Raw genomic sequence first — 54382 nt, forward strand, 5'->3', positions numbered from 1 at the left:
CCATCGATGTCGCCTATCGCTTCTTTGCGACCGACAAGCGCAAGTTCATCGTTGCCGATACCCCCGGCCACGAGGAATATACCCGCAACATGGCAACCGGCGCCTCGACCGCCGATCTCGCCATCGTACTGGTCGACAGCCGGCAGGGCATTCTCACCCAGACACGCCGCCACAGCTTCATCGCCTCGCTGCTCGGCATCCGCCACATCGTGGTCGCGATCAACAAGATCGACCTGATGGACTATTCCGAAGCGGTCTATGACCGCATCGTTGCCGACTATATGGCGTTTGCGAAGGATCTCGGCTTCGAAACCATCGTGCCGATCCCGATTTCGGCGCGCTACGGCGACAATGTCACCGCGCCTTCTGCCAACATGCCCTGGTACAAGGGTCCCCATCTGCTCGAACATCTGGAAACGGTTCCGGTCGAGACCGATCTCGCCGAAAAGCCTTTCCGCATGCCGGTGCAGCTGGTCACGCGCCCCAATCTCGATTTCCGCGGCTTTGCCGGCGAGATCGCATCCGGCCGGATTGCCGTGGGCGACCGGGTGACGGTGGCAAAGTCCGGCCAGACGTCCGCCATCCGCCAGATTGCGACGATGGATGGCGATCTTGAACGCGCCGAGGCCGGACAGGCCGTGACGCTGGTGCTTGAAGATGAGATCGAGGTCTCGCGCGGCAATATCCTGGTGGCGCCCGATGCAAGGCCCGATGTCGCCGACCAGTTTCAGGCAAAGGTCATCTGGTTCGATGCTGACCCGATGCTGCCCGGCCGCTCCTATATCCTGCGCACCGAGGCAGACCAGGCGCCCGCCACCATCACCGCGCTCAAATATCAGGTCGACGTCAACAGCTTCGCCCATGAGGCCGCCAAGTCGCTGGACATGAACGCCGTCGGGGTCTGCAATCTGTCGACCCAGCAGCCGATCGTCTTCGACGCCTATACTGCCAACCGGACCACCGGCAATTTCGTGATCATCGACCGGATCTCGAACCGGACGGTCGGCGCCGGCATGATCGATTTCGCGCTCAGACGGGCGCAGAATGTCCACTGGCAGGCCATCGACATCAACAGGCAGGCCCGCGCGGATCTGAAGGCGCAAAAGCCTGCCGTGCTCTGGTTCACCGGCCTTTCAGGTTCCGGAAAATCGACGGTGGCGAATGCGCTCGAAAAGATGCTGCACGCCAGGGGCAAGCACACCTACATGCTCGACGGCGACAACATTCGCCACGGCCTCAACCGCGACCTCGGCTTTACCGCCGAGGACCGCGTGGAAAACATCCGCCGGGTGGCCGAAGTGGCGCGGCTGATGGCCGATGCCGGGCTGATCGTGCTGGTCTCGTTCATATCGCCGTTCCGCTCCGAGCGCCGGCTTGCCCGCGAGATGATGGAGGACGGCGAATTCATCGAAGTCTTCGTCGATACGCCGATCGAGATCTGCGCCGAACGCGACCCGAAGGGGCTCTACAAGAAGGCGATGGCCGGCGAGATCGCGAATTTCACCGGCATCTCATCACCGTATGAGCGCCCCGAAGATCCCGAAATCCACCTCCAAACCGTCGGCCAGGAGCCGTTCGAGCTGGCAGGCCGGATCGAGGAATTTCTCAGTAGACGCGAGACGGACGAGTGAGCGCCATGGCGGATATGCAGCAGGTTTTCCTCGATGCGGCGCTGGAAGCGGGCAGCCTTGTCATGTCGTTTTACGAAAACGACATAGACGTGACCCACAAGGACGACCAGTCGCCCGTAACTGCGGCCGATGAGAAGGCAGAGGCGATCATTTTCGCCCACCTCGCCCGCGCGTTTCCGGACATTCCGGTGATCGGCGAGGAGAGCGTTGCCGCCGGCGTGGTTCCGGATATCACCGCCAGAGCCTTCTTCCTCGTCGACCCGCTCGACGGGACGAAGGAATTCATCAACAGGCGCGAAGACTTCACGGTCAACATCGCACTTGTAGAAAACGGCGCCCCGGTTGCGGGCATCGTCTACGCTCCGGCCAAAGGCGTGGCCTACCGCACCATCGCCGGCGGCGCGGAGAAGCTGATCGTGACTGATGGCGTCGTAGCGCGAGCTGAAGCGATCAGATGCCGGCCCCGGGGCGAGATACTGACTGCGGTGGCCAGCCGATCGCACAATAGTCCGGAGACCGAAGATTTCATGCGGAAAATCGGAGTGACCGATTTTACCTCGGTAGGTTCATCGCTGAAATTCTGCCTTGTCGCGGAAGGTGTTGCCGATGTCTATCCTCGCTTCGGACGCACCATGGAATGGGATACCGCCGCCGGCGACGCGGTATTGCGCGCAGCCGGGGGGACGACCGCGTGTACCGACAACACCGCCTTATCTTATGGCAAGACCAAACAGGATAGCGACAGCGATTTTGCCAATCCGCCGTTTATAGGATGGGCACATCGGCTCCCTCGCCCGTAAACCAACACGGATTCGCACGGTCGGACCCAGGCAATCCCAGACCAGCGCAAGAGGAGTTCAAATCTACACTTTCGTCGCACAAATCACTGAAAATATTCGATGTCGAGTTCCGTTTTCGAACATAGATCGATGCTGAAGAATGCCTGGTTGCTCAGGAGAACCGCTGTGCAGAGAGAGATGTGGCTGCCCTGAAATCTATATCCGGTTTAAATGCGGTGCTTCAGATGAATCCTTTGGATAAGCCATAGTGGGCTGTGAGGCCTGGCTTCACAGGCAATTCGATACTCAAGCGCAAGCTTGGGTTCGGTACAATATGCTAATAAGGGCAGCGCAAGGCTAGTCGCCTTTCAACCGCCCGTGCAATTTCAATTCTTGCGTCGTTCCAGCTCACTATCTGCGCAACCCCCCATCCCGTTCTGCGCAAGGAAACCCTCAGAACCTGTATCCGAAGCGGAGCGAGCCTGTGTGAGAGCGATAGTCGTCGGCGAATGAACCGTCATATTGGAGCTTCAGCTCCATGCCCTGCCGCTTGGCAAGGTCGAGGCCGAGGGTAACATGTCCGACCGTGTCTGCGATCGGCGTAAAGGTCGAGAAGCTCTCCATCGATGACAGACCGGCAAAGCGCGACGTCGTTTCCCATTCGTCCGCCGAGATGAACGACACGCCGAGATCGCCGTAAAGCCGGGCCGGCCAGTCTTCGAGGAACGGTATGCGGGCGCCGAACTCGATCCCCGGCGTTATGCCGAAAGCCGTGTCGGAATTGCCGTCGACCATGAGATTGAGCGCGCCTGCGCCCGTTTCCGTATAGCCATACTGATGCATGTTGATGACATCGAGATCGACCCGGGGGCGCATGTAGTAGGCATCGCCAAGCGCAATCTCGTAGGACGCCCGGAAGCGGCCGAAGAACATTGCCGAATCCGGATTGCCGGTTGCCGTCGCCGAAAGCGTGTCGAGGTTGATATAGCGCCTGGAATCGCCCCAGTTGTAGCCGCCGCCGCCGACAAGGCCGAACAGCCACGGACCGATCTCCTTCTTCAACGCGACGGCGCCGACGAAGGAATCCTGGCTGAGCTTCTGCGCGCCATTGTCATTGCGGAACCAGCTGCTCTCATAGGTCAGGCCGGAACCCAGGAACCAGCCGTCGCTGAGCTCCGCCTGACCGCCGATCTGCAGACCGCCGGTTGACTGGGTGTAGCCGCTGGCATCGCCCTGGCTATCCTGCGTCGCGCCACTGCCCAGAGCACGGCTCCAGACACAGGTGCCTTCATCCATCATCACGCCCGATGTCTCGAAGGCGGGGCATGACAGCACGCTGTTGGCGGCGCTGATCGCCGCTGAAGGCGACGACGCAAGCGGAGCGGCGGCCGTTTGCGACACCGTTTCCAGGAGCATGTCGGAGAAGTTTTCCGGCGTGGACTGGTGGAAGGCGCCGAACACCTGACCGAGCGAGATCTCGTCATCGCCGAACTTCACCTCCGTTGCCGCGCCGTCCTCAACCCTGTCCCAGGCCTGCTGCATGGCCGAAGAGGCCTCGCTTCCATTGCGGCCGAGCGAAACGCCATTATCCGCGAAATGGGCGCTTGCGACCGAGAACCCGGCCCAGCCGGACGACGAGGTTGTCACATCGGTAAAGTCGAAGACCAGCGACGGCAGGATCGAAAGCTGCGAGCCGTCCTGACCCGCAACCTTGAGAAACTCCGTTCTTGTGTCGGGAAGCAATGCATTGGCATTGACATCGACGCCCCAGCGTCCCGCAAAGTCGCCTCTGACCAAAAGCGCATCAGCGGTTGATTTCTCCATATCGACATCGAGGCCGGAAATCAGGCCGCCCTTGCTGGCGCTTGCAGTTCGCCAGTCCAGCTTTTCGCTGCGGCGATAATAGCTGAAGGGTGAGAACTCCGTCGAAAGGCCAAGGTCTGCCGCATCATAAGGGCTACCCGCATTTGCCGTGCCGACACCGACGAGATCCCCGGTGACCGTAGTCTCCATCGTGTTCCACTCGCCGCCGATATCCATCGTCCCGGCGTTGACGATCCCGTCGACATCGGCGATCGCGCCGGTGACGAAGGTGCCGGTGCCCTGGTTCAGGAAAAGACTGAGGCCGGGCGCGGCGCCGAGGGCAACCGTTCCGTCCGCCGGGTTTGGCGCGGTGACGTTGCCGCCGCGCGACGAGAGGACATTGCCCGACACTGTGCCCGCGTTGTCGAGCACGGTGTTGCCGCTGGCCGTGACGACGCCGTAAACCGCACCTGCGGAAACGCCGGAAGCGCCAGTGCCGGTGATCGAACCGCCGGAGCCGACGGTGACATTGATGGTCCCGTCCTGGGTCTGCGCAAACACGCCCCAGCCCTGGGCCGACGACACGCTGCCATCCACTGTGACCGTGACGTGGCCGCTATTAGACGTGCCGCCATTCAGTCCACGCGAGCCGGCATAGAGGCTGCCATTGTTCATGAAGAGGCCGCCGCTGCCGGCGAGCGACTGGGCGAGGATGCCATGGGCATTCGCACCGGTTGTCTTGATGGAGGATGCGGCATCCAGCGACACCGACACATATCCGGAGCTTTGGGCGGAGCCGCCACCGTAACTGCTGGAAGAATTGCCAGAGGTAAGCAGCAGCGGGGCGGTAAAGTCGCCCACGCCGCCGCCGCCGCCACTGATAGACTGGGCGAGAATACCGACCGCGCCGTCACCGGAGGTGACGATGGTTCCGCCGGTCAATGTCGCCGATACATTATTGCCCGGGGCGGGCGTTTGGCCTTCCACCCAGTTCACCGAAGCGATGTTTTGAGCAGAAGCCGACAGGAATCCGCCGCTGCCGCCGATCGACTGTGCAACGATGCCCAATGCGCGCGTCCCGGCCGTCGTGATTGTGCCGTTATGGTCAATCGTCACGCTATTGCCGAATTGCGTCGTTGCAGAGTTGCCCGTACTGGTATTCGTCCCGAGGGTAAGGGAAATCACGCCCGACACTGTGTCGTCATTGGCGGTTGTTGCGGTTCCGAGCGCGGTAATGCCGAGCCCCCCGCCGCCGCCGATAGACTGGGCGATGACGCCGTGCGCACTGTCGCCGGCCGTCTTCAGGGTTGCGCCGTCCAGAACATGGACGTTGACCTCTGCCCCCGTTCCACCGCCGCTATTTTGATTTGGGTTCGAGCCCAGCCGCAGGTCGATGCTGGAAACAGCAAAGCCAGAGGACGTCCCGACACCGCCGCCGCCGCCAAGCGACTGCGCCACGACAGCGCTGGAGGCGAAGCCCGAGGTCAAGATGTCGCTCGCGTAGACAAGCACATCCTCGGCGCTGCCGCCATTGCCGCCGGCCATGCCGAGGGACATTTTCACATCCGGCTTGGAGGATGAAGATGCGTTGGAGGTCGCGCCCGCGCCGCCGCCGCCGCCGATCGACTGGGCGAGAATGCCGTGGGAGATGTCACCGGTGGTAACAATCCTGCCCGATTTGACGGCGCCGCCCTTCGAGGCAACGCCGACGGACACGAAGCCGGCGGTGCCCCCGCCGCCGCCCGCGCCGGTTCCCACGCTCAGATAATTGGTCGTCGTGGTCTTGCTGCTGGAAGAGTCACTCGTGTCGTCGCTCGCATCGGAACTGTCGCTGTTTGCATCCTGCTTGGCTTTGGTATGGGTGAGCGAGGAGGTGCCGAGGCCGGCCGTTCCGCCGCCGCCGGCGATGGACTGGGCCACAATCCCGGTCGCATCGTCGCCGGCGGTCGTGATGGTGCCGGCATTCCACGCATAGACATTACCGCCATTGCCGCCGCTGCCGCCCGTGCTGCCAAGCCCAATCGTCAGCGCCCAGGACGCACTGTCATCGCCGGTGCCCCCGCCGCCAGAGCCGCCGCCACCACCGATCGACTGGGCGACGACACCGCGTGAGCCGAGCCCGGTCGTTGCGACCGATGCGCCGTCGGCGAGCCCTGCCTGCACCAGACCGCCATAGCCGCCGCTGCCGTTTGAGCCGCCGACGGCGATGGTGAGCGCGCCCGAGACCGAATTCTTCACCGCCGTCGCAGTGCCCTTGCCGGCACCCGCAGCGCCACCGCCGCCGCCGATCGACTGAACCAGCATGCCATCGGCGAGCGCGCCAGCGGTTGCGACTTTGCCGCTGATATGACCGTAGGCCTGCCCGCCATGGCCGCCGGAACCGCCTGCGCCGCCGAGGGCGAAATCAATGTCGACATTGAAGGCCTTGCCGGCAGCGTCCTCATCGTTCTTGTCCTCGCTGAAGATCTTGGGCAGCGCCTTGCTGACGGCGGTTGCGGTGGAATCGCCGCCACTGCCGCCGCCGCCGCCAATCGACTGCACAAGCAGACCCGCCGCTCCATCACCGGAAGTCGATATGGCCGAGCCATCATGGACGTTCGCGCTGGCCTGGCCGCCATTGCCGCCTTTGCCGCCTGATCCGCCATGGGCGACGGAGATGCTGAGGGACACGGTATTGCCGACCTCATCAAACGGAACGCCCTCTGTCAGCGCCTTGGCGCTCGCCACGCCGCCATTGCCGCCGCCGCCGCCGATCGACTGCACCACCAGCGCTGCCGCATCGGTTCCGGTCGTCACCACCTTGCCGTTGGTATAGGCGAGCGCGCTGCCACCGCTTCCGCCGAGGCCGCCGCTGCCGCCATGGGCAATGGAAATGCCGAGACCAGCGCTGGCGCTGGTGGATTTGGCATTGCCGCCAACGCCGCCGCCGCCGCCGATCGACTGCACGAGCAGCGCCGTGCCGTGATAGCCAGCCGTCGCGATGGTCCCTCCGTTGCCGAACTGGACGACCTTTGCCGTTCCGCCATCGCCGCCGCCGCCTGCGGCCCCACCCGTTGCGCTGCTGATCCCGATGCCCCAGGCGGTCGCCTGGCCGCCCACGCCGCCACCGCCGCCAACCGATTGCACGATGATGCCGGAGGCATAGTCGCCGCTGACGGTGATGTTGCGGCTATCCTCGTGGTTTACGAGCGCTTCTCCGCCATCGCCGCCAGGACCGCCCGTGCCGCCAACGGCGCCGAAAAGTCCCTTCTTGTTGCGGCCATGCCCGCCGCCGCCGCCGATCGACTGGGCAACAATGCCATGCGCTTCGGAGCCAGAAGTCGTGAGGTCGGCGGAATTTGTGACTGTAACGGCTCCGCCCTGGCTGGCTGATCCGCTCGAGTCATAAGTGGCGCCGCCCACTCCACCGGTTGTCTGCGCCGCGTTGCCCTGCGAAGGCGGCGTGATCCAGCTCACGATCCCCGGCCCGTCACTGCTTCCGCCGCCGCCGCCGACCGACTGTGCAAGAATTGCTATTCCGCCGCCAAGCGCCGGCGTGTCCGATGCGCCTTGGGAATATCCGCCATAGGTCGTGATCGTGCCGGAATTGTTGATCGTGACGGCGGCTCCATGCGACTGGCTAGCGGCGCCGCCGACAGATTGCCAACCCTGCGGAGAAACAGCGCTGCCGTAATCATAGCTTTTTTCAGTCAGTTCTTGCGTCGCATGCAACACGCCGCCGCCGCCGCCGATCGACTGCGCCAGGATGCCGTGCGAATCCACGCCGTGAACCACGATGCTGGCACTATTTGTAACATTGACAGTATTGCCGTATTCTTGGTTGGTCGCCAGGCTACCCCAAACAAAGGGTTGCTCTCCGGAAAGAGCATAGTCGCCGTTGGTAGCCGACGCCGAAACGGACTGGGCAAGAATACCGCTCGAACGATCGCCGTTGGTTACAATCGAAAAAGAGTTGTAGACAGTAATGGAGCCAGTCGCGCCGCCCTGCGATATGTCGGTTTTGTTGTTCGAGCCGCCCCCGCCGAGCGACTGGGCGACAAGGCCGCTCGAGTATGCGCCTGAGGTGGTGAGCCTGCCCGCTCCGGCGAGGCTAACCGACACATAGTCGGCATTACCGCCGGTTACACTCAAGTCCTTGAAGCCGCTTGAATTGCCGCCCTGGCTAATGGCAATGACGGCGGGTGATTGAACGCCATATGTGCTGATGACAGCGTTTCCGGTGCCCGAAACCGAAATGCTGACAGGCGCACTGGGCGCGCCCGCGAAGGTTGTGGTGTAATCGTAAATCCCTTCCTCCCGATGACGGCCGAGCCCATCGCCGCCGCGTGAGATCGCCATGATCCCGGCGCCGCTATTGCGGGCGAACTGGAAATTATTGTAGCGCGTCGACCAGCCCGGCTGGCCGGCGCCCTTCGAGACGATCTGTCCGCTGAAAGGATTACCGCTGGTGCCGACAGTGACCTTAACGCCGCCGCCAACGCCGCCGCCGGCACCATAGGCTCTGGTATATCTCTCGTCGTTGCTCATGCCGTCGTCGATGCTATATTTAACGACGAACTGGTTCTTGTTGAATGGTGTGTTTCCACCATAGGAGGCGGCAAGAATCGCTGGTCCAGCGCCAGCGCTCACGGAGTCATAGGCCTTCACCGTTACCTGGCCAGACGTCCCGCCTGCAGTGTAATCCTTGTGCGATGTATACGTACCCGGGCCTGCCACGCTGAGCGCAGCAATTCCAAATGCATCACCCGAGACGCTTGCGTGAGACGAGACCGTGACCGGGCCCGAATAGCGGTAGTCACTGTCATTCTTGCCATCGGCGTAGCGCGATGTACCTGCCTTGGCGAGTGCAAGTATTCCGCCGCCAACCGTGCTCGACACCGCGCCGTAGTTCGTGACGGTGACCTTCCCGGCATTGCCGCCGCCAGTCTGCTGATTTTCGTCGCGAGGGCTCCAGTTCAAAGCTCCGAGCGATACAACGCTCAGCCCGTTGGACTGGTTCGTTGAGGCCCGCAACGTTCCAGTGGCCTGAGAGCTTCTGCCCCCCATAATCTGGATGTTACTGCCCGGCGCGCTGACATTGATGTCAGCATAGTTGGTGACGACCACACTCGGCGAGCCCCACCCCCACTGCGATTGCGTGTTCACATAGTGCTGGTCGCCATAAAACGATACAGGATTGCCTCCCCCCACCCCGAACAGAGCCAGATACGCCCCGGAATAGGCGTATTGCGGCGTCGTGGTGTCAGCCCCCGACGGGATGGTACAAGTAAGCACCTCGCCCATGATGTCCTGATTTCTGGTGGCGAAGTACCCCGCTTCTGAGAAGCCTGAGGCTGTCTCCCACTGCAGCTCAGCCGGAGAGCACGATGCGGACTGGGCATAGGCGCGCGAATAGGTGCGGCCCGCATAAAACGGCATCGGCACGCCAACCAGCGTGCCAGCAAGCGCCGTCGACTGAAAAAGCAAAGACGAAGCGATCCATTTTGCGCGCTTCCGCTTCAGTGTCCGTATCTGGTGAATATCGCCGGAAGTCGACCCGATGTCGTTACTGCCCGCCTTGTTTGCCACGGCTCATCCCCTCTCTGGCCTGCCAGCATGTCTGCCCGATATCGCTTCATCTCCTTTAGCGATGTCGGAAGTAAAGCCAGAAATCCAGCTTCCAGGCGTCGATCCGGCGGACTTTTTTTGAACTTTTGTCAAATATATCCGCAACCCGATCGCATTTCGGCAACCAAAAGCTCAAAGCATGTGGTTCTTGTTTGGTCTGCACTTCTGGTGTCTGAAGACATGCAGCCGCACGAACCATCGAAACAGATCGGGCTTCATTCGAAGACTCTGCCGCAGAAATGCCATATTTTGCATTGCACCCATTGACCACGCGGTCGAGAATTTCCAAAAATCTGCATTATGACCGCGTCTCGAACAGCAATCCGACGGCAGATCGCAAAGCTGGCCGAAATCCCCAGGCTTCTGAAACCTTCCGTGCTGCCGGCGCGGTGGGACGGGGATGCGCCGGAAATCCGTGACGCCCGCCGGCAGATCGCGATCCAGGATTTCTTTTACAAGACCCTGCCCCCGTTCGATCTGCCGGTCTGCCTGCTTAATTGCGACGGCACGGTTGTCCTGAGCGACGGAGAAACCGACGCGTTGCCGAAGCGTTTCGACTTGCCGCCGCGCGACGAACAGGGCTTCGCCTTCAGAGAACATGAGGGTGTGCTGCAGGTCGTGCTTGCGGTCAGGCATTACTGGCCGCAAGCGCCGGACGGAGCCGAGTGGCTGGCGATTGCAGCCGACCGCGCGTTTTTCGAAAGGCAGGCGCCGCTCGATGTCGCGCGGTTGACGGCGAGCGAATACCAGTTGATCGCACAGCTTCTGGCCGGCTACGAACTGAAAGAAGCCGCTGAAAGGCTGGGCGCTTCCTACGATACCAAACGCAAGCAATTGCAGGTCGTCTTCCAGAAGTTTGACGTCACCAACCAGGCAGCGCTGGCCCGCTCGATCTCGGCAAGTCTGATGAGTTATCTCATCGCCACCTTTTCCGGCGCGCGCGATCACAGCCCGGAGCGCAAGCTTCTGTTCCGCCATTTCGCAGGCAAGGTGACGATGCATTCCGTCACGCTTCAAAACGGCGCCGAACTGCCCATCTGGGAGTTCGGCGACCGACGCGGCAAGCCCTGTCTGTTTTTCCACGGGCTGTTGTCGCCGACGCTCTACTGCGATGACAAGGTCGATATTCTGCGGCGCCATGGCCTGCGCTTTCTGGTGGCGCCCCGGTTTTTCATCGAGGGGTTCGACCATTCGGATCCGTTGCGTTTTCTGGAGACCTATACCGAGGCACTTGCCGAAATGGTGCGCCACCTTATCGGCGGGCCGGTGACCTGCGTCGCGGTTAATTCCGGGGTCTCCTGGGCCACGCATTTCGCAACCCGCCACCCCGACCTTGTCAAGAGCCTGGTGATCGCCGGAGCGCCGTTCCCGCCATCGATAGCCGCACCGGCATCGGAACGCAGCATGCAGGCAGCCCTTGCGAGCGCCGTCCGCCAGCGACCGATTGTGATCGGCGCCATCGTCAAGGCCTATGCTGCGCTGGCGCGCTCCCCGGCCCTTGCCGCGCGCGCTTACCGTCACGCGTATCGCGAAAGCCCTGCCGATCTGGCAGTGATCGACCAATCAATTAAGGCCGGCTGGGCACTGTCGTGGCTGCGGTTGATCGGCGAACGGTCATCGGCAAGCGTGGTCGCCGATCTCGCCGTCAATCAACGCGGCTGGGATCAGGATATCGGCGCGCTGCTGATGCCGATCCTGTTCCTTCAGGGCGCCGACGACAAGATGTCGCCACCCGCGCCGATTGCGGCTTTGGCCGAAACCAATCCGAATGCAGATTGCAGGATCATTCCCGAGGTCGGCCATCACCTCGCCGCCAGCCGTTTCGAATTGTTGGCCGGCACGCTGGCAGAAGACGCTGATATCGAGGAGAGCTCGCCTTAGGCCGACACGGAAGCGCTCGCCGCCGCGCCGCCGGCGCACTGATACTCAGGCCGGGTCCTGAGCGTCCGGCAGGGGCGCGCACATCAGCTTTTGCCGGGCACGCGCCATCTCCATCGCGAACAATGCCTCGGCACGCTGCAACCGCGCCTTCGCAAGCGCCGTCTCGGCCGCGCATCGCTCGGCATCGGGCCTTGCGGAAAGGGATGTCCGCGCCGTCGCTATGGCGGCGTCGGCCGAGGCGAGCGCGCGACGGGCACCCGCCGTGTTCAGCACGGTCTCATTGTAGCGGTTCAGCAATTCACGATGGTTTTCGCGTGCCGCCAGGATTGTCTCAAGCAAGCGGATGCGCGCGCGGTCGGTCAGTCGCAGGCTGTCGCCCTGATCGATCAGCGGCAGCACATAGCCTACCAGGAACTGAAGGCTGAGACCGCCATCCTCGCTCATGAAGGTCGGAAGCGCAGCCGTCAGCTTGGTGAAGCGTGATTTTCTGGCGAGATCGAGCTGGGCGCCGGCAGCCTCGACAAGCAGATTTTCCAGCGCCTGGCTTCCGGAAGCCGAAAAACAAGCTTCGCCATTTTCGGCATCGGTTTTGGGCAGGCCCGCCAGCGCCGGCAGCACGGATCGCGTTGCCGCGACCGGCTCACCGTCTGGCTTCAGGCCGGAAAGCGCCAACACCTTGCTCTCCTCCGCCTCCATGGCCATGGCAATGGCATCCGCCTCGCTCAAGACTGCGGCAATCCGCGCGTTCATCGCATCGACCTCCGCCACCGAGACCGTGCCGAGTTGCTGTTCAGCGCGCATCGATTTCGCCTGGCAGGAAAGCGCATCCGCCTCCAGCAGCGTGTGTCGGCGCTTGAAATCCATCTCGCTCAGCGAAGCGTAGGCGGCAAGCAAGGCCCCCAGAGCATTGCGGTAGGCGAGCTGATACTGGACCGGAATAAGCTCTTCTGCGATTGCGATATTGCGGCTGTCGAGCCCGAGCAGCGCATAGGCAATATCCCAATTGACGCCGAGCACGACATTCGTGTTGTCCGTAACCCCGTCGCGCCGGTCATAGCTGATGAAGTCGCGCGCTTCCACCGAGATGCGCGGAAACCGGCGCGAGCGGGTTTCGTCTAGCGCAAGTTCCGCTTCGGCGCGCTTCAGCCGCGCCTTCATCACATCGTGCCCGCGCCGGTCGGCGGAAGCAACGAGCTCGACCGGGCCAAGGGGACCTTCGAACGCAGACAGAGGCGGCGGGGCATCAATCTGGCGCTGGAGCGCATCGATGTCGGCGCTCGTCTGCTTCAGCGCGGGCGAGGCGCAGGCGGCGAGAACGAGCGGGATCGCCAGAGCCGCCAGCCCGCGCAGCTGTGGAAGCCAGCTATTCGACAACGATATCTCCGCTTTTCAATCCGGAAAGGATGCGGACATAACCATCCGCCACCTCGCCGAGTTCAAGTTCGACAAGGCCGGTCTTGCCGTCTTCAAGCTTCATTGCGTACACGCGGCCCGACTGAAACCGGAGCGCGCTTGCCGGTATCGACGGCGACGGGGCCCCGATCGACCGGCTGAAGCTGCAAAGCGCCTGGCTGTTCAACATCGCCTCATCGCCCGGGAAAACGATGGCGATGTCATAGGCATAGCGACCGCGCTTCTGTTCGATGGGGTCATCGACCAGCCGTTTCGAAACGATCTCGGCTGCGACGGGGCCGCGCGCACCTTCAAAGCTGACGGTCACCGACGCTCCCTCGACAACGCGCATGTCGCTGTCACCGAACCGGACGACCGCGCCGTAGCGTCCGGGCGTGACCAGGGAGGCGATCGGCGTGCCGCGGCGCAATTCGCCGCCGCCGGCTTCGACAAGCTGAGGATCGCGCCAGATCACCGTGCCGTTTTCGGGCGCCGCCAGAGCGCTTCGGTCCTTCTCGCGCCCGATATCGGCAAGCCGTGCCTCCGCGACGGACAGATCATGCTCCAACTGGTCGATATCGAGCTGGATCTGTGCGCGATCGAGGGTGCGCTGGTGGGAAAGCCGGGCATGCTCGGCCTCCGCATCCTCCAGCCGCAGCCGGGTTTCTTCCAGCCGCTGCGGCGCAATCTGTCCGCTCGCTTCCAGCCGCTCCATCTCCTGAAGTTTTGCACGAAGCCTGGCAAGGCCGCTCTCCCGCGTGGCGTGCTCGATTTGCCAGATCGCCCCCGTTTCGCTGCGATAAGGACCCGATTTGAAGGCGATCCGCGAGCGCAGGCTTTCAACGTCAGCCGCCAGGCTCCGCTCTTCGCTTTCGAGCTTGCCGACCGCGTAACGGGCTATGATGTCGCCCCTCTTCACCTGGCTGCCGTCTGCCACAAGCAGTTCGAGCAAACCATCGGCCGGGGCCGACAACGCGCGCGGCGCGCCGTATTCAACATGGCATTGTCGCACGACGCGCTCTGTGAAGGCGTGGTCAGCTATGCGCAATTCCGCCCGGTTCGGCGCCTGATCGGCTGCCTTTTCCCGCGGCCAGACGCCGCCCTGCACCGCCCATGCGGCAGCGCAGACGCCCATCACCACGCCGAAAGCTGCAAGGGACGTTCTAACCCTCACCATGAGGCCGCCTTTCCATGCAGAGCTCCATCACCATCAGCTCTCCCTCAGCACGGTTGCCGGATCGGTGCGCGCGGCGTTGAGCGCCGGCACGATGCCGGCGAGAAGCGTGACCACGAAAAAACCGGCAAGAGCGCGGGCAATCGGCCCAATGGCGACACCTGAACCGGTGAGACTGCCCGCCACGAAATAGCGGCCGAGCGGCTGCTGCAAGACCTCGGCGAGAACCATACCGCCCACGATACCGACGATCAGCGCAAGCGTGGCGATCAGGGCTGTTTCTTCAAAGATTTCAACAATGATCCTGCCCCGCGTCGCGCCCAGCGTGCGACGGATGGCGATCTCGCGGCGGCGCTCCGTCACCGAAAACGACATCAGCGCCGCAATCGACACGCCACCGATCATCAGGATGATCGCGCTCAGCCCCACCGATATGGCAAGCGCGATGAATTTCAGTTCCCGCGCCTGTTCGATGATCGGCGCGCTTGACCATAAGGTCAGCCGCGACACATCGAACGTGAGCGACAACAGCCCTTTCAGGCGCGGCTCCGGAAGGCTTCCCGCAGGGCCGGTCACGAGAAAGTTGAAATTGCCGGCATCGACGCCTTCAAAGGAATCTTCCATTTGAGGGATCAGCAGCGATCGCGACAGTTCGGCAAAAGGGGGACGTACCGGCGCATCGAAGATGCCGGCCACCTGGCAGGCCTTGCCCTCCAACCAAACGATCGAGGCGCCGTCGAGATTTTCGGCCAGCGCACGCCCCACCAGACAGCTGTCCTGCATCAAATCGCCGATTTCCATGCCGGGCGGCAGATCCGTGGTCAACCCGGCCTGCCGGGCGAAACCATCACCGACGGCATAGGCCTTGGCGAGTTGCGCCGTGCCACCGCTTTCCAAAGTCACCGGAAAGGTCCGAAAGGATGTCACGGAAAATCCGCCGGGCAACAGTGCGGCGATCATATCCGGACCGAGCAGAGCGAGCGCATCGGGATCGAAGAAGCCGCCGGTCAACATGCCGGCCTCGTAACTGGCGCCGCTGATCACGAAGGTTTCCGCCGTGCCAAGTTCCAGCAACGTATCGAAATGGCGCAGCGCATTGCCCGAAAGCGCGTAATTGGCAATGGTGCCCGCAAGCGTCATCGACAACGTGACCACGGCGAAGAACAGACGCGCGAGGCCAAAGGCCCTGAGCCGGGAGAGGATCGGTTCAAACGGCAACAGCATGGCACCGCCCGCCCGAGAGTTTCAGCACCCGCTCAAACCTTCGGGCATGATCGAGATTGTGGGTGACCATCACCAGCCCGCACCCCTCGCTGCAGTTCTGAAGAAGGAGGTCGAGGACGTTCCGGCCGGTCTCCTCGTCGAGATTGCCCGTCGGCTCGTCGGAGAGAACGAGCGCCGGCCGGGTCACCAGCGCCCTTGCCAGCGCCACCCGCTGTTTCTCGCCGCCCGAAAGGCTGCTTGCGCGCGAGCGGGCGCGGCGAGAAAGGCCAACCCTTTCAAGCTCCTCCTCGGCGCGCATGAGCGCCGCCCCCCTGGAAACGCCCTGGTACCGGAGCGGCATCGCCACGTTTTCTGCTGCGCTGATATGATCGATCAGGTTGAAGCCCTGAAACACGAAGCCGATTTGATGTCGCCGGAACCGGGTCTTGCGGGCGTCCGAAATCGCCGCGACATCGACACCGGAGATGGCCACGCTGCCCTCGTCCGGCGTCGACAGCGTGCCGAGAATTTCGAGGAGTGATGATTTGCCCGAACCCGACGCACCGATGATGCAGAGCCGTTCGCCAGCGTCGAGCGTCAGGTCGATCTTCTTCAGTATCTCGATGCGCTCGCCAGCGGAAACAACGGACTTGCTGACCGCGCGGACATCAAGCAGACGTTCTGCCATGGCCTTAACCGCCCGGAAGCGACCCGGATCAGTGGACCTAGTAATCCGCCTTGCAGCTGAAGGTGGAATACATTTCATTCGCCAGGTCCGCCGTCTGCTCATAGGCATTCCAATAGGGCTCTGCGCCGGCCGTGCCGTACTGCTGCACTGCGAGCTTGTATTCGCTGTAATAGCTGCGCGCGGCGTCGCAGTGGGTAGCCACCTGAATGTTGACGGGGGCGCCGCTGGTCGTGGTGCACGAGCTCGGGCACTGCAGGATCGACGATTTCGGCGTGCCGCCTCCGGAGGAGGAACCGCCGGTGTCGTAATCGGAATCCGAAAGAGAATCGAAGGACGAGTCGGTACAGGCCGCCAGAAAAAGGATCGGGACCAGGCAAAGTGCTGTCTTGAAGTTCGGCATCTGAAAATTCTTCCCTCATGATCGCGAAGCCTGCCGCTTCGCAAATGACATAGGCATCGCCCCTCGCGATGCTGGAGGAAGATCTACAGACGGCCCAGAACCCGAGCGCCCCCCATTTGGGGGGTGCGAGCAAGAAATAACCGAGTTTGGTGATGTTTCGGCAGCGCCGGAAGCACGACTTCGCCGCTCGCGTTCCCTCAGCTGGATGAGAAAAAGCCGCGCTTGACAGCGCTTCTAAGTTGTGAAAACTTGTCTGCGCAAACGATAAACCATGCCTGAGCAAACGATTGCTCAAACAGAATTGTGCGTTTGCGCGGGAGGAGCAAATTGGCGGACAGGGTTTCCACTCTGCAATCGGCGGGCGTCTATCAGCGCAGCACGATCCGCGATGTCGCGGCGAAGGCGGATGTCAGCGTCACAACGGCCTCACGGGCCCTGAACGGCACGGGGCGCATGTCCGACGAGACGCGAGAGCGTGTGCGGGCTGCCGCTTCCGCGCTCGACTACCGGCCGAATTCGATTGCCCGCGGGCTTGTGCAGCAGCGATCCTTCACGCTTGGTCTTCTGACCAACGACACCTATGGCCGCTTTACGCTGCCTGTCGCCGCCGGGCTCTCCGCCGCCATGGCCGATCGCGGCGTCTCGGTTTTCCTGAGCGCCGGTGAGTACGAGCCGGAAAGCCTGAAGCTCAATCTCGGCGCCATGGAGGAAAAGCGGGTCGATGGGCTTGTCATCACCGGCAAGCGTATCGATCGCGGTCTTCCGATCGAACTGCCGCCGCTCGGCATGCCGGTGGTTTACGTCTACGCGTCCGCGCCCGAGGGGGCGGTGAGTTTCGTGCCGGACGACGTCAATGCGGCGAAGAATGCCGTCGACCACCTGATCGGGCTCGGGCGGCGGAAGATCGCTCATATCACCGGACCGAAAGCTTTCAAGGCGGCCAATCTGCGGGCGGCCGGCTGGCACTCGGCCGTTGAGGGCGCGGGACTCGAGCCCTTTGGCGATGCGATTTTCTCGGCCTGGACGGAGGCCCATGGCTACGACATGGCGCATGCGCTGATCGAGGCCGGAGAGCGGCCGGATGCGATCTTCTGCGGCAATGACCAGATCGCCCGCGGCGTCATCGACGCCTTCGCGCTGATGGGGATCCGGGTGCCGGACGATATCGCCATCGTCGGCTTCGATAACTGGGAGGTCTTTGCCAAGGCCACGCGTCCGCCGTTGACATCGGTCGATATGGGTCTTCCAGACCTCGGGAGAAGTGCGGGGCTTGCGCTTTTGGACATGATCGACGGCAAACCGGTTGAGCCGGGCATCCGTCAGATGCCCTGCACCCTCGTCGTCAGGCAATCTTGCGGCGTCAAGTCCGACTGAGGCTTGCGCCGGGAAACCGCCCCGAAAGTATGCGTTATGGGTTTGATGGGGAGGAAGTCGCGCATTTTGCGCAAACGTTAGCTCAGCTCCATTCGGGCAGCTGGCGTGGGACCAAATGGGAGGTAATTGAAATGGGACTGCAGGCTTTACTCAGCGGCGCCGCGATCGCCGCCATCGCTTTGCCGGGCCTTGCCCAGGCAGAAACATTCTCGCTCTGGACGCGCGCCGACAGCTCGGTGTTCATGCCGAAGCTCGTCGAGGCGTTCAATGCCAAGGGCGGCGATCAGGCCGAACTCCAGATCGTGCCGACGGGCGAACTGGTGCAGAAATACGCCGTCGCCTCGGCCGGCGGCTCGCAGCCCGACGCGCTGTCGCTCGACCTGATCTACACCCCCGCCTTCGCCGAGGCGGGGCAGCTCAAGGACATGACCGAATTCGCCAAGTCCCTGCCGTTCTACGACAGCCTGTCCAAGGCCCACCTGAGCGTCGGCACCTATGACGACAGGATCTATGGCCTGCCGTTCTCGGCCGACGCCTCGGTGCTGATCTGGAACAAGAACCTGTTCAAGGAAGCCGGCCTCGACCCTGAAAAGGGACCGGAAAACTGGGCCGACGTCCTCGCCGACGCCAAGGCGGTCGGCGCGCTCGGCGATGACACCTATGGCTATTACTTCTCCGGCAATTGCGGCGGATGCAACATCTTCACCTTCACCCCGCTGATCTGGGCGTCGGGCGGCGAAATCCTGCAGGATGACGGCACCAAGGCGACGCTCGATACGCCTGAGGTAAAGGAGGCGATCGACTTCTATCGCGGCATGGTGATGGACGGCCTGGTGCCGGCAGGGTCGCAGACGGATGGCGGCGCGAACTTCTTCGCGGCGTTCGCCGGCGACAATATCGGCATCACGCCCTCGGGATCGTTCGCGATCGGCGCGCTCAACAGCCAGTATCCCGATGTCGACTACGGCGTGACCTATCTGCCGGGCAAGGACGGGGGCTGGTCGTCCTTCGCGGGTGGCGACAATTTCGTGGTCTCGGCCAAGACCAGCGACGCCAAGCTTGCCGCCGTCGAATCCTTCCTCGAATTCGCCTATTCGCTCGAAGGACAGAAGATCCTCGCCCAGAACGGTTCGCTGCCTGTGCGTGACGATATCGCCGAACAGGCGCTCGAGGGTCTCGATGCGCGCTACCTGACGGCGGCAAAGGCAATGGCCAAGGGCAAGACGCCGTATACGCCGGTGTTCAACGACATCATCAACGCGACCCAGAGCCCCTGGACCGCGATGCTCAACAAGGCATTCTTCGCCAAGAGCGAGGATGATGTGCAGGCCGCGATCGACGAAGGCCAGGACGAGATGCAGTCGATCATCGACGCATCGCGCTGATACCCGCCCTTGCGGGAGGGTCTCCGCCGCAAGCGGCGGAGACCGCCAGATCTTTCGCTCTGAAAGGATTTCCCATGTCTGACATCGGATTGGAGGAGGCCGTCACGCCGCCACCCAGGAAGCGACGGCGGCGCAGCCGGCAATGGACCGGGCTTCTCTACGTGCTTCCGGCACTGGCCCTGGTCGCCATGTTCTTCATCGTGCCGCTCTGCATGACAGTGTGGATGTCGCTGCACAAATGGCCGCTGATGGGCATTCCCCGCTTCATCGGCCTTGGCAATTACGAGCGGCTGCTGTCCGACAGGAACTTCTGGTCCTCGATGTGGTTTACCGCCGAATATACCGTTGTGGTGACCGTGGCCCTGCTCGGCATCGCCCTTGGCCTCGCCTTCATCGTGCAAGGACAGGGGCGGGCGATCTCGGCCTATCGCACCATCTACTTCCTGCCGGTGGTCACCGGCTTCGCCTCGGCGGCGCTGCTCTGGTCCTGGCTCTCCAATGTCGACACCGGCCTGTTTTCACCGCTGCTCGAAGAGCTGGGCCTGACGGCTGGACGCATCAACATCCTCGCCGAATTCACACCTGCCTTCTGGTCCGTGATCGTCATGGTGGTCTGGAAGATGTCCGGCTTCTTCATGGTCATCCTGATGAGCGGGCTGCAGTCGATCCCGAGCGATTACCAGGAGGCCGCGCGGATCGACGGCGCGAAATGGTTCCAGCGGTTCCGCTACATCACCATGCCGCTGATCCGCAAACCCTTCGCGCTGGCGCTGATCCTCTGCGTCTCCGGTTCGATGCTGGCCTTCGACCAGTTCTACATCATCCTGAACGGCGGGCCGCACGGGCAGACGGTGACGGCCGTCTACGAGATCTTCAACGAGAGCTTCGTGTCCTTCCACCTCGGCTACGGGGCGGCGCTCTCCGTGGTGCTTCTGGCGGTGCTGCTGGTGCTGAGCGTGTTACAGCTCGTGCTCCTGAGTGACAGGGGAGAAAAGCGATGAACGCAGCCACGCTCGCTCCCACCATGGCCGCGGAACCGACCCGCCGGGGCCGGTTCCGGTTTCACCGCCTGATCTTCCATGTGACGGCCGTGCTCGTGGCCGCGCTGTTTCTGGCGCCGCTCGTCTGGTGCATCCTCGCAAGCTTCCGCTCGCCAGCCGAATCCGGCAAGCCGCCCCTGCCGCCCTGGCCGACCGAGGGTTTCAGCCTGTCGAGCTATGCCCGGCTCGAGGGGTATGGCCAGACGGTGCTGCACTATATCGGCAATTCGCTGTTCGTCGCGCTCGGAACCGCAAGCCTGACCATCCTGGTCGCGATCCTTGCGGGATACGGGTTTTCCCGCTTCCGCTTTCCGCTGCGCGGCGTGGCCTTCATCCTGATCCTGTCGACGATGATGGTCCCGTTCCAGTCGATCCTGACGCCGCTGTTCCTGCTTCTGGCCAAGCTCGGCCTGCAGAACAAGCTCGTCGGCCTGGTGCTGATCTACACCACGCTCCAGCTTCCGTTCTCGGTGTTCATGATGCGCAACGCATTCGATGCCGTGCCGAAGGAAATCGAGGAGGCCGGACGCATGGACGGCGTCAAGGGCGTGCGGATGCTGGTCCAGGTCATGGGCCCGCTGGTTCTGCCCGGCGTCGTCACCGTCGGCCTGTTTGCCTTTCTCAACGCCTGGAACGAATTCCTCGCGGCGCTGGTGCTTCTGACCGATCAGTCGAAGTTTACGCTGCCGGTGCTGATGACGTCGGTGCGCAGCGGTCGCTTTGGCTCGATCGACTGGGGCACGGTCCAGGCCGGCGTCACGGTGATGATGATCCCCTGCATGATCCTGTTTCTCATTCTTCAACGCTCTTACATCCGCGGCCTGACAGCCGGCGCGGTTAAGTAATTTGATCGCTCCAGGAAAGGAATTACCCATGAGCAACAATGCTCCACGCCAGACGATGGACGCTCTGGCCCCGAAGTCCAAGTTTCGCCCGCTGGCAGTCAACCAGGTCGATGTCGGAGGCTTCTTCGGCCCGCAGATCGACATGATCGCCACGAAGACGGCGAGGCTCCTGTTCGACCGCTGCATCGAGGCGGGCATGCTCGACCAGGTCGATCCCGACCGGCCCAATCCCGGTCTCAGGATCCCGTATCAGCACGGAAACACGGTCACGACCCAGATGTTCTGGGATTCCGATTTCGGCAAGAGCATCGAGACGGCGGCCTATGCGCTCAACCGGACACGTGACGCGGAACTCGAAGCCAGGATCGACGAGGTTGTCGATGCCTACGGGCGCCTGCAGGCCGAAGACGGCTATCTCAATTCGTTCTTCCTGCGTATCGAGCCCGGCACGCGCTGGGCAAATCTGCGCGATCAGCACGAACTTTACAATGCGGGTCACCTGATCGAAGGTGCCGTCGCCTATTACCAGGCGACGGGAAAGCGGAAGCTCCTCGACATCATGTGCCGTTACGCAGACCTGATCGACCGGACCTTCGGTCCGAAGGCCGACCAGAAACATGGCTATCCCGGTCACCCGGAACTGGAGCTGGCGCTTGTCAGACTTGGCCGCGCCACGGGCGAGCAGCGTTACCTCGATCTTGCCAAGTACTTCGTCGACCAGCGCGGTCAGCAGCCGCATTATTATGATGCGGAGGCTGTCGCCCGCGGCGGGTCGCCAGACGATTTCCACTTCGGGAATTACGAATATTGCCAGGCGCACAAGCCGGTGCGCGAACAGCGCGAGGTCGTTGGCCATGCGGTCCGGGCGGCCTATCTTTATGCCGGAATGGCCGATGTCGCCACCGAGTTTTCCGATGACAGCCTCGACCCCGCGCTTGAGGCGCTGTGGTCGCACCTGACCGACCGCAACCTCTATGTCACCGGCGGCTTTGGCCCTTCCAAGGAGAATGAGGGGCTGACCTTCGACTATGACCTGCCGAATGCCACGGCCTATGCTGAGACCTGCGCCGCCGTTGCGCTGGTGTTCTGGGCAAGCCGCATGCTGGGCCGCGCGCCCGATGCCCGGTTTACCGATGTGATGGAGCGGGCGCTATACAACGGCGCACTGGCGGGCCTCTCGGCCGACGGCACGCAATTCTTCTACGACAATCCGCTGGAAAGCTATGGCGCTCACCACCGCTGGCGCTGGCACCGCTGCCCCTGCTGCCCGCCCAACATCTCCCGCCTGGTCGCCTCGATCGGCACCTATTTCTATGGCGTGGCCGAGGATGAACTGGCGCTGCATCTTTATTGCGAAAACGCCGCCGAGATCGAAGTGGCCGGCGTCAGGACCCGCGTCGAGCAGAAAACGGCCTATCCGAAGGATGGCCGGATCACCGTGACGCTGACACCGGAAACCCCCGTTGAGTTTACCCTGTCGCTGCGTGTGCCGGGATGGGCCAAGGGTTTTTCGCTTGCCGTCAACGGTGAAGCCTCGGATGCAACGCCGGAAAAGGGCTATCTGCGTCTTCAGCGTCGCTGGCAGGCGGGCGACAGGGTTGAATTGAACCTGCAGATGGAGCCGGAAATGCTCTACGCCCATCACGCTGTCGCCACCGATCAGGGCCGGGTCGCCCTTCTGCGTGGCCCTCTGGTATATTGCGTGGAGGAAACCGACAACAAGGCTCCGCTCAACGCCTATGTGGTGAAGGACGGCGCCCGCATGCGCCTCGATCAGGCAGAAGGCCTTGGCGATGCCGTGTCGCTTGCAATCGAGGCGATTGTCGAGAACCAGCCGACCGATGCGCTTTACGCAACGACGCCGCCGGAGCGAGGAGCCGCAAGTCTGAAGGCCGTACCCTATTATCTCTGGGACAATCGTGCGCCGGGCGCAATGCTGGTCTGGCTGCGCAGGGAGGCATGACCATGCGCCAGATAGAAAGGCTGACCCCGGCGCGCAACCCGTCAGGGCTGGTGCTTCGTCGGGTTTCCAAGTCCTTCGGAGCCGTGCAGGTCATCCACGATGTCGACCTGCAGATCGAAGGCGGCGAGTTCGTCGTCTTCGTCGGTCCTTCGGGCTGCGGAAAGTCGACCTTGCTGCGGCTGATCGCCGGCCTTGAGGACGTCACGAGCGGGGATGTGCTGATCGCAGGCACGGACGTGACCGATGAAGACCCATCGGACCGCGGCATCGCGATGGTGTTCCAGACCTATGCGCTCTATCCGCACATGAGCGTGGAGCAGAATATGGGCTTCGGCCTGAAGGTTGCGGGCCGGCCGAAGGCGGAGGTCGAGGCCAAGGTGCGTCAGGCAGCCGACATTCTGAAGCTCACGGACTATCTCGACCGGCGGCCCGGCCAGCTTTCCGGCGGACAGCGCCAGCGCGTCGCCATCGGTCGGGCGATCGTGCGGGACCCGGAAATCTTCCTGTTTGACGAACCGCTCTCCAATCTCGATGCGGAACTGAGGGTCGGCATGCGCATCGAAATCGCCCGGCTGCACCGCGAGCTCGGCAATACCATGATCTATGTGACCCACGACCAGACCGAGGCGATGACGCTTGCCGACAAGATCGTGGTGCTGCGCGGCGGGCATATCGAGCAGGTGGGCTCGCCGGCGAGGCTTTATGACGACCCCGACAACATGTTTGTCGGCGGTTTCATCGGCTCGCCGAAAATGAACTTTCTCACCGGCGTCATTCAGGGCGACCACATTGAAATCGCCGGCGCGACGCTGCCCTGTCCGAAGCTCGAAGCAAGGCCTGGTGACGGAACCCGGGTGTCCGTCGGCATCCGGCCGGAGCACTGGCGACCGGCGCGGCAGGGCGAAACCGGACTGCCGTTCACGGTCGACTTCGCGGAATTTCTCGGCGGATCAAGCTATCTCTACGGCACGATCGGCGGCACGGCCTGCACGGTGGAGGTCGAACGAACCGAAATCGCCAAAGCCGGATCCACCCTGACGCTGAACGTCGAAGCCGAAAACGTCTATGTATTCGGTGATGACGAGGCCCGGATCCGATAGATGACGTGATGCGCGAACTTTCTGAACCAGCCTTGGTTTGCTGAATGCGGTTTCAGGTGGGGTTATGCGACCAACTCCGGGGCGTCGCGCATGCGATCATGTCGCTCCAAGGCGTCAAGATTAAGCTACCAAAATAGCTTAAAAAAAGGGGCAGAAGCGGAGGACAGGGCTTTAAACGATCGTGTCCCAGGTCGTGGTGTAGATGCGTATCGGCGGTCGCCAGCGTCATTCGTCGCGGACTCAGGACCATAAAAATTCCAATATATCAAAGACTTATCGCTCCGCATCGGCGCTGGACCCGGATGCCGGTTTACAACAACGCTGATAGCGCTGCCTGATCGTACCCGTCGCAAGGCAGAACAAAGTGTTTGCAATGGAAATGGCTCTGGAGAAATATTGCTGCTTGAGGCAAGTTTAAAATCCAAGACGGTTCCGAGAATCAAAGGATCTTCTGTTTCGGGTCAAAGGGAATCGAAATGCTGGATGCATTGGCAGAGCAGACTGCGAAAATTGCTTTCGCGACTGACGCTCTGGAATTGAAGAGTGCATTTACCGAGAGCTTAAACAGCCTCGGCTTTGTAAGTTATAACTTTAGCACTCATCGCGCTTCTCTTGATGAGCTTATGTCAAGACCAACAATTTCCACCTGGACCACAAGCCAGCTGGATACCTACGTCAACGATCGCTGGGTCGGCAGAGATCCTTTGATGAAACACATCAAGGGCAACACCACGCCTCTTCTCTGGCGACAGGAGCATTTTAACAGGCCGGGCAGCGAAGACTACTACGACTATGTCCGCTTTCAGGGGATCAAAGGCGGTCTCACACTGCCGCTTCCGGCAAACAGCGGAAAGTTCAGCGCGATCACCCTTCTGTCCATTGAAGACACGCCCCCGCCGCAGGCGGTTATTCCAGCGGTCACGATACTGGCGAGCGTCGCGGCGGCGCGCCTGGCTGCCTTCAGGGAAGGCGAATTCTGCGAATATGATATCCGTCGTTTCGACAGGCTGTCCGGCGCACAGGTCGAGGTTCTGCATTGGATCGCCAAGGGCAAGACCAATGGCGAAATTGCGAAAATCATCGGCCGCACCGAAAGGGCGATCGCCTACCATGTGAGCGAAATTCTGGGCAAGATCAACGTCGCCTCCCGCACCCAGGCCGCCGCCTTCTATGCGGCTCTGGGCTTGGGTGGCTGAATTCTGCCGGACCTTCGTTTCCAGGCAGAGTTTCATCCTTGCGGTTATAACCCGCCATCAATGATGGAAGCCGGATGCCTCATCCTCGGTCAACGGGTTTACCACCGGGTGCGCCTTGAAATAGTCGACGGCCGCCTGCATATCGCTGATCAGCAGCGAGCAGAGATCGATGCTCACACCGTTTCTGACCAGAATGCGCTGGATGGCCTGGTCCTCGCAATTGGCAGGAAGCGTGTAGGCGGGCACCTGCCAGCCGCGCGCGCGCAGCCGGTCTGCGAGATCGAACAGCGTGTAACCGGTCTTGATCCCGTCCTTCAGTTTCCATGATACCGCCGGAATGCCGCGTTCGGCCGCGCCGTCGAAGACGATGTCGACGAGACCGGTTTTTTCCAGTTCCTCCGCGAGATAGGCCGCGGAGCGATAGCAGGCATCATGCACCTTGCGGTAGCCGTCGCGGCCAAGGCGCAGGAAATTGTAGTACTGGCAGACCACCTGCCCGCCCGGGCGCGAGAAGTTGAGCGCGATGTCGCGCATGTTGCCGCCGAGGTAATTGACCCAGAAGATCATCTCCTCCGGCAGGTCTTTCTCTTCGCGCCAGACCACCCAGCCCACACCGAGCGGCGCCAGGCCGAACTTGTGGCCCGAGGTGTTGATCGACTTGACCCGTGGCAGGCGGAAATCCCATTCGAGCTCCGGCGCGCAGAATGGCGCCAGAAAACCGCCGCTCGCGCCGTCGACATGGATCGGGATATCGAGCCCGGTGCGCGCCTGAAGATCGTCCAGCGCGTCGGAGACCGCCTTCACCGGCTCGTATTCGCCGGTAAACGTCACGCCGAGCGTCGGCACCACGCCGATCGTGTTTTCATCGCAGAGCTTCAGCACCTCTTCCGGCGTCATCAGCAGGCGGCCGTTTTCCATCGGGATTTCGCGGTGTTCGATATCCCAGTAGCGGGTGAACTTGTGCCAGCAGATCTGCACCGGACCGGTGATCAGGTTCGGCTTGTCGGTGGGTTTTCCCGCCGCCTTGCGCTTGGCCTCCCAGCGCCGTTTCATCGCCAGCCCGCCAAGCATGGCAGCTTCCGACGAACCTACGGTGGACGTGCCCGTGGCATTGCCTTCCGGAGCGTTCCAGAGATCCGCGATCATCCGCACGCAGCGCGCTTCGATCTCGGCCGTCTGAGGATATTCGTCCTTGTCGACCATGTTCTTGTCGATACAGTCATCCATCAGCCGATGGACTTCCGGCTCTTCCCAGGTCTGGCAGAAGGTCGCGAGATTCTGACGCGCATTGCCGTCGAGCATCAGCTCGTCCTTGATCGCGGCATAGGCAAGGCGCGGCGCGCGTTCCCTTGCCGGAAACTCGGACTTCGGCAGGATGGCCGACAGATCCGCCGCGCCATAGGTTTCGTCGTTCGGGTCGAACAGGCTTTCCGCCACGCGCTTCTCGCTCAATGGTCTTCCTCCGTTTCGGCTTACACAGACAAATTTGCTACCGGTCTGCTGATCTTAAATCAATGAACGCGGCAGGCTACCGCTTTCTCGAAAGGACAGAAACTGTCCGACATGACAGTTGCGCCAGATGGCAGCCGCGTCTCTGATCCACCAGAACCAGGCGCTTGAATTGCAATCAACGCGCATTTTCGATGGCGACTGTCAGACCTGACAGTCGATTTCGCGCAGACCTTTCTTGCAAACTGGCGCCCGTTCGCGAACACTTGCGACAGCATACCTAAAAACCGCAGGAATGACACATGCGCGCCGGAATGAAATACCAGGATCTTGTCCAGCAGGCCGGCTGCCCCTGTCATACCCCTCAATTCGCGCGGCTGAACGATCGCCTGACGCGCGGCTTCGATCGGCGCTCCGTTCTCAAGACGATCGCAGGCGCTTTTGCTGCAGGCGCGCTGTCATCGCTTCCGGCACGCGCCGCAGGTGGCGATCGCGACAAACTCTTTGCGAATGTCCGCATTTTCGACGGGCTGTCGAATGCGCTGATTGAAGGCCGCAACGTGCTGGTGAGCGGCAACAGGATCAAGGCGCTGGTGCCGGTTGCGGAGGACATTGCCGACGTCGAGATATTCGATTGCGGCAATCGTGTCCTGATGCCGGGGCTGATCGATTCGCACTGGCATTCCCTGCTCTGCGCCATCCCGATGCAGACGGCGATGTCGGCGCAGATCCCCTATGTCCACCTGGTCGCCGCGAACGAGTCCCAGAAGACGCTGATGCGCGGCTTCACCACCGTGCGGGATGTCGGCGGCCCCTCCTTCGCATTAAAACGCGCAATCGATGGCGGCCTTGCGATCGGCCCGCGCATCTACCCCTCCGGAGCGATGATATCGCAGACCTCGGGCCATGGCGACTTCCGTATGGAATGGGAAATTCCCGAGTCCGATCAGAGCAATCTCAGCCATGCCGAGAACGCCGGCATTTCATCGATCGCCAATGGCGTGCCGCAGGTGCTGAACCGCGTGCGCGAACAGTTGCTGCTGGGCGCAAGCCAGATCAAGATCATGACCGGCGGCGGCGTTTCCTCCCTCTATGATCCGGTTCCGAGCTTGCAGTTCACACCGGAGGAAATCCGCGCGGCGGTGCAGGCGTCAAACGACTGGGGCACCTATGTCTGCACCCATGTCTACACCGCCAAGGGGATCCGCCGCTCGATCGAAAACGGTGTGCAATGCATCGAACACGGGCAACTCGCAGATGAGGACAGCGTGAAAATGATGTTGGACCAAGGCATCTGGTGGAGCATCCAGCCCTTCCTTGGCGGAGAATTCGCCAATCCGATGAGCACGGAAAAGCAGCGCGGCGAGCAGCAATTGATCGCCGAAGGGACGATCCGCTGCTTCGAATGGGCCCGGAAATACAATTTCGAGCGCATGGTCTGGGGCACCGACATCCTGTTCAATCCGGCAAAGACGAAAACACAAGGGGCCCAGCTTGCGAGACTTGCGGAGTGGTTTTCGCCGGCCGAGCTCCTCAAACTTGCGACCAGCCGCAGCGGCGAACTCCTGGCGCTTTCGGGAGAACGAAATCCCTATTCCGGCCGGCTCGGCGTCATCGAACAGGGTGCGCTTGCCGATATGCTGCTGGTCGACGGCGACCCGCTCGCGGATATCGCGATCATTGCCGATCCGGAAAATTTCGCGATGATCATGAAAGATGGGCGCCTGTTCAAGAACAGGCTGGATGGAGCGATACAGTGAAACGTTACTCGAAAGGGCTGGCGCTCGTTTTCCTCATGGCGATCGTCTCTGCGACCACGGCACGATCCGCGGATATCGCCGCACCTCCGGCAGCGGCCCAGCCGCTGTCGAACCAGGTCGCGGATGGCTGGCAGTTCGAGCTGACGCCCTATGTATGGATCACCGGCATGACAGGAACGGTGTCGCCCTTTCGCCGTGCGCCGGAGGTTCACGTCGACAGCAGTTTTTCCGACATCCTGAAAGATCTCAATGTTGCGGGTTTCGCGAATGCGTGGGGCACGAACGGCAAGTTCGGCTTCTACGCCGACCTGATGTATGTCGACACGACGGAGGAGCATTCCGGCGGCCCCGTCACCATCCCCGTCTACGGCGTGACGGTTCCGGCAATCAACGTCGACGTCGACAGCAAGCTTTTCATGGGGGCCATTTTCGGAGCCGTTCGTGTTGTCGAGGATGATGGTTTCAACCTCGATGCCCTCGCCGGCATTCGACTGGCGCATCTCGATAACGCGGTGAATGCGGCCATCCCCGCTGCCGGGCTGAACTACAGCGCCGCAAGCGACTTCGGCTGGGTCGAGCCGGCGATCGGCTTTCGTGCCGGCTATGATTTCGGGAACCGGTTCCGCATCGTTGGAGAAGCCGACATCAGCGGCTTTTCCGTGGGCTCGGATCTTACATGGCAGGCAATGGGAACCGTGAACTATGCGATTACAAGGTCAGCCGCGCTGGCGTTCGGATACCGATATCTGTCGATTGATTACGACGATGATGGACATGTTTTCGATACCGTTTTGCAGGGCCCCACGATCGGCATGACATTCTCTTTCTGATGGGCGGATATCAGGCGAGGCAGTTGACTCGACCTGTCCGTGCACGAATATTGGCATTTCCGCCAAGGCTGCAAGCAGCGGCATGGCGACAAGATAGCGAACCGGGTGTGTTTGTGCGTGAAATCGGAGCCATCTTCCTTTTTGTGACGGGGTTGTTGCTGCCGTCGTGCTCGTCTGCGGGCAACGGGCCGGTCATCCCCTTCTTCGGCGCGTATTTTCCATCATGGATTGCCTGCGCGCTGATTGGGATTGTCGCCACAGTCATTCTCAGACTGGTCTTCATCAAGGTCGGATTGGACGACGTGATGCCGCTGCGCGTTGTCGTCTACCTTTTCCTTGCGATCGCCATCGGTTTTGCGTCCTCCCTCCTCCTGTTTGCGCGGTAATGCCATGCTGAGCCCGAAAGCCGCAGCCCTTGCCCTTATTCCAGTCGTCGTCATCGGCGCGGCGGCTTATCTGGGCTGGAAGCACATGGTGCGGATGGATACCGACATCCTGTCGCAGGACGCCACCTTGACCGCGCCCGTCACGCAGATTTCGTCAACCGTTCCGGGCCGGATTTCATCGATCCGCGTCGCCGAAAACGGCAAGGTCGAAAAGGGTCAGCTGCTGTTCGAGATCGATGACGAAACCTACCGCCTGCTGGTGGTGCAGGCTGAAGGCGATCTGAAGGCCGCCCAGGCGCTCTACGATACCCAGGAGCGCAATATCGAGGCCGAGGCAGCCAATGCCGAGATCGCCGTCCAGCAGATCGAGCGTGCGCGGGTCAACCTCGAACTCGCGGACGAAACGCTTTCGCGCCTGCTGCCGCTGCAGCCGAAGGGGTATGTCACCGATCAGGAAGTACAGGATGCGCGCACCGCCAAGCGCGATGCCGAGGTCTCTCTCGAACAGGCCCTGCAGCAGAGCAAGGCCGCTGCCGCTCTGGTTTCATCGCCGGCGGAGACCGAGGCCCTGATCCAGAGCCGTCAGGCGGCGCTCGATCTTGCACGCTACAATCTCGCAAACACGAAAATCTATGCGCCGCATGACGGAAGGGTGGTGGGGCTCACCACCTCCTCCGGCCAGTTCGCGGTTCCCGGAGAACCGGTGTTCACCCTGATCAACACAGACGAATGGTATGCCGACGCGCTCTACCGGGAAGCCGAACTGAAGAAGCTTCCGACGGGCAGCTGCGCGACCGTTTATGTCATGGCCGACCGTTCCGTCGAAATCCGGGGCGTCGTCGAAGGCATCGGCTGGGGTGTGGCCACGGAAAGCGAGCTCAAGCTTCCAAGCGCGCTCCCCTATGTGCCGAAAGAGCTGGACTGGGTCCGCATCGCCCAGCGTTTCCCTGTTCGCATCCAGCTTATCGACCCACCCGAAAACCTGATGCGTATGGGCGCATCCGCCTCGACAGTGATCCGCCATGGCGACCCATGCTGAGACCGACTTCAGGCGGCGTTCGCACCGCCTGATCGAGGACCTTGCGCCCTATCCGGGCAGGCTCAGGCTGTCGCTGTCGATCGGCGCCATCTGCGCGATCTCCTGCGTCATCTCGATGATGTATCACTTCCCGGAAGCGGCGATCGGCTGCTATCTGGTGATCTTCCTGATGCGCGCCAATGCTGCCGAGAACGTGGTGACCGGGATCGGCCTCATCATCGCCGTCAGCTTCGTGGTTTTCCTGCTGATCGGCATCATCAACCTCACCATCGATCATCCGCCGGCGCAGATCGCGGCGATCGTCATCGCCTCTTTCATCTTCCTCTATCTCGATTCCGCGACCAAGGCGGGCGAGCAGGCGGGGATCATCGCGCTTGTGATTTCCTTTGTGCTGACGCTGCTCGGCAATATTCCGCTCGGCGAGATCGCGACGCGCGCCGTGCTCTATGCCTGGGCCATGGTGTTCGTCCCGATGGCTGTGATGGCGGTCTACAACCTGCTCTTCGGCATCCCACCGCAAAAGCTTCTGCGCCAGACCATTGCCGAACGGCTTGAGCGCGCGGCAGGCTGTCTTGAAGGCAAAGAGCGTTCGCGCGAAGCGCTGGCGGAGCTTCTTGGCGAAGGCACGGCTGAACAGGACAAGCAGCTTCAGCTGATCAAGCTGCTCTCGATCCTGCGCGGCGATGCCTACAGCTTCCTTGAACGGAGCCAGTCTCACAGTTACCGCCTGATACTTGCCGTTTCCGCGCTTCCCGAAACCGGAGACAGAGAAGCGGGGCGGCACCTGGCAGAGCATTGCCGGGCGCTCGCAGACGCCGTGCTTGCGAAAAGGCCCCTGCCCGCCATGCAAGAGCTGCCGGTAGCCTGCCCGGAACTTGAGACCGTCAGCGCCGCCCTTGAGGATCTCGGCCGGGTGACTCCGCTCGCAAACGGCGCACCCGTGAAGGATCCGCCTGTTGCGCCCGACATCTTCACCAATCCCAGACATCTGCATTTCGCGCTGAAGACCACGCTCGCCGCCGTTACATGCTACTTCATCTACACCGCGATCGACTGGCAGGGCATCCATACTGCGATGATCACCTGCTATGTCGCTGCTCTGGGCACCACCGGCGACACCGTGCACAAGCTGGTCCTGCGCATCACAGGTTGTCTGATCGGCGCATTTCTGGGGCTGATGACGATCCTGTTCGTCATTCCGCAACTGGATTCGGTCGGCGGCCTTGCCTTTTTGATCTTCGGCGTCATCTCGGCCGCCGCCTGGGTCTCGACCGGCAATGAGCGCATTTCCTATGGCGGCGTCCAGATCGGGCTCGCCTTCCTGCTCACGGTCGTGCAGGGCTTCGGTCCCGCGACCAGCCTCAGCGCCGCGGGCGACCGCATCATCGGCATCCTGCTCGGCAACGCGGTCGTCTATCTGATCTTCACCCATATCTGGCCGGTCAGCGTTCGCGATGAAGTGAAGCTGCGCACGCGCGCCGCGGTCGAGAAGCTGAAATCGCTTGCCGGCGAGACCCAGCCTGTTCGAAACGCGTCCACCGCGCTGCTTGCCTCGGTGCAGACAGATCTCGGCATCATCCGCTCTGCGGTTGACATGGCATCCTATGAGCCGCGACATATGCGTCCGGGGAAAGCGGAGCGGAACGCATTCAGCCGCGATGCCGCCGCGTTGAGGGATTTGTCGCTGGCGCTCTATTTCAAGCCTGAGGTCGACGGCGAAGTCAGGTCTTTGCTGACCGAGGCAGAGCTCAGGCTGGGCCCGGAGGCGGCGACACAAACGGGGGAGACCGCGATGGCGGAGAGAGAGCTCTGATGAAGGGGAATTTGCTATCGGCCTTCGGCTGCAGCCTCTTGATGCTGACCTTTGCGGCGCTTGCCGGGTGTGTGTCCGATTCTCTTGAACTGGCACCCTCTTCCGCGGACACGCCATGGCAACCCGGCGCAAGCGACAGTGCGATGCGGGCTGCGGCCCAGGCGAGCGGCGCGCTCACCCTTGCCGACCCGGTGGTGGATGAAAGTCAGGTCTACAGCCTGCCGAAACTCATAGACCTTGCCCAACGTACCAATCCCGATACGCGGGTTGCGTGGGAACAGGCCCGGCAGGCAGCGCTCGCCGTCGGCATGGCCGAAGCCACATACCTTCCCGTCATTACCGCCAATGTCATCGGCGGCAGCAATTCCAACAGCGCTGCCCTGCCGATCCCGATCGGCAGCAATGCCTATTTCAACTCCAATATCGAAGGCGTGGTGCCGTTCATGGCGCTGCAATGGCTCGCTTTCGACTTCGGAGGACGCAGCGCGGTGGTGGAAGGCGCCAAGCAGCTTTCCCTTGCCTCGAACTACCAGTTCAACGCCGTGCACCAGAAACTGATCTTCGAAGTGACCGGCGCCTATCACGATTACAATGCGGCGCGCGCTCACAATCGCGCGGCAAGCCAGGCGCTTGCCAACAGCCGCACCGTCCGTCAGGCGATTTCGGCACGCCGCGAACGTGGGCTCGCAACCTCCGTCGATGTTGCCCAGGCCGAGCAGATCGTCGCGCAGTCGGAACTCAGGGCCGTTCAGGCGCGCGGCGCGGAACAAGATGCCTATCAGACCCTGCTGGGCGCGGTCGGCATATCGCCGATGTCGAAGCTCAGGATCGAGGATACCAATACGCGCAGCATTCCGAGCGCCTCCACCGCCTCCATCCAGACGATGATCGAAATCGCGCTCGCCAACCGTCCCGACATCTTCGCCGGTTATGCAGCGCTCGAGGCCAGCAGGCAGGGCGTGAAGAAGGCGAAATCCGACTTCATGCCGAAGATCGGCGTGTTCGGCACGGTGTCAAGCTACGATCTCGGCGTCGATGCCGCCGGACTGCCAACGGTGGAGAACAACGGCTTCAACGGCAATATCATGGTCGGCGCCACCATCCCGCTCTATGACGCCGGCATGCGGGAGGCAAATCTGAAACAGGCCCAGAGCCGGGTGGACGCCGCCGAGCGCAGCTTCAACCAGCTGAAGGATGCGGCTGCCCGCGAAATCGTGATGGCTTCGAACGCGCTGACAACCGCGATCCAGGCCAACAATTCCGCCGTCAAGCTGCGGCAGGCCGCATACAAGACCTATGATTCCGCGCTCGATTCCTACAAGAACGGCGTCGGCACGGTTTCCGCTCTGGCAACCGCGCAAAACGGCCTCCTCGATGCGCAGCTCGCGGAGGGCGATGCCCGTGAGGCCGCCTTTACGGCCGCTGCCAACCTCGCCTTCGTCCTCGGCACCTCGACGAAGGCCCTGCCGGCGGCGCTGACGCCAAGATAGAAGACAGGCTGCGACGGGCTTCGGCGCCGAGGCCCGCCGACACCATTCGACGATCAGGAGACACAAGAAGCATGCATGCCCGCCAATCCATCCCCTCCTGGAGCCTGTGGCTGCCTGTTATCGCGCTGGTGGTGGCAGGCCTTGAAGTTGGCGGCATTATCCACGCCACCTCCCTTGTCTTTATCGTCCCCGCCGTGCTGCTGCTCGGCGGCTCGGTGTTTGCCTCCGTGCTTCATGCGGAAGTTCTGGGCGCCAAGGTCGGCGAGCCGCTCGGATCGATCATTCTGGCAGGCTGCGTGACGCTGATCGAAGTTGCGCTGATTATCTCGGTCATGCTCACTGGGCTCGAAAGCGCGGAAGAGGTCGCGCGCGATACCGTCTTCGCCGCCGTGATGATCGTCCTCAACGGCATTATCGGCCTTTGTCTCGTGCGCGGCGGCCGGATCTATCACGAACAGAGTTTCAAGCTGGATGCCGCCTCTGCGGCGCTTGCCGTTCTCGGCACGCTCTCGACCCTTGCCTTCGTGCTTCCCAATTTCGCCGTCTCGGGCCCGGCCGCGCAGTATACCAGCGGGCAGCTTCTGGTCGTCAGTCTCTGCTGCCTTGTGCTCTACGGCGTTTTCCTGTTCGTGCAGACCGTGCGGCATCGCAACTACTTCATCGATGAACCGATCCCTGTGGCCAAACCTGCGGTCGAACCCGTTGAAGCAGGCGAAGATGGCGGCGACGCCTTTTTCCCGACCGCACAGCACAAGCCATCGAAACGGATGACCGCGACGAGCGCCCTGATGCTCCCCCTGTCCCTGCTGGTCGTCATCCTGCTTGCGGAAGCGCTGTCGCATCCGCTCGATATCGCCATCAACGCCGCCGGCCTTCCCCACACGCTGGTCGGTATCGTGATCGCAGCGCTGGTGCTTTTGCCGGAGGGAATTTCCTCGGTCCAGGCTGCAGGCAAGAACAGGATCCAGCAGAGCATCAACCTCGTTCTCGGCTCGGCGCTCGCCAGCATCGGCATGTCGATCCCGATCGTGGCGCTGTTCTCGATCTTCATCGGCGAACCGCTGACGCTCGGCCTCAACGCGGAGCAGACCGTGCTTCTGCTGCTCACCCTGTTCGTCAGCACGCTGACGCTTGGAACCGGGCGGACCACCGTGCTGCAGGGCGCGGTGCATCTCGTGATTTTCGCGGTCTTCGTCCTGCTGACCGTGGTGCCATAGTATTTGGAGGCGGCGCCTGCCTGGCGAGACTGCAAACGATCAACGGAGTTCAATCGATAATGCTTGACTGGCTCGTTACCACCCTGCGAGAAAATGTCGAAATACCGCTCTTTCTGGCGCTGTTCCTCGGCTACACGCTGGGGCGGGTCGAGATCGCCCGGATTTCGCTCGGCGACGTCACGGCGACGCTCCTCGCCGCACTCGTCATCGGGCAGATCGGCATTACGGTCAGCGACGACGTCAAGACGATCTTCTTCGTCTTCTATCTCTTTGCGGTCGGCTACAGCGCCGGCCCCCAATTCGTGCGCGGCCTCTTCTCGGGCGGTCTTCAGCAGGCCGCTTTCGCCGCAGTCGTCTGCCTGCTCAGCCTTGGCGGGGTCTATCTGGCTGTCAGGCTCGCCGGTTACGATGTCGGCATCGCCGCCGGGCTCTATGCGGGATCAACCACGACCTCTTCGGCTCTGGGGCTATCCGAAACGGCCATTTCCCAGTCCGCGCTTTCCGTGGCCGCAAAGACCAGCGCGACTGACATCCTGCCTGCGGCCTTCTCCATCAGCTATGTCATCGGCACGTTCGGCTCCGTGGTCATGCTCGGCATACTCGGACCGAAGCTCATCGGCGTAAATCTTGCCGAAGCCTGCCGCGACTACGTCAAGAGGAACGGCGGTTCCGGTGACCGCTCCGGGCGCGGTACGGCATGGCACCAGTATGTGGCGCGCGCCTATCGTGTCGATACCGGATCGCCGCTCGAGGGTCTGACGGTCGAACAGGCGGAGCATTTCTTCGAGGGACGCCGCCTGTTCATCCCGCGCATGCGACGCAAGGGACTGATCGGGGAAGCGCCGACATCGACGGTACTGGAGGCCGGCGATGTCGTGGCCTTCGCGGGCGAACGCCATGTGCTTCTCGGCGAGGTCAACGCGGTGCTGCACGAGGTCGACGATGCCGAGCTTCTCGGTGTCCAGGTCGAGGGCACGGACATCCTGATCACCGCAAAGAACATCCACCATCGCACGCTTGGCGAACTCGCCCAGTTGCCCGAGACGCGCGGCATCTTCCTGACCGGCATCCGCAGGGGCGCGATGTCGGTCGACATTCCGATCCTTGCCGACACCCGGCTCTATCGCGGCGACGTCGTCACCGTCGTCGGCCGCTCCGCCGATATCTCGATCATCGCCAAGACATTCGGCTATCTCGACCGGGAGACGAACCGCGCCGATATCGCATTTATTGCCGCGGCCATCGTCATCGGCGCGCTCGTCGGATCGCTGACACTCAAGATCGGCTCGGTTCCGCTGACGCTGTCGACGGCCGGCGGCGTGTTGCTGATCGGGCTGCTGTTCGGATGGCTGCGTTCCGTGCGGCCTGCCTTTGGCCGCGTGCCGCAGGCAACGACATGGTTCATGAACTCGATCGGCCTCAACATGTTCATCGCGGTGGTTGGCCTTTCGGCAGGCCCCGGCGTGGTTGCGGGCCTGAAGGAACTCGGTTTCGTTTTCGTGCTATGGAGTATTGCCGCAGCCGCGCTGCCGATGCTGCTGTCGATCTATATCGGCAAATACATATTCCGCTTCGACGATGCGATCCTGCTCGGCTGCTGTGCCGGGTCCCGCACGGCCGCCGCACCCCTTGCGATGATCACAGACCGCGCCGAAAGTCAGGTCCCGTCCCTCGGCTTTTCAGTTCCTTATGCAACCTCCAGCACGATCCTGACCTTGTTCGGCATCGTCATCGTGCTGATCAATTAGCCATGGAGCAGAGGGTCCTGATACATTCATTTGCGAAATCCCGGCTCAACCCCGTTTGGCATTGCCCGATTGTGAAGCACAGACGATGAACCGCCCGGAAACAGACCGACTTGAAGAGGTGCGCGGTGCGTGGCCGTTCGTAACCCTGCGCCTTTACAACAGGGGCGGCCGGGCGCATCTCTGGCTTGCACGCGATCATCGCAAGGGGCTGTTTCGCCACAGGCGGGCGCTCGACGATATGCAAGCGCCTTTCTGGCAGACGGCGCGGTACAACTGGATCATGGGGCTGATCTTCGTCATCGGCTCGTCGCTGTTCATGCTCGGCAGCGCCATGGCGTTGTTTCCGGCCATGGTGAAGGGGTTGCCCGGCTGGACCACCAACGCGACCTTCTTCGCTGGCTCGGTCCCGTTCACCACGGCCGCCTATCTTCAGCTGTTCCAGGCCGCCAACACCGATGAGCGTTACACCAGCGGCCGCATGCGTCCTGCCCTCTTCGGATGGGACCCGGGGAGCCCCGGATGGCTCAGTTCCTCCACCCAGTTCATCGGCACGATCGCCTTCAATTTCAACACCTTCGACGCGATCCCCGTGCCTGAGGGATGGTTGCTGCAGAATACCGTGATCTGGCTTCCGGGCATGATCGGTTCGGTGCTGTTTCTGGTTTCGGCCTATCTCGCCTATATCGAGACGACGCACGCCCACAGCGCACGGCCCCGTCACGAAATCGCGTGGTGGATCGTCACCATCAACCTTGTCGGCTGCATCGCCTTCATGATCGCCTCGACCATCGCCTATGTGCCGCGCGGAACGGATCCGGCGTGGATGGTGAACGGCTCGAACGTCAATCTGTGGTTCGGGGCCTTCTGCTTCTTCACCGCGGCAGCCCTCAGCATGGTCGAGGCCCGGCATGCCGCACATTGATCGATCGGCGCATTCAGATGAAGATGCGGTCATCGCAGGGACTGTTCATCCCGACAGGTGCCAACCGCCCCTCGCCCGGGCTAAGGTGCCGGGGCACGGCGGCAGCTTGGCCAACGGAATTCAAAGCAGGTTCAGTTTTCAGGAGGATACTCATGTGCACGTCGTTACTTCTTAAGGATCTTTCGGGTTCCGTCTATGCTGGCCGCACGCTGGAGCTGCCGGCAGAACTGCCCTATCTCGTCGCTTACCTTCCCAAAGGTACCGCCTTGTCCTCCAAGGCCGGCAAACACGCGAAACTGGACTACGAGAGCCTCTACGATATCTTCGCGATCGTTGTTCCCAATGGCAGCGTGCAGGATCTCAAGGTGGTTGAAGGCCTCAATGAGGCCGGGCTGAACTTCAGCATTCTCGCCTTCTCCGATACCCATGGCCCGGACGACACCTTTGGCGAGGATGTTCCGGTGCTCTCCGCCATCGATCTCGGCATGTGGATGCTCGCCCGCTTCTCGACGGTTGCCGAAGTCAAGCACGCCCTTGATGACCAGCCGATCCTCGTCGATGCACTCGAGGCCCTTGGCGGCGTGTTGCCACCGTTTCACTATACGGTCCACGACAGATCCGGCGCCTCGCTCGTCATCGAGTTTTTCAAGGGCGCGCGTCATGTCTTCGACAACCCGATCGGCGTGATGACCAACAGCCCGAGCTTCGACTGGCATCTGACCAATCTCAACAACTACACCCATCTGAGCAATGTCGATCATTCGACCGCGACCTTCCTCGGCGAGAATTTTGTCCAGCCGGATTCCGGCATTGCCGCCGTATCGCTGCCCTCCTCCGACACGGCTGTAGACCGTTTCGTCCGCGCCGTCTTCTATGCCAATTTTTCCGAAAAGACCGACGGGCAGGACGCGACGATCCGCCAGCTCGGCCATGTCATGAACAAGTTCGACCGCCCGAAAGGCGCAACCGTCTATTCCAGCGCCAAGGCAAGCGCCCTGACGAAATCCGCCGGCGCGCTGACCGGCCAGACCGAGACGCCGGAATTCATCACGGAATACACGTCATGGATCACACTGATCGATCTGGCGCGGAACACGATCTTCGTGCGCTCCTACAACAGTCTTTCCTATGTGAAATTCGAGATGGAAAAGCTCAGGGGCGCCAACGGCCCGAAAATCATTCCGCTCGAGGCCTTTGATCACACGGCCGAGGCCGCCGAGGGGCTGCTGCTGTCGCACTGAATGGTTCGAAAGGGTCGCAACGCATCCTTTTGATCTGCCGGTCTCATATGCGGAGGAACTCTGTGACTGGCATGCCCGAAAGGGCTTTGATGCATCCCTGATAGGATTATGGCCGCTCCCGGAGAATTTCGTAAGGTGCGCTGCCCTTGAAGGCTCCTCCATGAAGCCTGGCGAGGTTATAAAACTTCTCCCATTCGTCGAGCCTGGCTTTGAGGTCGACATCACCTTTGTAAGACAGCAAGTGATAAAATCCTGCTGATCGGTTCTGTGCGAGCGCTCGACCTTCCCGTTCAGTTGTGGCGATGCGGGTTTGATGTAGACATGCCGGATGCCCTGATCTTCGACGTGCCAATGGAATTTGGCCTGGAACTCGTGCCCATTGTCGGTTCTGACCTCCGGGACACGATCCAATCAAACACGATGCCGCGCCGGTGGCGCGGCATCGGAGTAACGTCAATAGAATATCCGCCTGCTCAAAGAGGTTGACCGGCAGCCTTCTCGAGCGCTGCCCATGTTTCGGGACTGAACTTTTCCTTCCACTCCGCATAGAAGCCGCTTTCCGTCAGTTTCTCGCGGAAGCTCGCAATATCCGGTTCGGTGAAGGTGATGCCTTTTGCCATCAGGGTCTCGGTCGAGGTCTTCTCGTCATTGACGAGACTCTGGCGAACGCGGTCCGCGGCGTCATTGCACTCCTCGAGTACAATGTCATAGCTCTCCTTGGGGAGCCTTTCCAGGAATGCAGGATTCATCGTCAGCCAGAAGCCGTCCCACATATGGTTTGTCATGGCGATATACTTCGTCACCTCATAGAGCTTCGAATTGAGGATGACGTTGAGCGGCCCTTCGGTTCCGTCCACGATCTTCGTTTGCAGCGAAGGATAAACTTCGGAAAAATTGAGCGGCGTCGGAAGCGCCCCCAGCGATCGGAACAAACCGACATAAAGGGGGCTTTGCGGAACCCGCAGTTTCACGCCGTCGAGGTCGTCAACCGCTTCGACAGGCTTGTTCGTGAGCACCTGCCTGAAGCCAAGGTCGAGCACCTTGCCGAAAGGCTCGAGGCCAACCGCGCGAACACTGGCCTTGATCTGATCGCCGAGTTCACCGTCCATCGCCTTCCAGACGGCTTCATAACTGTCAAAGGCGAAGGGGATGCCGCTGATCGCTGCATCGGGGGACACATTCGCCAGGATCGCGGACGTCAGATAATAGCCCTCGACCGCCCCGGACTTGACCGGACCGATCATGCTCGTTCCGGCGCCGAGTGCACTGTTGGGAAAAATCTGGAACTCGACGGTACCGTTCGTACGCTCCTTGATCCGCTCTGCGGCCACAAGAATTTCCCTGACGGTCGGATCGGTGAGCGGTCCGTCAGTCCCGATCTTGAATATGTACTCTGCAGCATAGGCGCGACCAAATTGCAGCACAAACGGTGTCGCCAGCGCGCCGATGGCTCCGAGTTTGATGGCCTCTCTTCTAGACAAACGCATTGTGTATCCTCCCATTCAGTAAGCCAGTGGTTGATCAAAGAAGCGCGGTCGATGTGATCGGCAGCGCTGCAATGAGAATGAGCCCGAGAAAGAGGGCGATGAGATAAACCATGAAAGGACGCATGCCTTCACGCGGGTCGACATTCGAAACGGCGCAGGCAATGAAGTAACCGACGCCGAATGGCGGCGTGAACAGGCCTATGCCCATCGAGAAAACGGTCACCATCGCATAATGCACCTGATTGATGCCCAGGGCTGCTGCAGCGGGAAACAGCAGCGGAGCGAAAAGGACCATGGCCGGCAATCCTTCAAGCGCTGCGCCGAGAACGACGAACAAGACGATCGACATCGCCATGAAACCCGCAGCCCCACCCGGCGTGGCAAGGGCGAGCTCTACAAGCTGCCCCGAGAAACCCGACTGGGCGAGCGCAAACGACATTCCGGTGACGCCGCCGAGGACGAGGAGTATTGCGGAGGTCAGGCTTGCCGCGTCCACGCAGGCGCGCCAGAAACTGGCCATGAAGGCAGGCAGGCGTCGAAGGTTCAACAGCAGACCGAAAAGAATCGTGTAGACCACGCCGATGGTCGCAACTTCTGTCGCGGTCGCTATGCCTTCGACAACGGCGCCGCGTATGATGAAAGGCAATATGATGGCCGGCAATGATGCCAGAAGAAGCCGGCCAGTGCCGCGAATATTGCGCCTTGCGCCCGTTGGTTTGGCTTCTTTTGCGCTGCGGAAATAGACAACGATGCACAGGACGATGGCCATGATGATGGCGGGCAGCAGGCCGCCGGCAAACAGTGCCTGGATCGAGACGGTCGTGACCGAGCCGATTGCGATCAAAACGATGCTGGGCGGGACGGTCTCCGACTGAATGCCGGTTGCCGTGAGCAATGCGACTGCCTCGCCGGGACTATGTCCTCGTTTTTTCATTTCCGGAATAAGCGCCGGCGCAATCGCCGCCATATCGGCTGCCTTGGAGCCGGAAATGCCCGACATGAGGAACATCGCGATAATCATTACGTAGTTGAGGCCACCGCGCAGATTGCCAACGATAAGACCGAGAAAATCCACCAGCGATTTGGCCATGCCCGTGATGCCCATCAGCGATCCAAGCAGAATAAAGCCAGGAATCGAGAGCATGAGCACCGACGAAAGGCCTGCTTCCATCCGTGCAGCGACGATGGAGATCGGGCTGTAGGTCGCCAGACCGATATAGCTGTAGGTGGAGAGAAAGAAGGCCGCTGCGATGGGCAGTCCCGCGAGTACGCTGCCGCCCAGGAGGATGACGAAAAAGACGATCAGGTTCAATCTCCCGATCACCGGTGTCGCGATCCCGCCGAGCACTGCGATCGCCGCTATGGCGCCAATCAGGAGGAGCGCAGGAAAGAGAACGCCTTTCTTGGGCGTATGCAGGAATTTGACGAGCGCCATGAATGCCAGCGCGAAGCACCCGACTGGCAGCGCGAAGCCCTGCCACGCCATCGGAATGCCGAGCGACGGGGTGCCGATGATGAAGCCGTCCATGGCCTGCGTGATGCCTGGCGGCACCAGTGCGCCGAAGATGATGATTTCTCCGAGATTGGCTGCGATCTCGAGGACGCGCCGCGCCTGCGGCCCGACCGACCCCAAGAGAAGTTTCATCGCCATGTGCTGGGAGCGGTGATAGGCGACCACGGAGCCGATCATCGTCAGCCACACGAAGTTGAGCGCCACGAGGTCATCCGTCCAGGTCAGCGGGTAGTGAAGCAGATAGCGCGCCACGACTGCTGCCAGCAGGAGAAGCGACAGCGTCAGGATGAGAGAGCCCGACAAGATCTCACAGATCTTCACGAGTGCGTCGCGTATCATCGACAACGCACGCAACGGGGCCGACAATCGAATACCGGCGCCGTCCATAGCCATGGGCTCCTCCCTTTCAACCGAGTTCGTCATATCGAGCTCGCCTCCACCCTTTGCTGCAAAACAGCTGGTTTATAATACCGTTTCCCCGCCTAGTTCGTGGCCCGCGGCAAGCTTTGTCGCAACGGGAGACTATCCGATTTTCGCCACGTGAAATTGGCTTTCGCTCAAAGCTTCAACCCGATCGGCGCCATGACAGAGGGCAATTTCCAATCGGCTGGCCAAACACCTGCGTTCTTGCGCGGTGGCGCTGTCGTGCGCAATTGCCGACGTGATGTCCTGCCGGTCAATTCAGCGCCCGGCACACAATGCACGCGCGTCATTGATGGGGCGTCAGAGAAGGATCGAAGAGGGGAGGAGGCGGGAAGCGCGCATGTCTCGCGAGCGCAAGTAGAGATCGCCCGCTTGTCCTCCAGGTGCCCTTGGCGCCTGTCGTGAACCGCGGACATATGTCCCGGTCAGCCTGGATAGGACTTGTGCCTGCCAGAAATGCGCGCACGCAACGCCGCCGGAGACGCCGGCCGCAACTCGGAACTGGCGCTGCAGGCTGAAGTCGTTTCATGCCTGCCACGCCCGCAGCGCAAACTGCGGGTTGGCGCTCTCTCGGCAATCAGCCCAAAATGGAAATCAGTTGCGGCACAAAGTCCGAAGCATGACCGTTGCGCACCGGTGTTTCGTAGGTTTCCCGAACCGAGCGGGCAATTGTCGAGGGCGTGCCGAGCGCGTCTGCGACCTGACAGTAGTAGTCGATGTCCTTGAAGGCATTGGCAAGCGTGAACTGGAAGGACGATGCATCCTGTTGCAGGATGAAAGGCGCAAGCCTGTTCAAAATGACACCGGCTCCCCCGCCATGAGCGAGGACATCGTTCAGGACCGCAGGGTCGATACCGGCGCGATTGGACGCTGCTGCCGCTTCGCTGAGAACCGCCGAGAAGCCGAGCGAGACGAAATTGTGCAGAAGCTTCATCGTATGGCCAGCCCCTTGCGGCCCGGCATAGGTGATGTTCTCGGCGAACGATTTCAGGAGTTCCTTCTTCTCGTCATAGAGCAATCTTTCGCCACCGACGATGAGGTTCAAGCGCCCTTCTGCCGCTTCTTTCGGCGTGCGCGTCATCGGCGCGTCGAGCATTTTGCCACCGGCATCCTCGATCATGACCGCGAACTTGCGGGTGGAGTCCGGGAGTGCCGTCGAACAATCGATGACAACAGTTCCGGGCTGCATGCCCGCCAGAATGCCTTCACTGCCGCCGATCACCTGTTCGACCTGGAATGACCCGGTCAGGCAGAGGATCAGGGTCGCGCATTTTGCCGCGAGTTCCGACGGCGTCGTCGCAACCCAGGCGCCGCCCGCCCGCAGGGTCTCTGTCGGCTGGTTTCCGGGGTGGTCGACAAAGCCGATCGAATAACCACTCTTTTGCACATTGGAAGCGATCCCGTGACCCATGAGGCCAACGCCAACGATACCGATCATCTCGCTTTTCATTGCCAACTCCTATCGTACATTGCCGATGTTCACGAACTTGACCTCCAGGTAGTCGTCGACGCCAAACTTGGAGCCTTCCCGCCCCAGGCCGGATTGTTTGAAACCGCCAAACGGGCCGAGTTCCGTGGACGTCGCGCCCTCGTTGATCCCGACGATGCCGCATTCCAATGCCTCTGCCATGCGCCAGGAGCGATTGAGATCGTTGGTGTAGACGTAGGAGGCGAGGCCATATTCCGTGGCGTTCGCCATGGCGATGACGTCATCTTCGTGCCCAAACCGGATCAGCGGCGCAAGCGGGCCGAAGGTTTCTTCATTCATCACTGCGCAATCGACCGTGACATTGGCTAGCACGGTCGGCTTGAAGTACGTTCCGCCCAATTCATGGAGCCCGCCGCCGGTCAGAACGGTTGCTCCTTTTTTCAAGGCATCGTCGATATGTTCGCGCACCTTGTCGACTGCCGCCGCGTCGATCAGCGGGCCGATCTCGCTGCCCTCCGCAAATGTCGGCCCAACCCGCAGCTCCGCCACCGCCTTGCTGAGCATGGCCGCGAATGTATCGTAGATCGCATCGTGAACGAAGATCCGGTTCGCGCAGACGCAGGTCTGTCCCGCATTGCGGAACTTCGAGGCCATCACGCCCTGCACGGCGTCATCGAGGTTCGCGTCATCGAAGATGATGAAGGGCGCATTGCCGCCCAATTCCATCGAAACGTTCTTGACCGTCTGGGAGCATTTTGCGAGCAGCTGGCGTCCGACCTCTGTCGAACCGGTGAAGGACAGCTTTCGTACCAGGACGTTTTCCGTCAATTCATCACCGATCACCCGTGCCGATCCGGTCACAACATTCAAAACACCGGCGGGAATGCCCGCGCGCTGCCCTAGGTCGGCAAGTGCAAGCGCGGTATATGGGGTGGCGCTGGCAGGCTTGATAACCGCCGTGCAACCGGCGGCAAGCGCCGCGCCCGCCTTTCGGGTGATCATCGCCGCGGGAAAATTCCACGGCGTAATCAGCGCGACGACGCCGATCGGCTGCTTCAGCACCAGGAAACGGCGATTGACCGAATTGGACGGTATGACATCGCCGTAAAGCCGTCGTGCCTCCTCGGAAAACCAGCGTATGAAGCTGGCGGCATAGTTGATCTCGCCGATGCCTTCCGCCCAGGGCTTCCCCTGTTCGGCGGACAGTATGCGGCCCAGATCCCGGGCATTCTCAAGGATCAGTTCGTACCAGGCCCGCAGCAACTCGGCACGGTCCTGGGCTGTTGTGCGCGACCATGTCGAAAAGCGATCATGGGCCGCTGCAACCGCGCCGGCGACTTCCGTGCGGTCAAGCATCGGAACACTGCCGAGCCGAGCCTGCGTCTCGGGTGTCGTCACGTCGAGCACCTTGCCGGTAGACGCCGTCGACCAAACGCCCCCGATCAGGCATGCCTCGTGAAATAGCGAACTGTCGTCCAGACCTATCATTGTTGAACTCCGCTATACGGCCCCTGCTGCAGGCACCTGTCGGCAATTTGAGAATGCGGCTGCAGCGCCTCAGGCGGGCTTTTGCCAGCTCATCAGCGTTCCGCCCGTCTTGATTTCACCGGCGTTTGACACATCCGGCAACGGGTAATCGTCTTCATTGAGGCAGAAGCCCTTCTTTGACGCAAAGTCGAGCCTTGGCGGGCAGAAGATGTCGTAAAGCGAGGACTCAGGACCGTCCGGACCGATATCTTCACTCGTATGTATGGCGCGCGCGGGGATGATCACCACCGATGGCGTCGGGGTATGGGAATGATCGTCGGGCCACCAGTCTTCCGCGACCGAACCCCAATTGTATCGGATATGATGGACCCACGTACCGCTGAGGCAGAGCGAAGCCTGCTCGAAATCGTCATGCCAGTGAGGACTGAGATTGGTATCCCCGCGACGGGTGTGGAAATGCACGAGAATATTGACGAGCATGTTGGTCGACCGGAAGGCACGCGGCTGGATGCGAGGGCCGTTCGGATCGGCATGCCGGGACAGCGGATAATGCCGCAGCCTGTAGCCACCACGGGGCTCAGGCCAGAGATCAGGCTCTGCAAGTTCGGGCGCTCCGTCTGAATAGGCATCCGCGTTGGAGGCCAGCTCCATGATATCGCTGGACTTTTTCGGCATGATCCTGACAAGTATGCCCGGTGTCTGCACCATAATTCTGCTCGGCCCCGGCGGAATGATCGTGAGCGAATCTGCGTCCGCCTCGATGGACTCACCGCCCGCCTCAACTGTGGCCGTTGCGCCCAAGGGCGGCAGGATCATCATATGCTCTTCGGGATCATCCACACGAAGGATCGACGCCCCGGCTTCGACTTGCGAGTAGCAGACTGCGAAATTCCCGCCACGCGTCACCCAGGTCTTTTCCTTGCCGTCAGATGATGTGAACTGCGGTTCCTGGTCATGAAAAACCGATCTGGAAACCTTGCGGAGCGATCGTTCGCTCATGAAAACTCTCCTGCTGTCTGCTTTAGAGCCGAGGGGTGCTCCATTCGAAACTCGGCCGGATGATGTCGATCTTCAAATGCCGCCACCACCGCAAACGAATGCAGTTTCGATGCGTGAAATAGTCGAGCTTCTCCCGAGGTGCCGCGAGCGTTGCTATTGTAAAATTTGAACCGGCCGTCCGGAGGAAAGCCGGCCGTGGCCAGCCGGGCGCTAGGGTGTTATCCTGGGTGCCAGCTGATGGTCCTGCGCTGGGAGACGGGAGCCGGCGCATAAACCGGCAGGCGCGTCATTTTCTGGGAGGAAAAACGAATGGATATTGCAGCGCAGGCGGATCGAGCCCTCTTGAAGCAAGGGCCTCGGTCAGATGAGGACAAGGCGCGATGCCGCACCAATTCCCGACGCGGATTGACCGATCTGTCCCGATCATCCTATCCGCCCGTCGAGGCCGCCTGCCGTGTGCTGGACATCCTGAAGATCGTCAATGAAATGCGCATTGCGACGATCAACGGGATTCACGAAATGTCGGGAATTCCGAAGTCGACGGTCGTCCGCATGCTGGAAACCCTCATGGCGCAAGGCTATGTGGCGCGCGACAACATGTGCGGCGGCTACCGCGTCACACACAATGTGCAATATCTCTCGTCAGGCTATGACCGGGTCAGCCGGGTCATCGAGATTGCCCGTCCATTTGCGATTGATCTCACCCGCAGGATCAACTGGCCCATCGGGCTCGGCGTTCCAGATGGTGACGCTATCGCAATCCAGTTCTGGACCGGAACCATCAGTCCCTGGGCGCACACGAACACGGTTCTTGGCCTCAGGCCCGAATTCTATGATTCGGCAATGGGACGGGCCTATATGGCGCACTGCAACGAGGAGCAGCGGGAGAGCCGGATACAGCAGCTTCGCCGCGATCCGGAGCTCAATTTCACCGAGCAATCGGAACGTGCCTTCCGTGCCGTTCTCGACCGTATCCGTGCCGACGGCTATGCGATCAGGAACCCCAAGACGCCGCCATTCCGCACGCTTACGATCGGCATGCCCTTGCGGGACGGCAACGAAGTCGCCGCACTTGTGTCGCTCAGCATTTACCGTAGCTCGATCAAGTCGCAATTGCTGCAGGAAGAGGTGATCGTCCCCCTGAAAGCCATGATCGGCAAGATCGAGGCGGCCCTTGCCTTCATGGACTCCGAGACCTTCATGAACCCGGAGGCCCTCGACACCCTTCATGAAACCGAACTTGGTTTCTAGAATCTCGACGTCGGGGTTTATCGAATGAGAGCGCCATGCGTTCGGATGGGACACATGGCGCTCTTGATTTATCCGTATCAGAAGGACAGTCCTTCATCGCAATCCGAGAACCCCCGCCGCAGGCACAGGGGCTCGTCGAGCCTCACGCGTCGTCGAGGTTCGGATTGGTGGCGGGGGTTCCACCTTCAAACCAGTTCTCGAACAGACGGCTTTCCACGAGCCAGCCATCGTCGCCGTCGCGCACCATCTTGTCGGTCATGTAGGCAATCTGGATTGGCGGATGGGTTGGAAGCACCGGCTTTCCGTCTGCTGCGTAGAGCATCAGGAACCAGTGGCACGTCACGCGGTCCGCACTCTCGGGCAAGGCCTGAAAGTTCGTCACCGAATGGACCACGGTGCGGGCGCCCCTGTCTTCGCGCCATTTGTAAAAGGCGCGTATTTTCTCACGCCCTCGGTAGCTCGCGGCCGGGCCGATAAACGCGCCGTCCTTCGTGAAATAATCCGGCGCGTTCCGTCCCCAATTCGTGTCCACATCATGCCAATAGTCTACGACCAGAGCATACAGCTCCTGCGTCAGTAAAAGCCGATCGCTCGAGATCTTCATCCAGGATTCTCTCTGTTTGAATGATTGGTAATGCCGCCATAGGCTAGCGTGCGGGGACGTGGAAGGCGATGATTTTCACACGCCAATCGGCTCTTGAATTCAATGATTTCATTGAGAGAAATCATTGAATTTTCGATGTGAAAATCAAAAGATTGCCTGTCCTCATCGCTGGCGCTGATTTAGCCTTGTCGAGTCTGAAGGGAGCTTTTGGATGTCAGAGATACGTGCGCCACTTGTCGATGCGCATTTTCACACCTGGAGGATCGGTCATCCGCTGACGGGCTCAGCCTGGCATGCCCCGCCGACTGATGCGCCGATCGACCGGTTCCTTTCGCTCATGGACAAGCACAACGTGATTTTCGGCGTCGTGGCGGCGGCGTCGATTTTCGGCGAGTACAACGATTATGTCAGGTCGGCGATCAGGGCGCACAAGCGATTGCGGGCAACGGCGGTCCTGTCGCCGAACACGGACATCCGGCAGATGGAGCAGATGAAAGCCGAGGGCTTTGTCGGCGTGCGGCTGATGTGGGCCTTCAACGACACCAATCCTGATCTCGACAGCGCCGAATACCGCCTGTTCCTGCGCCGGATCGCGGACCTCGACTGGCACATTCACCTCGTCGCCAAGCCGGACAGCTTCGTTCCTGCGATCAGGGCTGTCGAGAAGGCAGGCGTGCGGCTGGTCATCGACCATATGGGCGACCTGAAAACGCGCGATCAGCTGGAAGGGCCGGCTTTCCGCGAAATCCTCGCCGCCGTCGACCGTGGCAACACCTGGGTCAAGGTATCCTGCAGGTTCCGCTTCGAGGGGCCGTCCGAGGCTGACCCCTTCGCTGAAAAGCTGCTCGAGGTTGCCGGCGGAGACCGCCTGCTTTGGGGAAGTGACTGGCCGTTTGCAGCCTTCGAACATCAGATGACCTACGAACAGGCGCTCGCAGATTACTACCACATCGTGCCGGATCCGGAGATGCGCCGGCGTATCGATGAAACGGCGCTGCGCTTCTATTTCACCTGATGCAATCAGCCGATAGGCGGGCTGAACTCCTTCAGGGCCGCGATCGCCGCGGTCCTCAAGAAACCATGGTCGCTTTGGGTCAGGAAACAGCTTGCTCCGCGCCCCGCCATGTTTTCGGCGTCCTGCCTGTCCGCGCACAGCATGATGATCGGCAGGCCGACCTTTCTGGCCGCCTGCATGATCGGGTCAACGATGTTCATCGTCTCGTCCGACGACATCGATGACGCGCCGATGGCCGCAGTCAGATCCCCGCGCCCGATGAAGATGGCGTCAAGCCCTTCGACTTGCACGATCCGGTCGATATGGTCGAGGGCATCGATGTCTTCGATCATCGCGACGACAGCTATTTCGTCATCCTGCTGGCGCTTGTGATCTTCAAACGATACGCTCCCAAAGGCGCCGGCGCGTGTGGTGTTGGCAAAGCCGCGCTTGCCGGACGCGTATCGACATGCCGCTACTACTGCCTCTGCGGTCGCCACATCGGCGACGTGCGGCACCAGAACACCGGAAGCGCCGCAATCAAGAACGGTCAGGATAGCGTCCGGCCGGGCGGATGGCACGCGCACGATGCCGGCGATGTTCGACGCGCGGGCGGCGAGGATCATCATGTCGAGGTGTGAGGCGGTGAGCGGCGCATGTTCCTGATCGAATACGACGAAATCGAAGCCAATCGACCCGAGCATTTCCGTCGCATGTGTCGTGGGCGTCTTTATGAACGTGCCGAGCATGTGTTCATGCGCGACAAGGCGCCTGCGAAAATCATGAAAGGAAGGGCGTTGGCCGGCCATGGCGCGATTCTCCTATTCTCGTCCATGAGAATACCTAGGCCAAACCGCCATCGCTGCATCGCGCCCGTTGGCACAATTTCTCCTGCCGAAATAGGTTCGATTGGCTTCAGCCGGCATCGAACGGTGCTGTTAAATAGCCGGGCATAACGGAGGACGTTCATGGCCAAGGAAAACGAAAAAATCATCATCACCTGTGCGATCACGGGCGGAATTCACACCCCGACGATGTCAGATGCGCTTCCCTGCACGCCTGACGAGATTGCCGAACAATCCATAGCAGCGGCCGAGGCCGGAGCCTCCATCCTGCATCTGCATGCCCGCGTTCCCGAAACGGGCCAGCCGTCGCCAGATCCGGCGATTTTCAAACAATTCCTGGGCCGCATCAAGCAGTCGACGGACGCAGTCATCAATATCACAACCGGCGGCGGCATGAAGATGACGCTCGAGGAGCGCCTTGCCGCGCCTTTGGATGCGAGCCCGGAAATGTGTTCCTTGAACATGGGTTCCATAAACTTCGGAATTTTCGGGATGGCGGACCGCTACAAGTCATGGAAGCATTCCTGGGAGGAGCCCTATCTTCGCCAGACCACGGACTATATCTTCCGGAATACGTTTCTCGATATCGAACGTGTCATCAAGGAACTCGGCGAAACCCACGGCACCCGCTTCGAACATGAGTGCTACGATGTCGGCCACCTTTACAATCTCGCTCATTTCGTGGATCGGGGACTGATCAAGCCCCCGTTTTTCCTGCAGTTGATCTTCGGGATCCTGGGCGGCATCGGAGCAGACATGCGCAATCTGATGTTCATGAAGGAAACGGCCGATCGGCTGTTTGGTGATGATTACCGTTGGTCGGTGCTGGCCGCCGGTCGTCACCAGATGCCCTTCGGCGTACAGGCGGCTTCGCTCGGCGGAAACATCCGCGTCGGCCTGGAAGACAGCCTGTACATCAGCCGTGGACGTCTCGCCAAGAGCAATGCGGAACAGGTCCTGAAAATCCGCCGCCTGATCGAGGAACTGGGGCACGAAGTCGCCACGCCGGCCGAGACGCGCACGATACTCCACCTGAAAGGTGGAGATCAGGTAGCATTCTGATGAAGCTGAGGAATACGAGATGAAAATGTTCGACCTGACAGGAAAAGTCGCGGTTGTCACGGGTGGCAATGGCGGGATTGGCCTCGGCATGGCCCATGGACTGGCCCGGGCCGGCGCAGATATCGTAATCGCCGCCCGCAACCCGGACAAGAACGCCGCGGCTCTGGAGCAGCTTCGTGGAGAAGGCATTCGCGCCGAAGCCATCGCGACCGATATCCGCGATCCGCAGGCCTGCCGCGCGCTGATCGAAAACACGGTGGAAACGCTCGGACGGGTCGACATTCTCGTCAACAACTCCGGCATCAATCACCTGAAACTGCCGCAGGATTTCTCGCTCGAGGAGTTTCGCGACGTCATTGATACCAACCTGACGGCCGCGTTCCTGCTGAGCCAGGCCGTTTACCCGCATTTCCTGAGCCAAGGCGGCGGCAAGATCATCAATGTCGCCTCCATTGCAGCGAACCAGGCCGGGCCCGTCGGCGTTGCCTATTCGCCGTCGAAGGCTGGTCTCGTTCAAATGACCAAGGTGCTGGCGGTCGCCTGGGCCAAAGACAACATTCAGGTCAATGCCATCTTGCCGGGTTGGATAGAAACGCCGCTGTCGATCAGGTCGAGAGCGGAAATTACCGGACTTCACGAGGCCGTTGTCGCCCGGACGCCTGCGGGACGATGGGGGTCCGCCGAAGACTTTGCCGGGGCGGCAGTGTATTTCGCGAGCGCCGCCGCCAATTTCGCCAACGGATCGACCCTTGTGATCGACGGGGGCTACTCCTCAAAAATCTGAGGCATATTCGTGCCAACCCGACAGCAGGAAGCGTGCCCATGGACCGCGTAGAGCGCGTTCTCTCCGACTTGTCTCCTGATATCGTCATCAGAGATCAAGACGTTGTTTCCGGTTATGCCACCGATTTTCGTCGCCAATATGAAGGGCGTGCCCGGGCCGTCCTTCGTCCGAGAAACACAGGCGAGGTCCAGGAAATCGTGCGCTCCTGTGCCAGCCACGGAGTCGGTCTGGTGCCCCAGGGCGGGAACACCAGCTACTGTGCGGCCGCGACGCCCGACAGGGATGGGAGCGAACTGCTGCTCAGCCTTGAAAGAATGACGCGGGTGCGGGAAATCGATCCGTTGAACCTTTCGGTCACCGTCGATGCCGGCATTATCCTCGGGGATTTGCAGCGGGCCGTCGACGACGTGGAACTCATGTTTCCCCTTGCGCTCGGCTCCCATCAATCGTGCAGGATCGGGGGCAACTTGTCCACCAATGCGGGTGGGGTCAACGTCGTGCGTTATGGCATGACGCGCGATCTGGTGCTGGGCCTTGAGGTCGTCCTGCCCGACGGCACGCTCTTCAGCGAGCTTGGCCCCTTGCGGAAAAACAATACCGGCTATGACGTCAAACAGCTCTTCATCGGAGCCGAGGGAACGCTCGGCGTCATTACCGGCGCCTCCTTCAAGCTTGCACGCAAGCCCCGCCAGATTGTCACGGCGATGCTCGCAGCGCCGGAGATCGCCAGCCTCGGCTCCATGCTCGAATCGGCTCAGACCTGGACGGGCGGAGCTGTCACGTCTTTTGAATTTATCTCCCGCGCTTCTCAGGAATTGCTCAAGCGCGCTGATCCGGCCCTGCGTCATCCCCTTCCAGAGACATGCGATCATCTTGTCCTGATGGAGGTCGCAACACCCTCTCCGGTGCTCGACATGGAGGAGGCGATGAATGGTCTCTTCGGAGAGCTTCTCGCGCGAGAATTGATCCTCGACGGAACCATTGCGGCGAGCGAGCAGCAGCGAGTTGACCTCTGGCGTTGGCGCGAAGGCATTCCCGAAGCTGAAGTTCACCTCGGTGGCTCGGTCAAGCATGACATTGCGGTCAGGACATCGCGCCTTGGGGCCTTCATCGAAGCTGCTAGCGCGCTGGTCAGGGAAGAAGCGCAGGACGCAATCCTTTCGATTTACGGTCACGTCGGCGACGGAAACGTCCATCTCAACGTTCTTGCGCCGTCGAAGGCGGCAACCGCTGAATTCAAGCAGAGCTTTGCCGATCGCGTTTCGCCGAAACTCTACGAACTGGCCTCTGAAATGGGGGGGACATTCAGCGCCGAATACGGGATCGGCCGCATTCATATTGACCGCCTCTCCAGATACGGCGCTCCTGGCAAGGTCCAGCTCATGCACGCCATCAAGCGGGCGCTTGATCCCTCCGCAATCATGAATCCCGGCAAGGTGGTCCCGGCGGCACAGTGATGTTACCGAAACCTGATCCTGAGATATCGGAGGATGGCCCATCGTGACGTGTTCGATCACCTCTCTCGGTTTTAGCGCTCGCAGTGAGCGAACGCGCCCTTTGTGGAGTCACGCCACGAAAGTGTTGGATTTGTTAGACTTTTGAGAACATACGCGGAATGTTGGTTCGCTCGGGCGTTCAGTTTTCCATTTTTTCAGCTTTAAGAGATTCATAGAGCGCTGTCTTGCCGATTTCCAAGCGCGCAGCAGCCGACCGCACATCGAGCCCTGCCGCCGCCCGTCACCGCGTTTTCGAACCTGTTGCGGCCGGTGAGCCGGCGGGCGGCGACGGCAGATTTGAGGGCCTGACGTGTGCGCCAACAACCGGCCCATGCCGATTTGGCGCGAACGAGATCTTCAAGTTATTTCAGAGCGATACCGGCCGAGAAGGCAGCATCAACTTTGGTCAGATCGCCCCCGCGCGGGTGGGCCGAAGCTGGCAGGGGCGCGGTGATCGCGGCGGTTCTGGCGTGTGGTGAGGCGTGGTAGACCATGGCGGTGAGGCTAATCGGCATGAGCAGTTCATGCCAGCGTTTTATGACACAACCGCACGGCTTGTCTCTCTGGTGTTTAGATCGATAATCTTGCATTATCGTTCTAAACTGTCATTATAATGAAAACCCACGCTCTGAGGCCGTTCATGACCGAAAA

Annotated in this window: 40 protein-coding genes and 1 pseudogene; 25 read left to right on the plus strand and 16 right to left on the minus strand. The window is 61.2% G+C overall.

Annotated elements, in window-relative coordinates; all coding sequences use genetic code 11:
• Together nodQ and cysQ are read left to right on the plus strand one after the other, a co-directional pair.
• On the plus strand, nucleotides 1-1631 hold a 1631-nt coding region (gene nodQ / locus HPQ62_RS19570), incomplete at its 5' end, for a bifunctional sulfate adenylyltransferase/adenylyl-sulfate kinase NodQ (protein ID WP_174804289.1).
• Nucleotides 1632-1636: 5 nt separating this feature from the next.
• Complete coding sequence (cysQ, locus tag HPQ62_RS19575) at nucleotides 1637-2431, plus strand: 3'(2'),5'-bisphosphate nucleotidase CysQ (RefSeq protein WP_174804322.1); 795 nt, start codon at nucleotides 1637-1639, stop codon at nucleotides 2429-2431.
• Nucleotides 2432-2863: 432 nt separating this feature from the next.
• Here cysQ and HPQ62_RS19580 read toward each other — a convergent pair whose 3' ends face one another.
• Complete coding sequence (locus tag HPQ62_RS19580; RefSeq protein WP_342343741.1) at nucleotides 2864-9781, minus strand: autotransporter outer membrane beta-barrel domain-containing protein; 6918 nt, start codon at nucleotides 9779-9781, stop codon at nucleotides 2864-2866.
• A gap of 339 nt (nucleotides 9782-10120) precedes the next feature.
• Here HPQ62_RS19580 and HPQ62_RS19585 point away from each other — a divergent pair, with 339 nt between their 5' ends.
• Nucleotides 10121-11701: a bifunctional helix-turn-helix transcriptional regulator/alpha/beta hydrolase gene (locus HPQ62_RS19585; protein WP_174804290.1), complete on the plus strand. Its 1581-nt coding sequence runs from the start codon at nucleotides 10121-10123 to the stop codon at nucleotides 11699-11701.
• Nucleotides 11702-11746: 45 nt separating this feature from the next.
• Here HPQ62_RS19585 and HPQ62_RS19590 read toward each other — a convergent pair whose 3' ends face one another.
• Genes HPQ62_RS19590 through HPQ62_RS19610 form a run of 5 tightly spaced genes read right to left on the minus strand, consistent with a single transcriptional unit; the run spans nucleotide 11747 to nucleotide 16558 of the window.
• The gene (locus HPQ62_RS19590) at nucleotides 11747-13075 is read right to left on the minus strand and encodes a hypothetical protein (RefSeq protein ID WP_174804291.1); all 1329 of its coding nucleotides are present in this window, start codon (nucleotides 13073-13075) and stop codon (nucleotides 11747-11749) included.
• Nucleotides 13065-14270 carry an HlyD family secretion protein gene (locus HPQ62_RS19595; RefSeq protein WP_174804292.1) on the minus strand — a complete coding sequence of 402 codons (1206 nt, stop codon included), beginning with the start codon at nucleotides 14268-14270 and terminating at the stop codon, nucleotides 13065-13067. The genes HPQ62_RS19590 and HPQ62_RS19595 overlap by 11 nt, the downstream gene beginning before the upstream one ends.
• Nucleotides 14271-14303: 33 nt before the next feature.
• Nucleotides 14304-15491 carry an ABC transporter permease gene (locus tag HPQ62_RS19600; RefSeq protein ID WP_174804293.1) on the minus strand — a complete coding sequence of 396 codons (1188 nt, stop codon included), beginning with the start codon at nucleotides 15489-15491 and terminating at the stop codon, nucleotides 14304-14306.
• Nucleotides 15475-16158: an ABC transporter ATP-binding protein gene (locus HPQ62_RS19605; protein ID WP_174804294.1), complete on the minus strand. Its 684-nt coding sequence runs from the start codon at nucleotides 16156-16158 to the stop codon at nucleotides 15475-15477. Before HPQ62_RS19605 ends, HPQ62_RS19600 begins: the two co-directional genes overlap by 17 nt.
• A gap of 37 nt (nucleotides 16159-16195) precedes the next feature.
• The gene (locus HPQ62_RS19610) at nucleotides 16196-16558 is read right to left on the minus strand and encodes a hypothetical protein (protein WP_174804295.1); all 363 of its coding nucleotides are present in this window, start codon (nucleotides 16556-16558) and stop codon (nucleotides 16196-16198) included.
• Nucleotides 16559-16885: 327 nt separating this feature from the next.
• On the opposite strand from HPQ62_RS19610, the gene HPQ62_RS19615 reads away from it, so the two are divergent.
• The 7 genes from HPQ62_RS19615 to HPQ62_RS19645 all read left to right on the plus strand — a co-directional run bounded on the left by HPQ62_RS19615 (nucleotide 16886) and on the right by HPQ62_RS19645 (nucleotide 25461).
• Nucleotides 16886-17932: a LacI family DNA-binding transcriptional regulator gene (locus HPQ62_RS19615; protein ID WP_174804296.1), complete on the plus strand. Its 1047-nt coding sequence runs from the start codon at nucleotides 16886-16888 to the stop codon at nucleotides 17930-17932.
• Nucleotides 17933-18069: 137 nt separating this feature from the next.
• A complete protein-coding gene (locus HPQ62_RS19620) occupies nucleotides 18070-19317 on the plus strand; it encodes an ABC transporter substrate-binding protein (RefSeq protein WP_425312657.1) in 1248 nt (415 codons plus the stop codon).
• A gap of 74 nt (nucleotides 19318-19391) precedes the next feature.
• On the plus strand, nucleotides 19392-20318 hold the full coding sequence (locus HPQ62_RS19625) for a carbohydrate ABC transporter permease (protein ID WP_174804298.1): 927 nt from the start codon (nucleotides 19392-19394) through the stop codon (nucleotides 20316-20318).
• A gap of 23 nt (nucleotides 20319-20341) precedes the next feature.
• Nucleotides 20342-21202: a carbohydrate ABC transporter permease gene (locus HPQ62_RS19630; protein ID WP_174804324.1), complete on the plus strand. Its 861-nt coding sequence runs from the start codon at nucleotides 20342-20344 to the stop codon at nucleotides 21200-21202.
• Nucleotides 21203-21257: 55 nt separating this feature from the next.
• Nucleotides 21258-23165, plus strand: coding sequence for a glycoside hydrolase family 127 protein (locus tag HPQ62_RS19635; RefSeq protein WP_206678106.1), 1908 nt, complete (start codon nucleotides 21258-21260; stop codon nucleotides 23163-23165).
• 2 nt (nucleotides 23166-23167) lie between these two features.
• The gene (locus HPQ62_RS19640; RefSeq protein ID WP_174804300.1) at nucleotides 23168-24265 is read left to right on the plus strand and encodes an ABC transporter ATP-binding protein; all 1098 of its coding nucleotides are present in this window, start codon (nucleotides 23168-23170) and stop codon (nucleotides 24263-24265) included.
• 476 nt (nucleotides 24266-24741) lie between these two features.
• The gene (locus HPQ62_RS19645; protein ID WP_174804301.1) at nucleotides 24742-25461 is read left to right on the plus strand and encodes a helix-turn-helix transcriptional regulator; all 720 of its coding nucleotides are present in this window, start codon (nucleotides 24742-24744) and stop codon (nucleotides 25459-25461) included.
• Nucleotides 25462-25518: 57 nt separating this feature from the next.
• On the opposite strand, the gene gad is transcribed toward HPQ62_RS19645, so the two are convergent.
• Nucleotides 25519-26913, minus strand: a complete 1395-nt coding sequence (gene gad / locus HPQ62_RS19650; RefSeq protein WP_174804302.1) for a glutamate decarboxylase — start codon at nucleotides 26911-26913, stop codon at nucleotides 25519-25521.
• Between the two features lie 299 nt (nucleotides 26914-27212).
• On the opposite strand from gad, the gene HPQ62_RS19655 reads away from it, so the two are divergent.
• From HPQ62_RS19655 to HPQ62_RS19700, 10 genes are all read left to right on the plus strand, one after another.
• Nucleotides 27213-28670, plus strand: a complete 1458-nt coding sequence (locus HPQ62_RS19655) for a metal-dependent hydrolase family protein (RefSeq protein WP_174804303.1) — start codon at nucleotides 27213-27215, stop codon at nucleotides 28668-28670.
• Entirely contained in the window at nucleotides 28667-29500 is an 834-nt protein-coding gene (locus tag HPQ62_RS21245; protein ID WP_174804304.1) for a YfaZ family outer membrane protein, read from the plus strand. Before HPQ62_RS19655 ends, HPQ62_RS21245 begins: the two co-directional genes overlap by 4 nt.
• Before the next feature lie 23 nt (nucleotides 29501-29523).
• A complete protein-coding gene (locus tag HPQ62_RS21120) occupies nucleotides 29524-29886 on the plus strand; it encodes a YtcA family lipoprotein (RefSeq protein ID WP_244629785.1) in 363 nt (120 codons plus the stop codon).
• Nucleotides 29887-29890: 4 nt separating this feature from the next.
• Nucleotides 29891-30925: a multidrug transporter subunit MdtN gene (mdtN, locus tag HPQ62_RS19670; protein WP_174804305.1), complete on the plus strand. Its 1035-nt coding sequence runs from the start codon at nucleotides 29891-29893 to the stop codon at nucleotides 30923-30925.
• On the plus strand, nucleotides 30909-32738 hold the full coding sequence (locus tag HPQ62_RS19675; protein ID WP_174804306.1) for an FUSC family protein: 1830 nt from the start codon (nucleotides 30909-30911) through the stop codon (nucleotides 32736-32738). Before mdtN ends, HPQ62_RS19675 begins: the two co-directional genes overlap by 17 nt.
• Nucleotides 32738-34228 (plus strand): TolC family protein, encoded by a 1491-nt coding sequence (locus tag HPQ62_RS19680; RefSeq protein ID WP_244629786.1) that lies wholly within the window; start codon nucleotides 32738-32740, stop codon nucleotides 34226-34228. Before HPQ62_RS19675 ends, HPQ62_RS19680 begins: the two co-directional genes overlap by 1 nt.
• A 71-nt stretch (nucleotides 34229-34299) precedes the next feature.
• Nucleotides 34300-35445 carry a calcium:cation antiporter gene (locus HPQ62_RS19685; protein WP_174804307.1) on the plus strand — a complete coding sequence of 382 codons (1146 nt, stop codon included), beginning with the start codon at nucleotides 34300-34302 and terminating at the stop codon, nucleotides 35443-35445.
• A gap of 59 nt (nucleotides 35446-35504) precedes the next feature.
• A complete protein-coding gene (gene aspT / locus HPQ62_RS19690) occupies nucleotides 35505-37193 on the plus strand; it encodes an aspartate-alanine antiporter (RefSeq protein ID WP_174804308.1) in 1689 nt (562 codons plus the stop codon).
• Between the two features lie 85 nt (nucleotides 37194-37278).
• Nucleotides 37279-38115: a hypothetical protein gene (locus HPQ62_RS19695; RefSeq protein ID WP_174804309.1), complete on the plus strand. Its 837-nt coding sequence runs from the start codon at nucleotides 37279-37281 to the stop codon at nucleotides 38113-38115.
• A gap of 152 nt (nucleotides 38116-38267) precedes the next feature.
• Entirely contained in the window at nucleotides 38268-39356 is a 1089-nt protein-coding gene (locus HPQ62_RS19700) for a linear amide C-N hydrolase (RefSeq protein ID WP_174804310.1), read from the plus strand.
• A gap of 106 nt (nucleotides 39357-39462) precedes the next feature.
• On the opposite strand, the pseudogene HPQ62_RS19705 reads toward HPQ62_RS19700, so the two are convergent.
• The 6 genes and pseudogenes from HPQ62_RS19705 to HPQ62_RS19730 form a co-directional block, all read right to left on the minus strand.
• Nucleotides 39463-39761 (minus strand): annotated as a pseudogene (locus HPQ62_RS19705) (integrase core domain-containing protein); the annotation flags it as partial.
• A 68-nt stretch (nucleotides 39762-39829) separates the two neighbouring features.
• Nucleotides 39830-40843 (minus strand): TRAP transporter substrate-binding protein, encoded by a 1014-nt coding sequence (locus tag HPQ62_RS19710; protein WP_174804311.1) that lies wholly within the window; start codon nucleotides 40841-40843, stop codon nucleotides 39830-39832.
• A gap of 34 nt (nucleotides 40844-40877) precedes the next feature.
• The gene (locus HPQ62_RS19715; RefSeq protein ID WP_206678105.1) at nucleotides 40878-42749 is read right to left on the minus strand and encodes a TRAP transporter large permease; all 1872 of its coding nucleotides are present in this window, start codon (nucleotides 42747-42749) and stop codon (nucleotides 40878-40880) included.
• 607 nt (nucleotides 42750-43356) lie between these two features.
• Nucleotides 43357-44229: an NAD(P)-dependent oxidoreductase gene (locus HPQ62_RS19720; RefSeq protein WP_174804312.1), complete on the minus strand. Its 873-nt coding sequence runs from the start codon at nucleotides 44227-44229 to the stop codon at nucleotides 43357-43359.
• Between the two features lie 9 nt (nucleotides 44230-44238).
• A complete protein-coding gene (locus HPQ62_RS19725) occupies nucleotides 44239-45696 on the minus strand; it encodes an NAD-dependent succinate-semialdehyde dehydrogenase (protein ID WP_194246400.1) in 1458 nt (485 codons plus the stop codon).
• 69 nt (nucleotides 45697-45765) lie between these two features.
• Nucleotides 45766-46695: a cupin domain-containing protein gene (locus HPQ62_RS19730; protein ID WP_174804313.1), complete on the minus strand. Its 930-nt coding sequence runs from the start codon at nucleotides 46693-46695 to the stop codon at nucleotides 45766-45768.
• Between the two features lie 405 nt (nucleotides 46696-47100).
• Between HPQ62_RS19730 and HPQ62_RS19735 the strand changes: the two genes are divergently transcribed.
• The gene (locus tag HPQ62_RS19735; RefSeq protein ID WP_174804314.1) at nucleotides 47101-47946 is read left to right on the plus strand and encodes an IclR family transcriptional regulator domain-containing protein; all 846 of its coding nucleotides are present in this window, start codon (nucleotides 47101-47103) and stop codon (nucleotides 47944-47946) included.
• A 142-nt stretch (nucleotides 47947-48088) separates the two neighbouring features.
• Here the strand turns inward: HPQ62_RS19735 and HPQ62_RS19740 are convergent, their stop codons facing one another.
• A complete protein-coding gene (locus HPQ62_RS19740; RefSeq protein ID WP_174804315.1) occupies nucleotides 48089-48550 on the minus strand; it encodes a nuclear transport factor 2 family protein in 462 nt (153 codons plus the stop codon).
• A 211-nt stretch (nucleotides 48551-48761) separates the two neighbouring features.
• Here HPQ62_RS19740 and HPQ62_RS19745 point away from each other — a divergent pair, with 211 nt between their 5' ends.
• Complete coding sequence (locus HPQ62_RS19745) at nucleotides 48762-49565, plus strand: amidohydrolase family protein (protein ID WP_174804316.1); 804 nt, start codon at nucleotides 48762-48764, stop codon at nucleotides 49563-49565.
• Nucleotides 49566-49570: 5 nt separating this feature from the next.
• On the opposite strand, the gene HPQ62_RS19750 is transcribed toward HPQ62_RS19745, so the two are convergent.
• Complete coding sequence (locus HPQ62_RS19750) at nucleotides 49571-50353, minus strand: HpcH/HpaI aldolase family protein (protein WP_174804317.1); 783 nt, start codon at nucleotides 50351-50353, stop codon at nucleotides 49571-49573.
• A 159-nt stretch (nucleotides 50354-50512) separates the two neighbouring features.
• Between HPQ62_RS19750 and kce the strand changes: the two genes are divergently transcribed.
• Genes kce through HPQ62_RS19765 form a run of 3 tightly spaced genes read left to right on the plus strand, consistent with a single transcriptional unit; the run spans nucleotide 50513 to nucleotide 53692 of the window.
• The gene (gene kce, locus HPQ62_RS19755) at nucleotides 50513-51451 is read left to right on the plus strand and encodes a 3,5-dioxohexanoate:acetyl-CoA acetone transferase (protein ID WP_174804318.1); all 939 of its coding nucleotides are present in this window, start codon (nucleotides 50513-50515) and stop codon (nucleotides 51449-51451) included.
• A gap of 19 nt (nucleotides 51452-51470) precedes the next feature.
• Nucleotides 51471-52235 carry an SDR family NAD(P)-dependent oxidoreductase gene (locus HPQ62_RS19760; RefSeq protein ID WP_174804319.1) on the plus strand — a complete coding sequence of 255 codons (765 nt, stop codon included), beginning with the start codon at nucleotides 51471-51473 and terminating at the stop codon, nucleotides 52233-52235.
• A gap of 38 nt (nucleotides 52236-52273) precedes the next feature.
• On the plus strand, nucleotides 52274-53692 hold the full coding sequence (locus tag HPQ62_RS19765; RefSeq protein ID WP_174804320.1) for an FAD-binding oxidoreductase: 1419 nt from the start codon (nucleotides 52274-52276) through the stop codon (nucleotides 53690-53692).
• 401 nt (nucleotides 53693-54093) lie between these two features.
• Here the strand turns inward: HPQ62_RS19765 and HPQ62_RS19770 are convergent, their stop codons facing one another.
• Nucleotides 54094-54246, minus strand: a complete 153-nt coding sequence (locus HPQ62_RS19770; RefSeq protein WP_174804321.1) for a hypothetical protein — start codon at nucleotides 54244-54246, stop codon at nucleotides 54094-54096.
• Nucleotides 54247-54382 lie beyond the last annotated feature (136 nt).

Source organism: Martelella limonii, assembly GCF_013344475.1.
GTDB lineage: Bacteria > Pseudomonadota > Alphaproteobacteria > Rhizobiales > Rhizobiaceae > Martelella > Martelella limonii.

Excerpts from the sequence above, each read along its gene's own strand:
- cysQ (WP_174804322.1), top strand. The coding sequence starts at position 1,637 with ATGGCGGATATGCAGCAGGTTTTCCTCGATGCGGCGCTGGAAGCGGGC.
- HPQ62_RS19585 (WP_174804290.1), top strand. The coding sequence starts at position 10,121 with ATGACCGCGTCTCGAACAGCAATCCGACGGCAGATCGCAAAGCTGGCC.
- HPQ62_RS19595 (WP_174804292.1), bottom strand. The coding sequence starts at position 14,270 with ATGGTGAGGGTTAGAACGTCCCTTGCAGCTTTCGGCGTGGTGATGGGC.
- HPQ62_RS19600 (WP_174804293.1), bottom strand. The coding sequence starts at position 15,491 with ATGCTGTTGCCGTTTGAACCGATCCTCTCCCGGCTCAGGGCCTTTGGC.
- HPQ62_RS19605 (WP_174804294.1), bottom strand. The coding sequence starts at position 16,158 with ATGGCAGAACGTCTGCTTGATGTCCGCGCGGTCAGCAAGTCCGTTGTT.
- HPQ62_RS19610 (WP_174804295.1), bottom strand. The coding sequence starts at position 16,558 with ATGCCGAACTTCAAGACAGCACTTTGCCTGGTCCCGATCCTTTTTCTG.
- HPQ62_RS19625 (WP_174804298.1), top strand. The coding sequence starts at position 19,392 with ATGTCTGACATCGGATTGGAGGAGGCCGTCACGCCGCCACCCAGGAAG.
- HPQ62_RS19630 (WP_174804324.1), top strand. The coding sequence starts at position 20,342 with ATGGCCGCGGAACCGACCCGCCGGGGCCGGTTCCGGTTTCACCGCCTG.
- HPQ62_RS19635 (WP_206678106.1), top strand. The coding sequence starts at position 21,258 with ATGGACGCTCTGGCCCCGAAGTCCAAGTTTCGCCCGCTGGCAGTCAAC.
- HPQ62_RS19640 (WP_174804300.1), top strand. The coding sequence starts at position 23,168 with ATGCGCCAGATAGAAAGGCTGACCCCGGCGCGCAACCCGTCAGGGCTG.
- HPQ62_RS19645 (WP_174804301.1), top strand. The coding sequence starts at position 24,742 with ATGCTGGATGCATTGGCAGAGCAGACTGCGAAAATTGCTTTCGCGACT.
- HPQ62_RS19655 (WP_174804303.1), top strand. The coding sequence starts at position 27,213 with ATGCGCGCCGGAATGAAATACCAGGATCTTGTCCAGCAGGCCGGCTGC.
- mdtN (WP_174804305.1), top strand. The coding sequence starts at position 29,891 with ATGCTGAGCCCGAAAGCCGCAGCCCTTGCCCTTATTCCAGTCGTCGTC.
- HPQ62_RS19675 (WP_174804306.1), top strand. The coding sequence starts at position 30,909 with ATGGCGACCCATGCTGAGACCGACTTCAGGCGGCGTTCGCACCGCCTG.
- HPQ62_RS19680 (WP_244629786.1), top strand. The coding sequence starts at position 32,738 with ATGAAGGGGAATTTGCTATCGGCCTTCGGCTGCAGCCTCTTGATGCTG.
- HPQ62_RS19685 (WP_174804307.1), top strand. The coding sequence starts at position 34,300 with ATGCATGCCCGCCAATCCATCCCCTCCTGGAGCCTGTGGCTGCCTGTT.
- aspT (WP_174804308.1), top strand. The coding sequence starts at position 35,505 with ATGCTTGACTGGCTCGTTACCACCCTGCGAGAAAATGTCGAAATACCG.
- HPQ62_RS19695 (WP_174804309.1), top strand. The coding sequence starts at position 37,279 with ATGAACCGCCCGGAAACAGACCGACTTGAAGAGGTGCGCGGTGCGTGG.
- HPQ62_RS19700 (WP_174804310.1), top strand. The coding sequence starts at position 38,268 with ATGTGCACGTCGTTACTTCTTAAGGATCTTTCGGGTTCCGTCTATGCT.
- HPQ62_RS19710 (WP_174804311.1), bottom strand. The coding sequence starts at position 40,843 with ATGCGTTTGTCTAGAAGAGAGGCCATCAAACTCGGAGCCATCGGCGCG.
- HPQ62_RS19715 (WP_206678105.1), bottom strand. The coding sequence starts at position 42,749 with ATGGCTATGGACGGCGCCGGTATTCGATTGTCGGCCCCGTTGCGTGCG.
- HPQ62_RS19720 (WP_174804312.1), bottom strand. The coding sequence starts at position 44,229 with ATGAAAAGCGAGATGATCGGTATCGTTGGCGTTGGCCTCATGGGTCAC.
- HPQ62_RS19725 (WP_194246400.1), bottom strand. The coding sequence starts at position 45,696 with ATGATAGGTCTGGACGACAGTTCGCTATTTCACGAGGCATGCCTGATC.
- HPQ62_RS19730 (WP_174804313.1), bottom strand. The coding sequence starts at position 46,695 with ATGAGCGAACGATCGCTCCGCAAGGTTTCCAGATCGGTTTTTCATGAC.
- HPQ62_RS19740 (WP_174804315.1), bottom strand. The coding sequence starts at position 48,550 with ATGAAGATCTCGAGCGATCGGCTTTTACTGACGCAGGAGCTGTATGCT.
- HPQ62_RS19745 (WP_174804316.1), top strand. The coding sequence starts at position 48,762 with ATGTCAGAGATACGTGCGCCACTTGTCGATGCGCATTTTCACACCTGG.
- HPQ62_RS19750 (WP_174804317.1), bottom strand. The coding sequence starts at position 50,353 with ATGGCCGGCCAACGCCCTTCCTTTCATGATTTTCGCAGGCGCCTTGTC.
- kce (WP_174804318.1), top strand. The coding sequence starts at position 50,513 with ATGGCCAAGGAAAACGAAAAAATCATCATCACCTGTGCGATCACGGGC.
- HPQ62_RS19760 (WP_174804319.1), top strand. The coding sequence starts at position 51,471 with ATGAAAATGTTCGACCTGACAGGAAAAGTCGCGGTTGTCACGGGTGGC.
- HPQ62_RS19765 (WP_174804320.1), top strand. The coding sequence starts at position 52,274 with ATGGACCGCGTAGAGCGCGTTCTCTCCGACTTGTCTCCTGATATCGTC.
- HPQ62_RS19770 (WP_174804321.1), bottom strand. The coding sequence starts at position 54,246 with ATGCCGATTAGCCTCACCGCCATGGTCTACCACGCCTCACCACACGCC.